Genomic DNA, 55,419 nt, shown 5'->3' on the forward strand with positions numbered 1-55,419 from the left:
TGCGCGGCAAGGTGATCACGAGCTACGGCACCAAGACCAACGGCAAGAGCAATGACGGCATCAACGTTGCCGTGCCCGAAGGTACGCCGGTCAAGGCGGCTGATGATGGCGTCGTGGCCTATTCCGGCAACGAGCTGAAGAACTACGGCAATCTCGTCCTGGTTCGGCATTCCAATGGCTACGTCACCGCATATGCCCATGCGAGTGAGCTGCTGGTGAAGCGCGGCGACACCATCAAGCGCGGCCAGGTCATTGCCAAGTCGGGGCAATCCGGTGAGGTGGGGTCGCCGCAGCTCCACTTCGAGATCCGCAAGGGATCGAGCCCGGTCGACCCGCTTCAATTCCTGAATGGGGCGTGAGGCCGATAGGTTTTCACAAAGACAGTGTCGTCGCCCGGCTTGACCGGGCGATGGTGGTTGTGGATGAGGCGAGACTGATCGCTACTTCGCCGTCAACCTGACGCCGAGCCGCCCCGCCAGCTCCTGCACGAACTGCCAGGCGACACGGCCCGAGCGCGAGCCGCGCGTGGTCGACCATTCCAGCGCCTCGCGCTCCAGCGCCTCGTCGTCGACCTTGATGCCGAAATGGCCGCAATAGCCGCGCACCATGGCGAGGTATTCGTCCTGGCTGCAACGGTGGAAGCCGAGCCAGAGGCCGAAACGATCCGACAGCGAGACCTTTTCCTCGACGGCTTCGCCGGGATTGATCGCGGTCGAGCGCTCGTTCTCGATCATGTCGCGTGCCAAGAGATGGCGACGGTTGGAGGTGGCGTAGAGGACGACGTTTTCGGGCCGGCCCTCAATGCCGCCTTCAAGCACGGCCTTGAGCGATTTGTAGGACGCGTCATTGCCGTCGAAGGAGAGGTCGTCGATGAACACGATGAAGCGGAAATCGGCGTCGCGAAGCTTCTCCATCAGCATCGGCAGCGTTTCGATGTCCTCGCGATGGATCTCGATCAGCTTGAGCTTGTCGGCGGGCTTGCGGTTCGCGTTGACACTGGCATGCGCCGCCTTCACCAGCGACGACTTGCCCATGCCACGCGCGCCCCAGAGCAGGGCGTTGTTGGCGGGCAGGCCGGCTGCAAAGCGCTCCGTGTTCTCCATCAGGATGTCGCGCATCCGGTCGACGCCCTTGAGCAGGAACAGCTCGACGCGGCTGACCCGCGGCACGGCCGCCAGGCGGCCGTCGGGGTGCCAGACATAGGCATCCGCCCGGTCGAACGACTCGCGTTCGACCGCCGGCTTGCCCTGGGCGGCGAGGTGCGCCGCAATGGCTTCCAGCGCGCGGACGATGCGCTCCTGGGTGAGGTCGGTGGCAGCCCTTGCGGGCGCCTTTTGGAGGGCCTTGGGGCGTTTTGCCGCGACCTGGGCGGACTTGGTGGCAGGGGTACGGGGGCCTTTGCCGGCCGGGCTTTTGCTTATGTTTTTGGGCATGTCCGAAGTTCCTGAGAATGCAGCCTTATCGGGCCTGACGGCGCGCCGCAAGGTGGCGAAAAGGGCGGTCTGGCAGCGTTGCAATTGGGGCGGTGGTCGCTATAGTCCGCGCGAATTTGACCGAACCGGTCGCCGTCAAGGCCTGACCGGCTTCCCCCGTTTCCACGAGGATCGTCCGAATGCTGATTACCCCTGCCTATGCCCAGGCCGCGGGCGCCGGTGACACCAACAGCATGTTGATGTCGCTGCTGCCGTTCGCCCTGATCTTCGTGATCATGTATTTCCTGATTCTGCGCCCGCAGCAGAAGAAGGTGAAGGACCATGCCGAGCTCGTGAAGAACATCCGCCGCGGCGACACCGTCGTGACCTCGGGGGGCCTCGTCGGCAAGGTCACCAAGGTGGTCGATGACGATCAGATCGAGTTCGAGATTTCCGACGGCGTGCGCGTGCGCCAGATGCGGTCGATGATCTCCGGCGTGCGCGCCAAGGGCGAGCCGGCCAAGGACAAAGACAGCGCGAAGGAAAGCGCCAAGGACGACGCCGCGGCGAAGTGAGCGTTTTCTCGCGAGTCTTTCGAATCTCCTGATCTGACAGGTCCAGTCGATGTTGTATTTCACGCGGTGGAAGGCGCTGGGGATCATCCTGACGGCGCTGATCGTGTGCCTCTGCGCAGTCCCGAACTTCTTCCCCGAGGCCCAGGTCAAGACCTGGCCCGCCTGGGCGCAGCGGCGTCTGGTGCTCGGCCTCGACCTGCAGGGCGGCTCCTCTCTGCAGCTCGAGGTCGATTCCAACTATGTGAAGAAGCAGAGGCTCGAACAAATTCGCGGCGACGCGCAAAAAGTACTGCGCGACGCGCGGATCCAATTCACCGGCGGCGTGGTCGTGCGAAACGACGCCGTCGAGACCCGTATTGGCAAGGAATCCGATCTCCAGAACGCCCTTTCCAAGCTGCGTGATCTTGCGCAGCCCATTGGCGGCCTGATGGGGTCCAGCGGCCAGCGCGACCTTGATGTCACCGATGCCGGCGGCGGGCTCGTCCGCTTGACTATCCCGGAGGCCGCGACACTCGATCGCCTGCGCAAGACCATCGAGCAGTCGATCCAGATCGTCGAGAAGCGCGTCAACGAGCTCGGCACCGTCGAGCCCATTATCCAGCGTCAGGGTAGCGATCGCATTCTGGTCCAGGTGCCCGGACTGCAGGATCCCACGCGCCTGAAGGAGATTCTGGGCAAGACTGCGAAGATGGAATTTCGCATGGTCGATCCCTCGGTGCCGCCGGACCAGGCGCAGCAGGGCAGCTTGCCGCCGGACACCGAGCTTCTGCCGGCCGCCACGCCGCCGCCGTCGAACTACGTGGTCAAGAAGCAGGTCCTGGTCGCGGGCGGCGACCTGACCAACGCCCAGGCGACCTTCGACCAGCGCACCAACGAGCCAGTGGTCAGCTTTACGTTCAATACCTCTGGTGCGCGCAAGTTCGCGCAGGCCACGCAGGAGAATGTCGGGGTGCCCTTCGCGATCATCCTCGACGGCAAGGTGATCTCGGCCCCGGTCATTCGCGAGCCCATCACCGGTGGCCAAGGCCAGATATCCGGCAGCTTCACCGTGCAGTCGGCTAACGACCTCGCGATCCTCTTGCGCGCCGGCGCGCTGCCGGCGCCGCTGACCGTGGTGGAAGAACGGACGGTCGGTCCGGGCCTTGGCCAGGACTCGATCGAGAAGGGCGAGCTTGCGGCCTACGTGGGCTCGATCCTGGTCGTTGTGTTCATGCTCGTGACCTATCGGCTGTTCGGCGTGTTCGCCAACATCGCGGTGGCGATCAACGTCGCAATGATCTTCGGGTTGTTGTCGCTGCTCAGCGCTACGCTGACGCTGCCCGGCATCGCCGGCATTGTGCTGACGGTCGGTATCGCAGTGGACTCCAACGTGCTGATCTATGAGCGCATCCGCGAGGAGTTGCGTGGCGGCAGAAGCCCGATCTCGGCGATCGACGCGGGCTTCAAGCGGGCGCTTGCGACCATTCTTGACTCCAACATCACCACCTTCATCGCCGCTGCAGTGCTGTTCATGATCGGCACCGGACCGGTGCGCGGCTTCGCAGTCACGCTCGGGATCGGCATCATCACCACGGTCTTCACCGCCTTCACCATGACCCGTCTGATCGTCGCATGGTGGGTGCAGTGGAAGCGGCCGAAGACAGTGCCGATTTGATCATTCGAGGCCGGCTGTGACCACTACTCAAATCGTTCTCATCTCTCTCGGCGTCCTGATTGCCGTGCTGACCGTGGTCAGCGTGCTCGGGGTGCTGCCATCGCTGCGCATCGTGCCAGACGATACGCATTTCGATTTCACGCGCTTCCGCCGCATCAGCTTTCCGATCTCGGCGCTGCTGTCGATCCTCGCCATCACGCTGTTCTTCACCCATGGCCTGAATTTCGGCATCGACTTCAAGGGGGGTACCTTGATGGAGGTGCGGGCCAAGTCGGGCTCCGCGGATCTTGCGCAGATGCGTACGACCCTTGGTAGTCTCGGTCTTGGTGAAGTCCAGCTGCAGCAATTCGGTGGGCCGGCCGACGTGCTGCTTCGCGTCGCCGAACAGCCGGGCGGCGACAAGGCACAGCAGGAAGCCGTGGACAAGGTTCGCGGCGCCCTCGGCGAGTCCGTCGAGTATCGCCGCGTCGAGGTGGTGGGTCCACGCGTCTCCGGCGAGCTGCTGGGTTGGGGCATGGCCGGCCTCATGCTCGCGATCGGCGCGATCCTGGTCTATCTCTGGTTCCGGTTCGAATGGCAGTTCGCGCTCGGCGCCATGATCGCCAACGTGCACGACATCGTGCTGACCATCGGCTTCATGTCGATCAGCCAGGTCGACTTCGACCTGACCAGCATCGCGGCGCTTCTGACCATCCTGGGCTATTCGCTCAACGACACCGTCGTCATCTACGACCGCATCCGCGAAATGTTGCGGCGCTACAAGAAGATGCCGATGCCGCAACTGCTCAACGAGTCGATCAATTCGACGCTGTCGCGCTCGATCATCACCCACTTCACGGTGACGCTGGCGCTGCTGGCGCTCCTGCTGTTCGGCGGGCACGCCATCCACAGCTTCACGGCCGTCATGATGTTCGGCGTGGTGCTGGTCGGCACCTACACCTCGATCTTCATCGCAGCACCGATCCTGATCTATCTCGGCGTCGGCGAGCATCGTGAAGATGCGAAGGACGAGGCTCCGCCGGCGAAGAAAAGCAAGGCATGATCCGAACCGCATGGCCTCGCAAGAGTTTGCGAGGGTAGTCAGCTCCTTCGGACGAAGCTCATGGCCGGCGATCCCAACGCTCCCCATTTCCCGCGCTCGGCGCCGATCGAGGCCTATGGCAAGGGCGGCTTCGCCTTTGCCGGCATGTCGCACCGCGGCTCGCTGCTCTGCCTGCCCGATGCGATCTGGGCCTGGGACGTGACCGATCCCGCCAAGATCGATCGCTATTCGCTGGATCGGGTTTTTGCGGCTGCCAACGGCATCGACACGCTGCTGGTCGGCACCGGAACCGGGCTCTGGCTGGCCCCGCCGGAACTCCGCCAGGCGCTGAAGGCGGTGCGGGTGGTGCTGGACACGATGCAGACGGGTCCCGCCGTACGCACCTACAACATCATGATCGGCGAACGACGGCGCGTCGCAGCCGCGCTGATCGCGGTGCCATGAGCAGCGCCGCGACGCCGCAGGACAACGTGACATTCTGCGCCGACCTCGTGCGCAGCCACGACTTTCCGCGCTATGCCGTGACGCTGTTCGTGCCCGCCGCCGAGCGTCGCGCGCTGCTCGCGCTCTACGCCTTCAATGTCGAGATCGTCCGCGTTCGCGATCAGGTGAGTCAGCCCTTGCCGGGCGAGATCCGCTTTCAATGGTGGACCGATCTGTTCTCGGGCCTCGTCCACGGCAGCGCCGAGGGCAATCCGGTGGCGGCGGAGCTGTTGCGCGCGATCCGCGATTTTGATCTGCCGGTTGCGCCGCTGTCGCTGCTCGTCGACGAGCATCAGTTCGACCTCTACAACGATCCGATGCCGACCATGACGGCGCTGGAAGGCTATCTGGCCGCAACCTATTCGGCGCTGCTCGCGCTCGCGGCGCGGATCATGGGCGAGGCTTCCGATGCGGCCGAGCACCTCGCGCGCCACGTGGGCCTCGCGCAGGGGATCGCGCAGGTGATTGCGAACCTGCCGCGAGACGCCTCGCATCGGCAATTGTTTCTGCCGCAGCAATTCCTGGCCAGTCATGGCTCTGCCATGGAGGATGTGTTTTCGGGCAAGGCAACGCCCAATCTCCATGCCGTGCTGGACCAGCTCATCGGCGAAGCGCGGCAGCATCTTGCGACGGCGACGTCGCTGCTCGCGCGGGTGTCCCCCTCGGCGCGGATTGCGTTCCTGCCGCTGAGCCAGGCGCGTGCCGATCTCGATCGGCTGTCGCGGCCGGGGCGCAACCCCTTCGCGCCTCAACCGACCTCGCGGTTACGCACGCTCTGGACGTTGTGGCGGGCTTCACGATCCCGGGAGTTTACCAAATAGCGGTTGGCTTATCGCCGCAGCCCGGCAAATGCTCTATGCTGTCCCATGGCTGAGATATCCCAAACCGCAATCCCCGATTTGAGGGGCTTTCCGGTCGCCCCGCGCGACATTCACGCCGCCGCCGAAATCATCCGGGGCGCCGTCGTCGAGACGCCCTGCAGCTACAGCCGAACGCTGAGCAACATCTGCGGCTGCGAGCTCTGGCTCAAATTCGAGAACCTCCAGTTCACCTCCTCGTTCAAGGAGCGCGGCGCACTCAACCGGCTCACGGCGTTGACGCCGGAGGAACGCAGCCGCGGCGTCATCGCCATGTCGGCCGGCAATCACGCCCAGGGTGTCGCCTACCACGCCAGGCGGCTCGGCATTCCCGCCACCATCGTCATGCCCGTGGGCACCCCGATGGTGAAGATCGAGAACACCAGGCATCACGGCGCCGAGGTGGTCGTGACCGGCGCGACGCTGGAGGAGGCGGCCGCGTTTGCGCGGAGCCACGGCGAGGCCCGCGGCATGATCTTCGTTCACCCCTATGACGACCCGCTTGTCATTGCGGGGCAGGGCACGGTCGGGCTGGAGATGCTCAAGGCGGTGCCGGAGCTCGACACGCTGGTGGTTCCGATCGGCGGCGGCGGCCTGATCAGCGGCATCGCCGTTGCGGCGAAATCGCTGAAACCGTCGCTGCGGATCCTCGGCGTCGAAGCCTGGCTCTATCCCTCGATGTACAACGCCGTCCATGGCGGCAACCTGCCGGCACGCGGCGACACGCTCGCCGAAGGCATCGCGGTCAAATCGCCGGGCAAGATCACCACCGAAATCGTCCGCGGTCTCGTCGATGACATCGCGCTCGTCAATGAAGCCGAGCTCGAGCGGGCGGTCGCAACCCTGATCTCGATCGAGAAGACGGTCGTGGAGGGCGCGGGCGCTGCGGGCCTTGCGGCCATCATGTCCGATCCCCCCCGCTTCGCCGGCGAGAAAGTGGGTCTGGTCCTGAGCGGCGGCAACATCGACACCAGGCTGATCGCTTCGGTGCTGACACGGGAGCTTGCGCGCGAGGGGCGGCTGACCCAGCTCTCGCTCGATATCCCTGATAGGCCCGGCCAATTGGCCGCGGTCGCAGCGCTGCTGGCCGAGGCCGGCGCCAACATCATCGAGGTTTCGCACCAGCGCACCTTCTCCGACCTTCCGGCCAAGGCGACGCTGCTGCAACTCGTCATCGAAACCCGCGACAGTGCCCATCTCGACGAGGTCATGGCCAAGCTCGCCGTCTCGGGGTTGAGCGCACGCTGCACCTGAAGCGGGGTCCGATAATTACTCCGGGAGCCCGGCGGTACGGAGCGCCTCGCCAAGCGATGCTGCCAGCGCCGGTGCGCAGTTGACACCCTGGAATTGACGGCCGTAGCGGAAGGTGGGGTGCAACTCCAGCACCCGTGCTGCAGCCGCTTCCGCCTCCTGCAACCGGCCCAGCTTTGCCAGTGCCGCGGCGAGTTGCACATGGGTGATGCTGTGGCGCGGGTTGGCCTGAACCGAGCGGTAGGCGGCGCGACAAGCCTCTTCATACCGGCCGCGATGGAAGTGCCCCATCGCTTGCGCGTCAAAGGCTGCGAAGGCCCAGGAGTCGAATGGGCTGAGGCGCATGCCGCGCTCGCTCCATTCGATGGCGCGGTCAGCATCACCATCCCAGCCAAGCATGACGCTGCCGAGGATGTAGGTCAGCGCCGAGGAGGGGCTGATCGCGAGCGCGGCATCGAGTGCGGTGAATGCCGCGGAGCGATCGTGCCCATCCATGCCGATCGAGAAGCCCGCCAGCGTGAGCGCAACGGCGTCATCCTGCCCGTGGGCGATAGCTGATCGTGCATGCTCGATAGAAGCTGCGCGGTTCACCTCCTGCAGACCATCGCGCAGGAACAGGCAGTGATGGCACATCGCAGCGTTGCCATGCGCCAGGGCATAGGAGGGCTCGAGTGCGATCGCGCGCTCGAGCAGGACGAGCGCCAGCCTGACCTGCTCCGGCATGCCGGAATCGACGTCCGGCTGTGCCCGCAGGACGAGGTCATAGGCATCGAGGCTGTCGGGCCGCTGACGTTTAACCCGGTTGATCTCGGCGCGGCGCAGGCTTGGCGCGATGGCACCCACGACCGACATGGCGATGTCGTCCTGGAGCGCGAAGATATCATCGGATTGACGGTCATAGCGCTCGGCCCACACATGCATGCCGGTGGATGCATCGATCAGCTGACCGGTAATGCGCACATTTCCGCGGGTCTTGCGGACGCTGCCTTCCAGTACGTAGCGTACGCCAAGCTCGCGGCCGACCTGTTTCACGTCGGCTGCCCGGCCCTTGTATGTGAACGTGGAGTTTCGCGCGATCACGAACAGCCAGTTGATCCGGGACAGGCCTGTGATGATGTCGTCGACCATTCCGTCGGCAAAATACTCTTGCTCGGGATCGCCGCTCAGGTTCGCGAAGGGCAATACAGCGATCGATGGCCTCTCAGGCACGGTCAGAGATGCTGCGGTAACTTGGTTCGGGGCGGACGAGGTCACCGCGGGACCGACATAGCGATAGCCCCGCCGTGGCAGGGTCTCGATCCATTGCGACTCTCCGCGGGCATCTGCCAGCGTGCGCCGGACAGCGGCCATCTGAACGGTCAGATTGCTGTCTTCAATGGCCTGGGCGGGCCACGCCGCTTCCATCAAGGCGTCCTTCGACACGGGCCTGCCGGCGTGCTGCACCAGCAGCGCCAAAAGCCGGACTGCGCGGTGGCCGAGCGGGGTTGGCTCGGCCCCGAGGAACAGGATCCCTGCTTCGGCGTCGAGGCGGAAGGGACCAAATTCATGGATCGCGGCCATTGCCAGAGAAGGGCACATTTCGCAGGTTTTTTGCAATGATTTCCTCGCCGCTTCGCCACTTCCGTGCGCAGGCAGACCATGATGGCGCCGTTCTCGCCCTGTTCGGAGCCAAGCGATGGAGGAGCACATGAAGGCAAAGCCAATTGTCCGCCGGCGCGGCGAAACCACGGGAGTGATCCTGCGCGGTCAACCCATGGCCTTTCTGGTGACGGGGGAGGACACCCGTTACACCAGCATGTTCGATTGGACGATACCGGCCGGGTTCGCAACGGGCCGGCACGTTCATCGCGTGCAGGAAGAGACCTTTTACATGCTCGAAGGCGAGTGCGAGTGGCATGTCGCCGACGAGGTTGTCCGGGCCTCGCCGGGGACTTACCTGTTCATACCGCCCGGCGTTCCTCACAACATCACCAATGGCAGCGACAAGCCGGCGCGCGTCCTGATGACCGTCTCTCCGCCGGGTCACGAGCATTATTTCGAGGAGTTGGCCAGGCTGACGGCCAGCGGAGCTCCCGACTCGAAAGCCATCAGCGAGTTGCGCGCCCGCTTCGATACTGACCAATTGTCGGCACTGACCACAAGAGCCTAGATCTGGGGTCGTGGGTTCGGCGCGAAGTTATTGCTGCGCTAGGCCTGTGAGATGTTCCACCAACCGATCGATCTCGGCTTCCGTGTTGTAGTAATGCGGAGAGGCTCGCACGATCACCGGCAACTTGCGAACATCCGCGTCGATACGGGTGCTCGACGGATGTGATGCGCCGATGGTGATGCCGGCCGCGGCGGCGCTATCGACGATCGCGTCCGCCTCGTAGCCATCCATCGTGAAGCTCACGATGGCACCGGGCATGCGGCCGAGATCGCGAATTGTGACGCCACGAACCGAGGCGAGGCCGCTGCGCAGGCGGTCCGCCAGCATCCTGCAGCGTTGCTCGATCGGGTCAAGGCCGATTGCGAGGGCATAGTCGACCGCCACGCCTAGCCCGAGCCGGGCCGCGTAATTGTTCTCCCAGGTCTCGAACCGTCGTGCATCATCGCGCAGCTGATAATAGTTCCGCGCGACCCAGGGGGCCGCGAAATGGTCGATCATCGGCGGCTCGAGTTGTCGCAGCAGCGGCCGGCGGACATAGAGGAAACCCGTGCCGCGCGGCCCGCGCAGGAACTTGCGGCCCGTGGCCGAGAGCATGTCACAGCCGATCGCTTCGACATCGACCTGCATCTGGCCCACTGCCTGGCAGGCGTCGAGCAGATACGGAATGCCGTGCGCCCGGGCGATTCTGCCGATTGTCGCTGCGGGATTGACCAGCCCACCATTGGTTGGCACCCAGGTGATCGCGATCAGCTTCACGCGCTCATCGATCATGCGTTCGAGCGCATGAATGTCGAGCTCGCCACTGGCATCGCTGGGTACCACGTCAATGACCGCCCCCGTGCGTTTGGCGACCTGGAGGAACGCAACGTAATTGGCGGCGTATTCCGCCTCGGCCGTCAGGATCCGGTCGCCGGCGCGAAACGGCAGCGCATAGAACGCCATTTGCCAGGCGACGGTCGCGTTCTCCATGAGCGCGATCTCGTCTGGCGCAGCATTCAACAAATTTGCGACCGACCGGTAGACCGCGTCGAGCCGGTCGGATTCGCGGTCCGCGGCAGCATAGCCGCCGATCTCGCTCTCCAGATCGATATGCTGCTTCATCGCCGCGACGACGGGCGTGGGCATCAGAGCCGCGCCGGCGTTGTGGAGATATACGAGCCGAGAGGCGGCCGGTGTGTCGGAGCGTATTCGGTCGATGTCGATCAAGCGCATCTCTCCCTGGCGCGGTCCCCTGCATTGAGCGAATGCGCAGAGCAAGGCAAGTAACACCGCGGCCGCGACCGCGTTCCACCTCAGATGCAGAGGCCAAGCAGCTTGATGTGACAGTTGCTCGATTTTGGCTTGCTGGCAGGAGCGGTCTCGCGCTTCACGGCGACCAGCGGCTCCTCGTCATTCTTGCGTTTGCCCTTGCCCGGCTTCGGCTCGTAATCGCCGGCAATCACCATGGCCCAATAGGTGCGCTTGCCGCTGGCATTCTTCGCGCTCGCGATGCCGACGCGGGAGGCGTTGTGCAGCAAGAGATTCTTGCGGTGCCCGGACGAGTCGATCCACTGTCCGAGCGTCTTCTCGAAATTGTCGTAGCCATAGGCGATGTTCTCGGCCGCGCGGCCCGCGCCTGACGGTGCGACGCGTTTGGTGAACGGGCCGAGGGCATCGTGACTGAGGTCGTCTTTCGCCGCCATCGCGCGCGCCTGGTCCATGGCGATGCGGTCCAGAGTTGCGTCGCGCACGACGCGGCCCTCACCATGCTTGAGGCGGAAGCCGGAGATTTGTTCGGCGGGGGATTCCGCGGCCGTCGCAGGCGCCGCTGCCAGCAGCGCGAGAGCTGCGATCAGCAGGGCCGCGCGGCGTCTCATGGTCCCCCAGCTCGTCATTGGTCCCCAAGTCAGCGTGATCTCGGCTTCTCCCCCGGCATTGTGGACGCTTCAAGGCGGAGGCTGCCCCGGTGTTTAACCGGTCGGCAGGTCCGCCTCGAAGTTGAAGCGATCGCGCAGGTTCTTGCGCTGCTCCAGGATGTCCTTGAGGAAGGCCCGGTCCTGGTCGTTCTTCATCATCGGCTCGATCAGGTCGAGCTGGTTCATTGCGACCAATTGCAGGATCTCGGTGCGCGGCTTGCCGCCGGCATCGCGCGGCAGGGCGTGGACCACCTGAATATGTTCCGGCGGCTTCGGCCCTTTGGCGACCGTGAGTGCGTTGCGGAGTTGGCTCTCGAGCGCAGCCTGATCGGCCTCCACGAACGCATAGAGCCCGACGCCGGAGCGGCGGTCGGCAAAGGCGACGATCGCGGTGTCACGTACCCCTGGGTTTTGGCGGATCAGTGCGGCCAGCACCGGCGCGTCGTTGACGAGACGGCGGCCGCCGCCCTCGCGGTCGGTGAAGTTGAACAGGCCGCGGGTGATCGCGCGGTAGACCTTCTTGCCGGTGGCAAGCCAGAGGCTCGCGGCGAAGGACTTCTTGGCCAGGATCCTTCGCTCGCGCGGCGTCAGCGCCTCGGGCGCGTAGGAGCGCTTGTGCTTGAGCAGATGCCGCAGGTCTTCGTAGGCGAGGATGCGATAGAGCCGGCCGCGCCTGCGGAAGCAGGCGGCGAGCTGGAAGTCAGTGACGTAGGCGCGCCCGTCGCGGCCGACCAGCCAGTTCTGCTCCTTGGCGAGATCGTTGTGACAGATGCCGGCGCGGCGCAGCCGGCGCAGCACGGCCTTGGCCGAGCGGAAATAAGCGAGGTCGCCATGCGGCTTGGCCAGATGCAGCGCGACGCCGTCGACGAAGCCGCGCACCAGCGCGCGTCGGCCGGCCCACAGCAGTTCGGGGCCGACATCGAGGTCCTTGGCGAGTGCCAGTGCACGTTTCTCGCGCGCGAACAGGTGACGCGCGAGCGGGAACGACCACCACGGCACTTCATCGAGCCGGCGCAGCACGGCGTCGACCTCGCCGCCGTCGCCGCGAAAACGGCCACGCTCGACGGTCGAGAACACGTCGCGCTTGAGCAGCACGCCCTCGGTCCAGCGCGCCGAGAGCATCGCGGCGTCATCTTTCGGGAGACTCATCGATATCTCACGCGGCAGCGGCGATGCGCAAATGATCGGCGATCCAGCGATCGAGATCGGCGAGCGCCAAAGCGCTCATCGCCTGTTTCTTGGCCACCGTCTTCTCGTTACCGCGCAGGCGCGTGCCGTCGGGCTTCTTCGTCGGCGGGTTTGCAAGCGGCGGGAACAGGCCGAAATTGATGTTCATCGGCTGGAACGAGCGCGTGCCCGGCTCGATGGTCTCGATGTGGCCGCCAGTGATATGGCCCAGCAGCGACCCGAGCGCCGTCGTGGCCGGCGGGCTCGCAATCTGCTCGCCACGCGCATCGGCCGCCGCGTAGAGGCCGGCGATCAGGCCGACGCTGGCCGATTCCACATAGCCTTCGCAGCCGGTCATCTGGCCGGCAAAGCGCAGCCGCGGCTGCGCGCGCAGGCGCAACTGGCCGTCGAGCAGCTTCGGCGAGTTGAGGAAGGTGTTGCGATGCAGGCCGCCGAGGCGGGCGAACTCCGCTTTCTCCAGCCCCGGAATGGTGCGGAAAATGCGCTGCTGCTCGCCGTATTTCAGCTTCGTCTGGAAGCCGACGATGTTGTAGAGCGTGCCAAGCTTGTTGTCCTGGCGCAGCTGTACGATCGCGTAGGCCTTCGTCGCGGGATCGTGCGGATTGGTGAGGCCGACCGGCTTCATCGGGCCGTGACGCAGCGTCTCGGGACCGCGCTCCGCCATCACCTCGATCGGCAGGCAGCCGTCGAAATAGGGTGTGTTGGTCTCCCACTGCTTGAACTCGGTCTTCTCGCCCGCGATCAGGGCTGCGACAAAGCCGTCATACTGCTCCTTGGTCATGGGGCAGTTGATATAGTCGGCGCCATTGCCGCCGGGGCCGACCTTGTCGTAGCGCGACTGGAACCAGGCCACCGACATGTCGATGGACTCACGGTGCACGATCGGCGCGATCGCGTCGAAGAAGGCGAGCGCGTTCTCGTCGGTGAGTTCGCGGATGGCGTCAGCCAGCGGGGCGGAGGTGAGGGGGCCGGTCGCAACGATGACGTTGTCCCAATCCGCCGGCGGCAGGCCCTTGATCTCGCCGCGGGCAATCTCGATCAGCGGATGGTCGTTCAACGCCTTGGTGACGGCCGCGGAGAAGCCCTCACGGTCGACCGCCAGCGCACCGCCGGCAGGCACCTGGTTGGCGTCTGCTGCGCGCATGATCAGCGAGTCGAGGCGGCGCATCTCGGCGTGCAGCAGGCCGACGGCGTTGTTGGCGGCATCGTCCGAACGGAACGAGTTGGAGCAGACGAGCTCGGCGAGCCCGTCGGTGCGGTGGGCCTCGGTCATGCGCTCCGGCCGCATCTCGTGCAGCACCACGGGCACGCCTGATTTGGCGACCTGCCAGGCGGCTTCGGAACCGGCAAGGCCGGCACCGATGACGTGCACGGTGTTGGATAGGGGTCCTGTCATGGGGCGGACAGGTAGCGCTTTTCAGCGGCGAGTGGAATCGTGGAGATCGAGTTTTCTGCCATCACAAACGACAGCGCCCGCGCGAGGCGGGCGTTATCGGTTCGTCCGATAAAAGGGCTGAAGGGTATCAGCCCTGATACTGACCGGCGGCAACGCGCGGGATGTCCGAGCGATCGAGGCCGATGTCGGCCAGTTCGCGATCGCTGAGCTGGGACAGCTCGGCAACATTGCGCTGATAGTCCCGGAAAGCCTGGATCATGCGGATGAGCGAGAGCAGCATTGGTAGTCTCCTGTAGTTCGATTCAGCCCTTGCCCGGGCCTCATCGTTGAAATGAATATAGGTGAGAGTGGTGCAGTGCGAAAGTTCCGATGTTGCGATGCAGCTAAGCGGAGAGCGCATGGCATTGGTAAGGGACGATTAACCCGATGGCACTCCCGCCCAATCGCCAGGCAAAAATGCCCGTAAAGTGCTATAAACGTCCGTGAAATCACGGGTTTACCAAGCAATTCACAGTTCCGATTGTTCGGAAATAAGTTGCATTTCCGTGATCAGCAAGTGACTTGGCTAGCTTGTAAGCCCAAGTCCGGCATGCGTGATTCGCATAAATCGTCTTTTAGAGATATGAATTTATATTCACTTATTGAGGGAGGCATGGGGAGCCGGCTGGCTGAGCCTTCGTGATCTCCTGCGCGGTTGGTCTCGGCAGCAGAGCCCCATGATGCGCTGCACACACGCCGAGCGTGTAGAGGTAGATTACAAAGTTGTAATGAAAATCAGAAATTGCGCATGCGGCTCTGCGCATCGCGCAACATCACGCAATTCTCGCAGGGAATTTATTGCGGCAAGTTGCCGCGTAGGCAGCAAAATCATGTCGCAGATTCCGGCAATTTCGCCGGTTCTGTCCAAAAAAATGAGAAGGAAAGTAACATCATGACGAAGTTACTCGGGGTTATCGCAATTGCTGCCGTAGCGTTCGCCGTCGCGCCGGTTCAGGCCGCCAAGCATGCCATGGGCGGCTGCAGCTCGGGCAATCTGGAGAAGACGGAGACCGCGATCGAGGCGATGCCCGACGGCGACGGCAAGGCGGTCGCGCAGAAGGAAATTGCATCCGCACAGGACTCACTTCTCAACGGCAAGATGGGTGCGTGCGGCATGCACCTGAACAAGGCGATGCACGCCACCATGGGCAAGTAAGCGGGTAGGTCAACGCAATCCAAGAGAGGGCCGGTCGCAAGGCGATCGGCCCTACGCATTTTGTCTTTGCGCGCGTCTTAAGGGGCGTGCGCGAGCTGGGTGGCAAAATAGGCCACTGTCTTGGAATAGACCTCGCTCTTGTTCCACTGCTGGAGCACAGCGAAATTCGGACTCCCTGGCTGCCAATCCTTACCCTTCTGCCAGCCATAGCCAGCGAGATAGTTGGCGGTGGAGGCGAGCACATCGGGCGCGTTGTGCAACAGGTCGCGCTTGCCGTTGCCGTCGAAATCAACGGCGTATTTCATCCATGACGACGGCATGAACTGGGTTTGGCCGAGCTCGCCGGCCCAGGCGCCTTTCATGTCCGCGGGCGCGAGATCGCCGCGCTGGACGATGCGTAGCGCATCCATCAGCTCGCCACGAAACTGCTCGGCGCGCCTGCAATCATAGGCAAGGGTCGCGAGCGAGCGGATCGTCGCGAACTTGCCGGTATTGACACCGAAATCGGTTTCAAGACCCCAGATCGCCACCAGGACCTCGCCCGGCACGCCATAGGTCTGCTCGATGCGCGACAGCACCGATCCGTATTGCTTCATCATGTTGGAGCCGCGCGTCATCCGGGGCGGCACCATGCGACCTGAAAACTCTTCAAAGGTCTGATTGAAGACCTTCTGCGACTTGTCACGGTTGAGCACGCTCTGATCCAGCGTTACGCCGGCAAGTCCGGCGCTGATGGCTTGCTGCGAGATGCCCTTGGCTGCAGCCTCAGTCTTGAAGTCGGCGAGCCAGGCGTCGAAATTGCCGGAGCCGCAGGCGACCGCGGCTAAAGCGGGCTCGACGGATAGGATTGACACTGAGAGGGCAAGGGCTGCGAGAGCGAGACGAGAAATCGTCAGGGTCATCAGAGGTAATTGATTCCGTGAAGGGACATGACCGGCGGCGGCAATGTCTGATGTAACCGCGGCCAAAGCAAGGCGTATGGCAGCAGCCGATCCTATCCGGGCCGCGGAGCGGATCGGCTGTGAGGCGATCGTCAGGCGCCGCCAATCCTATTGCCGATTCCGCCACGGAAACAGATTGGCGGGGAAATCGGCGGCAGGCTTGCGCGGACGCTGCGGCGGAGGCGGTACCGGCCGGGCGCCGGGTTCGGACACGATGACCCTTCGATAGAGATGCCAGGTGGCGTGGCCGAGCAGCGGGATGACGACGGCGAGCCCGAGGAACGCGGGGATCGTGCCGAGCGCCAGCAGCACTGCCACGATCAGGCCCCAGGCTGCCATCGGCACCGGGTTCTTGGCGACGATGCGAAGCGAGGTGACCATCGCCTCCAGCGCGCCGGCATGGCGGTCGAGCATCAGCGGAAACGAGACGGCGCTGATGCAGAGGGCAGCCAGCGCGAACAGGAAACCCGTGCCGCAGCCGACCACGATCAGCCACCAGCCCTGTGAGGTCGTCAGCACGCGCGTCACGAAATCCGAGATTCCGCTCACGCCTTCATAGCCGAACGCCGCCACATAGATCGCCTGCGCGGTCGCGACCCAGGTCACGAACAATGCAAGCAGCAGAGTGCCGAGGCCGACCATGGCGCCGAAGGAGGGCGAGCGCAGCACATCCAGGGCGTCCCAGGCGCTGGCTTCCTCATAGCGTTCGCGGCGGCTCGACAGCTCATAGAGGCCGAGTGCGGCGAACGGACCGATCAGGGCGAAGCCAGCGGCGAGTGGAAACAGCAGAGGTATGACTGAATAGCCCATCGCGACGCGTGCGATTACGAGGCCCAGCACCGGATAGATCACGCAGAGAATGATGGCGTGGCTCGGAACCGCCTTGAAATCGTCCCAGCCGCGCTTGAGCGCCTCATGGAGGTCGGAGAGTTCTATGGTTCGGATCACCGGTCCAGCCGCGTCTGCGGTCTGGGCCATCGTGGGCACATTGCCCTGATAGAGTGTGGCCATGGTCGGCTTGCTCCCTTGCCATGCAGCCGAGCTTGGCGCCAGCAACGGCGCAATCGGCCGCTTTTTTAGGTTTCGCGAGTCCAACCAGACGCGAATTCCGGGTGGCATCGCGAACTGAAAGCGAAGCCTACGCCGATTTCCGAGTCCTGTCCCTCACGCTTGGGTGAGATTCGATGCCGCAGTGCAACCTCGATGACGTCATTCGGTCGTCATTTCGCCGCAGATAAGCTCATGCTGCTTGCGGGTCGCGCGTACAGCGCAGGCGCAATGCGGAAACTTCATTTATAAGGGTCCTCCAACAGGATCCTTTTCGGGGAGCAGACATGAGCATTTTCGGGAAAATCATGGGCGCAATCTTCGGCAGCCATGCGGCTTCCGCTGCGCCCGCCGGTGGCGCACCCGCGGGCAGCGCCCCTGCAGAGGCCGCGCCGGGCGGATCGGCGCCAGCGTCCGCACCTGCGGCCGCACCGGCAGCGACCGTCGATGTTGCTGCGATCGTCGACAAGGCGGCCGCCGCCCACAAGGGCGAGAGGCTCGAATGGCGCACGTCGATCGTCGATCTCATGAAGGCGCTCGACGTCGATTCCAGCCTTGCTGCGCGCAAGGACCTTGCCAAGGAGCTCGGCTACACCGGTGACACCAACGACTCCGCCAGCATGAATGTCTGGCTGCACAAGCAGGTGATGTCCAAGCTCGCCGCCAATGGCGGCAAGCTGCCGCCTGAAATCAAGCACTGATCGACGGCTCGGTCGATGGATGCCTGGGGGCCCGCGTTGGAGCGGGCCCTTTTGCATTCAGGCGACGAGATCAGCATCCTCGGGATGTTTCTCGAGATAGTCGACGACGAAACCGCAGCCAGCGATCACCTTCTTGCCGTCGTGACGGATCAGTTCCAGCGCGCCCTTGATCAACTCGGACGCAAGGCCGCGGCCGCGCAGCGCACGCGGCGTTTCCGTGTGAGTGATGATCACCGCCGATGACGTCAGCCGGTAGTTGGCGAAGGCGAGCTCGTGGCCGACGTCGAGTTCGAAGCGGCTCCTGTCCTTGTTGTCGCGTACCGCTACCGTCATTCGAGGTCCTTCCGAGGCCATGCTGATCTGTTGATCTAGGCGCCTGAACCCTCGCTTGCCAAGGCGCGACCAAGGGAGGTTGCCGCAGGGGAGATATCTGGAAAATGCGCGTCCCGCTCAGCCTCATGGCCATGCTCGTCGTGCTCGTCCCGACAACGCCGGTACCGGCCGTAGCCGAGGGCGGTCCGGCGTGGGAGGCCTGTGTCGGCCCCGCCAGCACGCCGGATGAAAGGGTGAAGGCCTGCTCGACCGTGATCGACACCAAGAGCGAGACCGGCCGGAGGCTTGCCGGTGCCTATTGCAACCGCGGTCATGGGCTGACCGAGAAACGGGAGCTCGAGGCGGCGCTGTCCGACCTCGATGAGGCGGTCAAGCTCGATCCGACCTATGCCTGCGCCTTCAACAATCGCGGTCGCGTCTACAGCTTCAAGCGCGACTACGATCGCGCCATCGCCGACTACGACGAAGCCATCAAGCTCGATCCGTCGCTGGCGATGGCCTACGGCAATCGTGGCGAGTCCCGCTACAACAAGGGCGACCTCGACGGCGCAATCGCCGATTTCGACGCGGCGATCAAGCGCAATCCCGGCTATGCCACCGCCTACGCCAATCGCGGTTACGTCTACGCCCGCAAGCACGACACAGCGCACGCGCTGGCGGACTTCACCATGCGGATCAAGCTCGCGCCCGACGTGCTCGCCTATATTGATCGAGGCAACGTCTATCGCGACAGCGAGCAGCTCGACCGTGCAGCCGCCGACTATGGCGAGGCGATCCGCGTCGCACCGACCGATGCCCGCGGTTGGCGCAATCGCGGTATGATCCGGCTCTATCTCGGCGACAACAAGGGTGGGCTCGCCGATTACGACAAGGCGCTGCAATTCGATCCGGCCGACGTTTTCTCCTGGAACAATCGCGGCCAGGCCCGAATGCGGCTTGGAGAAAAGCAGGGCGCGATCGCCGACTTCCGGAAGGCGCTGGAGTTGAAGCCGGGTCTGCAGACGGCGCAGGAGGCGTTGAAAAAGCTTGGAGCGTTGTGAGGGACCGGGTCTCGCTTACGTCTTCACCAGGCCCTGATAGTCCGGATGCTTCTCGATCCACGCCTTCACGAACGGGCATTGCGGGATCAGCTTGAGGCCGCTGGCGCGCACCTGGTCGAGGGCGCCTTGCACCAGTCTTGAGCCGACGCCCTTGCCGCCAAGCTCTTTCGGCACGTCGGTATGCTCGAATGTGATGACATTGCCGTCGAGCTTGTAGTGCTCGGTCGCAAGGTGGCCGTCCACCTCCAGCTCGTAACGGTGATGTGCCTTGTTGTTGATGACGTCGCTCATGAAATTTCCGATCAGCTTTTCAGCGAGTCCGATAGCATCTTGCGGATCGACCAGGCTTCGCCGTCGGAGGTGCCCTTGATGTCGTCGATCTTCCAGCTGCCAGCTTCGCGCACGAAGTCGTAACGCACGACCTGGTCTGCGGGTTTGCGGTCGTTGCGGTGCCCGGTGATGGTCACCGCGAGCCTCGCCTTGTCGGCCTCCGTCTTCTCCGCGTCAACCTTGAACGACTTCACGTCGGGTTCCTGCGAATTGGTGACGGGATCGAAATCGATCGGTCCGACGTCGCCCTTCGGCGTGTGCGCATCCGCCTTGGCCCATAGCGCGACCAGCGCCTTGGAGAAATATTTCGCCTTCGCCGCCTTGCTCTCGGTGACGAAGGCTGCACCGCCGTCGCCCTTGCCCTTGGCGGCACGGGTGTAGATCGCAGTCAGGATGGCTGCGGGATCGCTCGGCGCGGGCGCTTGAGCCAAGGCGGGCGCGGCGGCGAACAGAGAGGCGGCAATGAGGGTGCGGCGGGTGAGCATGAAGCGTTCCTGGAATGACGGCGCGGGACGTTAGGCCGGAAGGGCCGGTGTCGGCGCGGTACCTCTATAGACCGGCGCAGGCCCGGTTCGGTTCAATCCGCCGCCTTGGCAAGGCGCGAATCTTCCGGCTGCTGTTTCGGGGGGAGGCAGCCCTGGCAGATGACGAGGGAGCGATTGACCTTGGCGTCCTGCGCGGCCTCGATGCCGTCCTGGGTCTGCCACCACTCCTTCGAATAGGGCTGGAGTCCGGCTTGCGAGCTGGCGCGGTCGGATCCGGCTGCGGTGCGCGTTGTCCGCGATGGCCCGGCGGCGGGGCGCGGCTGGTTGGGATCCTCGCCGCCGGCACCGTCCCAGGCGTATCGGGCGGGCTTGAAGGCGGGATCGGAGACCAAATGGGCTTGCGGGCCCATTGCGCATCCGGCAAGCGCCAGCGACAGCAGGAGGAAGGCGGGCGCTTTGATCATGATGTGGCACTCTGTACGCGAGAACGGAGGAAGGTTGCGCCGATCATGTTTAAAATTCCCTGAACGATCGCGACCGTGCCGGCGACCAACGCGCATGCGCTATTTGATCCTCCCGTTCGTTCTGCTGGCTGTTGCCGCGCATGCCGATGAGGCGAAGCCGTTTGATCCTGCCGACTATCCGGCGGCCGTGCAGAAGGCGCTGCACTACGCCAATCAGGAATGCGACAGCCAGGGCGGCGGCGCTGTGACGTTCGCACCCGACACGGTGCGCAAGGTTGACCTGACCGGAGACGGCCGCGACGATTACATCGTCGATTTTCGCGATACCAAATGTGGCCAGCGCGAGAGCACCTATTGCGGAACCGGCGGCTGCGTGCTGGATATCCTGGTGACGCGGCCCGACGGCAGCATTCGCTCCGTGTTCGACGGTTATGTCCGCAGCTACACCATCGTCGCCCCCGCGATGAAGCAAGGCTCGGCGCGTGTCATCCGGTTCGATCTGCATGGCAGCTATTGCGGCGGCTTCGGAGCGCAGGCCTGCGTCAAGGAAATGGCAATCACGCAAACGCCTTTCGCGTTCAACAAGCCGTAGGGCAAATGCGCGACCGGCGGTCTTGCTACCGCGCGGCCGATGGCGATAAATGGGCTGCAATGAGCGGACGGCCCGCGTGCCGTCTGCCGCCGAAGAGGAAGCCCGATGCAGCCGCTCCGCATGTCCCGCCGTGTCATGAATCTCGCTTACATGCTGACGCAGAATGCGCGGCGGCATGGCTCGCGTCACGGTTTCGTCTGGGGTGAGAGGTCGTGGACCTGGCGCGAGATCGACGCGCGGGTCTCGGCCCTCGCGGCGTCACTCGCTGCGCGCGGCATCGTCAAGGGGGACCGCATTCTCGTCCATTCCAAGAATGGCGAGGAGATGTTCGTCTCGATGTTCGCCGCGTTTCGGCTCGGCGCGGTCTGGGTGCCCACCAATTTCCGCCTGATGCCCGATGAGGTCGCCTATCTCGCCCAGGCCTCGGGCGCGAAGGCGTTCCTGTGCCACGTCGACTTCCCTGAGCATGCGGCGGCCGTGACGGGCAGTGCGCTGGAATTCACCTGGAGCATCGATGGCAAGTCCTCCTTCGGCGAGTGCTCGGTGGCCGAGGCTATTGCTGCGCATGCCGGCCAGGTGGTCGAGAACGTCGCGGTCGAGCACGACGATCCCTGCTGGTTCTTCTTCACCTCGGGAACGACGGGCCGCTCCAAGGCGGCGGTGCTGACCCACGGCCAGATGGGGTTTGTGGTCACCAATCATCTCGCCGACCTGACGCCGGGCGTGACGGAGGCCGATGCCTCGCTGGTGGTGGCGCCGCTGTCGCACGGCGCGGGCGTGCATCAGTTGGTGCAGACCGCGCGCGGCGTCTGCACCGTGCTGCTGCCGACTGAGAAGTTCGATATCGACGAGGCGTTCCGCTTGATCGAGAAGCATCGCGTCGGCAATCTCTTCACGGTGCCGACGATCCTGAAGATGATGGTCGAGCACCCCGCTGCCGACAAATACGATCATTCCTCGCTGCGCCACGTCATCTATGCCGGCGCGCCAATGTATCGCGAGGATCAGAAGGCCGCGCTGAGGAAGCTCGGCAAGGTCATCGTGCAATATTTCGGGCTCGGCGAGGTCACCGGCAACATCACCGTATTGCCGGCTGCGCTGCACGATCTCGAGGATGGGCCGCATGCGAAGATCGGCACCTGCGGCTTCGAGCGCACCGGCATGCAGGTCTCGATCCAGGACGACGAGGGACGCGAGCTGGGGGCGAACCAGAGCGGGGAGATCTGCGTGATCGGGCCCGCCGTGCTCGCCGGCTATTACGACAACCCCGAGGCCAATGCGAAGGCGTTCCGCAACGGCTGGTTCCGCACCGGCGACCTCGGCCACATGGACGAGGAGGGGTTCGTCTACATCACTGGCCGTGCCTCCGACATGTACATTTCCGGCGGCTCCAACATCTATCCGCGCGAGATCGAGGAGAAGATTTTGACCCATCCCGCGGTGGGCGAGGTTGCCGTGCTCGGCGTCCCCGATGCGACCTGGGGCGAGGTCGGCGTCGCCGTCTGCGTTCCGCGCGAGGGCGCAAAGGCCGTGAGTGAGGCCGAGATGGCGGCGTTCCTGTCGCCGAAGGTGCCGCGCTACAAGATGCCGAAGCGCTTCTTCTTCTGGGAGGCGCTGCCGAAATCCGGCTACGGCAAGGTGCCGAAGCGCATGGTGCGCGACGAGCTCGAGGCGCGCGGGCTGCTCGATCTCGACACGACCAAGACGGGCTGAACGGGCGCAATGCGAAGCATCAAGCAGCCGGGTGCGCCCGTCACCGAGCGGATCCAATGGGTGGAGGCGAGGGGACGCGCCTTCTCGTTCACGCTTCAAGCCGGCCTGCCGTTGCTCGAAGCCGCACGCCGCGGCTTTGCCGCGGAAGGTTTTGCCGGCGGCGTGTTGAATTTCACCAGCGGCGCGCTCGGACCGTTCGGCTATGTGATGCCGGCGCTGTCGAAGACCGGCGAGAACGCGGCGTTCTACAGCGACACGTATCGGCCCGCGGGTGTGACGCGCACAAGGCTCGGCAGCATGACGCTGGGCTCGCGCGACGGGGCGCCGTTCTTTCACTGCCACGGGCTCTGGACCGAAGCGGACGGCAAGGCGAGCGGCGGCCACGTGCTGCCGGACGAGACCGTCGTCGCTGAACCGTTCGAGGTCCAGGCCTTCGGTATCGATGGCGCGATGTTCACCGCGGAGCCGGACGGCGAGACCAATTTCAAGCTGTTCGGGCCTGTTGTCTCGGCAAGCACGGGCGCGCGCACGACAAGCCGCGCCTTCGCCCTGCGGCTGCGCCCCAACCAGGATTTTGCCGGTTGCCTCGAAGCTTTCTGCCGCGCACGCGGCATCGCGCGAGCGAAGATTCATGGCGGCGTCGGCTCGACCGTCGGCGCACGTTTCAGCCATGGCGGCGTAACCGAGCCGTTCGCCACGGAGCTTGCGATCACCGCCGGAACGATCGGGCCGGGCACATCGGGCGTGCTGGAGGCCGTGCTCGACGTCGCCCTGATCGACTACACCGGCGGCCTTGCCGAGGGACGGCTGGTCCGCGGCGACAATCCCGTGCTGATGACGATGGAGCTTGTGCTGGAGGTTTTGGCCTAGCTTGCAACAACGACTTGCGTCGCCTCCCTCATCCACGGGCCACGCCTCTGCAGCCCACGATCACCATGGGCCGGTGCGCATCTTCGCCATGGCGAGGTATGTGGAGTCACTGAAGCCAGACGTTGTCCCCGAGCTTGATCCCTGGAAGAGGTCGAGCACGGGCGAGTAGGTCTGGCTGGCGTTCTTGGCGTCATACATGGCGGAGAAGCGGCTGAGCAGCTTTGAAAGCTTGGTGGGATCGGAGAGATCCTTGAGATTGAGGTATTTCTCAACGATCTTGGCTTGCTGATCGATCTGCATCGCAGCCATCTGGTCCGGCAGATCGAACGTGGTTCGAAACACCTCCGAAAGAGCCTTGTCGGCAAGGATGTCGTAGGCCGAGTTGATGTGTCCGGCCATGCGCTGGAAATACAGCGCCAGACGCACGCCGGGATTCGCATCGCCCTGCTGCTGCTCCAGGCTCTGCTCGAGATAGTTCTTCTGCGTTGCCAGGAATTGATCGCGCTTTTGCGGCCCCATCGTCGGAAGGCGCGCGACGTTGCCCTTGCTGTCGAAGTTGAACGACGCCACGATCTCGGAAAAGCGGGGATCGCTTTGCGTGTTCACGAAGCTCTTGGGATCGTTCAGATCGGAGGCGAACATCTTCTTGAGATCGGCGGTGCTCACTTTCGCAGGGTCCAGGCCCTTGGCGACGAGAACGAAGTCGATCAGCTTCCTGTTCGCGAGCAAATCGGAAACGCTCTTGATGTCGCCGATCGCCTGTTGATAGTCCGATGCGTCCTTCTGGGCCTGAGCCTTGATTTTCGGCTGGTCCTGCGGGCTTGCGAATTTCAGCTTGCCAAGGACGTAAGCTCTGGCGATGTCGAGGATCTCGGCCGAACCCTGCGCCGTCAGCGGCGTCGTCAGATTGCCCTTGGCGTCGAAGTTGAACGCGCGTGCCAGCTTGACGTATCGATCGTCCTTGAGCGTATAGACGTAGCTCTTGGGATCGTTGAGGTCGCTCTCGAGAGCGGACGTCACGGTGGATTGCGAGACTTGCGTGGGATCGAGGCCGACGGCTGCAAGCGCAAAATTGTACGCGGTGGTGTTGGACATCAGCCCCTGGACCGACGTCACATGGGGAATGATCTTTGCGAACTGCCCGATCACCACGGCTTCCTGCAACGGGCTTGCCGCCGCATAGACGGCCGATTTGCTGTCGTCGAAGTTCTTGTTGGTGAGCGCAAGGTTTGCAGCTGACTGCGCCGGTGTCCCCGATGGAAGCGATCCGTCGGCTGCAAATTCGAATGCGCCGGCCAGATCCACGAACCGGCTGGTGGTCGCGATGGTGTCGTTGGTGCTGGAGATGGTGCTCGTGGTCGTCTGCAGGCGGTATTTTTCGACCAGTATCTGAACCTTCAAATGATCGACGTCGGCCCCGGGCTGCGACAATTGCGTCGTGTAGTCGGCAATCTTTGCGCTGGCGTCGGCTGCATCCGATTTGGCCTGGGCAAGCTGGGCGTTGAGGCCATTCAGCTTCGAGGTGAAGGTGACATTGACGTAGCTGTTCGGATCCGCGGGATCGCTGGACAAGACCTGCTTGATCGTGTCGCGGGACCATTTGCTTTGGTCGATGCCGAATGCCGAAGCGACGTAATTGCGAAGACGATCGTCGTTGAGGAGCTGGTCGACGCTGGTCACGCCGCCGATCTTGGCATTGTAGTATGTCGTGTCGGCGGCAATTGCGTCGACGTTGCTCTTCATGGTGGCCGTGTACAGCCCTATCATGTCATCGGTCTGGTTGGCCGATTGCGCGACCTTGGTTTCGCCGCCGGCAAAGGAAAAGGCCGCGGCAAAATCCTGGTAGCGCTTGTCGATCAGCGTATTGGCAAAGCTCTTGGGATCGGAGAGGTCGCTCTGCAGCACCTTCTTCATGAACGCCTTGGCGTAGGCCATGTCTTCCAGGCCATAGGCTTTCGTGACGTAGTGATACAGGCGGTAGTCGTTCATCAGGTCGTCGACGCTGTGCACCTTGCCGATATTGGCCTTGTAATAGGCGGCTTCGCGCGAGACGTCCGATTGCTGCGCCACCCGCGTCAGGGACTGAGCCAGATTGCGCGCGACGTAGCTGTAGTTGAAATAGGTGGACACCATGGGGGATTCCTGACGGCTCGGCGGGACTTGTCGACGGATCTTTTTGGCGAGGTCTTGGACGTCCGTCAGTCATTGCCGGGTCGCAAGGCAGACAACTGGCCTCATGCCAGTACGCAGAAATATTGTTTCCAATCATTACTGCGATTCTGGGCGACACCCCCAGGGATCGGTTGCGCCCAACCGCCGCATCGCAAGCCCCGCGCAAGGGACAGCTTCGGGCAAGCTTCGTCTGGTAGGCAATTTGAAATCGCGGACATGCTTCAACGTCCTCGCGGCTGATCTCGCCCGAGTTTTGCTCTGCAACGTCACCCTCATCTGAAAGAGGGCGCAGGGAAGACCGGGTGCCAGGCTGGCACCCGCGGTCCACTGTGCGATAGGTTGCGCTACAAGAGGCTGCACAGCGGCATACAGGTGAAGCCGAAACATCCGGCCTTCCCTGCGCAGTGGTTTGACGGCTTATGTCGTGATCTCCCCGGGGAGCGATGCACTATTGCCCCCGTCGTCTCGCGGATGACTGATGTGCATGTCCGGTTGGACATCGCACATCACCACGAGCCTTGGCGCACAGACCCGGGCGCCAGGACCACACGATTTTGCCGTACGCAGTCACACCGGTCGTTTGCGCGAGGGTCTTGCTCACGGTTGCCCGCCCTGCAAGATCCGATCGCGCCGATGTGACCCGCGCCCACCACCGTCCGGCCCGCGTCGTGACGATCGCGATACGCCCCTCTTCCATGGGCCGGGTTGCCGCCACACTTACGCGATTTCCGAAATTCGATAAAGCGGAATATTTTTGCCGGCGTCCATTGCCCCAAGGCTGGCGTGTTTTGCCCGTCAGGCAACGCAAGGTCTAGAGGGCGCGAGCCGCGCTCCCGCCGTGCCGCGCCTGTCAGGCGCTTGCCGGCGTCCGGCAGATCGCCGCCGCGATCTCGCCCATCTGCGCGAACATGTAATCGGGTGCAAGCGCCTGCAGCGCCGCCGGCGCGGCATAGCCCCAGCTGACCGCACCGCAGGCAATGCTCACTGCGCGCGCCGCCTCGATGTCGCGGACTTCATCGCCGATTGCGATGACGTTCTCCGGGTTGACGCCGGCGCGGCGGATCACCCGGCGAAATTTTGCAGGCTTGCCGAACAACGACGCGGCGCAGTCGAAATGCGCGAACAGCGCAGCGGACGCGCCGAGTTTCTGGCGGGCATTGACCTCGCTGTCCGACGTCACCAGCGCAAGCTGCACGCCGCACTCCGCCAGCGTTCGCAGCATCGCCTCCGTGCCCGCAAACAGCGAAATCTCCGCGGCCGCTTCTCCCTTCAACCGCCGCGCATAGCGCGCAATGGCCGGCAGCTTCCACACGGGCACTTCAAGTCGGCTGAGAATCTCCCGCGTCGAGGCATGCCTGAGCGACTCGACATCCTCATCCCGCACGCGCCGGAAGCCGAAGCGATCGGCAACATCGTTGATGGTGCGCAGGAACCACGGGAAGCTGTCGACGAGCGTGCCGTCGAGGTCGAAGATGGCGAGGGAATAGGGCACTGAGTCCAAATCTCTGAGATCGCCGGCAGCGTGGTCCATTATGTGGTTGTCACGCGCGAGTCCAGGACAGATGAGACACGGCTCCGTTCTCGTCACATGTGATGTAGGCTAGTTCTCAGCCAGCGTGGCCGATGCGGATGTAGTAGATGCCGACAACGCCTTAGCTCGCCGCACATGCTCGCTGGCCCATTTCGTGAATGCAGTGCGCGCTGAAGTGTCGGCGAAAACTCGGGCTGGAATATAAAAACCCTGTCTCGAATTATACCATATCACCACGATGGTCTCAGAATCTTCGACCTCCGCGATTCCATCCCAACACATCCGGCTTTCGACGTTGGGCGTTCGAACGATGATTGAGAAATCGTCAAAGACAACATGCCACCTCATTTCGCCAATTTGGTCGAGCTCGAACATTCTGTCGAACATTCGACGCGCGGGCCAGATCGACATGAAAAACATGTAGAACTCGCCGAGTACGAAACTGAGTATCGACATAAACATAACGCGCGGTGTGAGCCACCCCCGATCCAGGGCAATGTATCCCGAGGTGACGACAATAACGAACGCGACGACTGCAACCATCCGGTGGATACGGCGATCGAGGAAAGTCTTGAGTTTCTTGCCAACAAGAGTTCTGAAGAGTTTGTCTTCGTCCTTGGTGACTTGAAATTCGAATCGCAAATTGGAAGGAGCTATTTCGTCGATCAAGTCGAACCTCCAGTGAGGCCGGAAAGTATAGCGATCGTTCCTAATTTAACCAGAGGTTGTCTGGTGTCCATGACATGCTTGTACCCGATCTTCTCAGCGATCCGAGAGGTGGCCATGCATGGGTTCTTGGTCGTTGATCCAGTTGATGCTCGGTTAAAGTCCGGCTTATAGCGCCTGCATATCCGGGCATCGAGGCAGCGCCTTTAGTCTTTCCACACCGTCTCCTCGGTCCAGCCAAGTCCGGTGAACTCGGCGGCCCGAAGCGGCGCTTCTCCCTCAGCAAAGAACTCATCGAGTTGGGGCGGCGCGACGTTCGTGTCCGACAGCATGGCGTGCGCTTGCCCGCGGTGATGAATCTGATGCTGGAACAGATGCATCAGCAGCCGGTCGCGGCGTTCGGTCTGGACGCGCGTGTCGCGGTTGATCCGGACCGAGCCGTCGAGAAGCTCTGGCGTCAGCGCGTCGCAGATGGCGAGCAGGCGCCTGTCCATTGCGGCTTGGGCAGGCTTCAATTCTGAGGGCGAGGGATACGGCACCTCGTTTGCCCAGGCTCGTGGTCCGAGCCAGCCGCCTTCGAGCGCATCGATGTAGAAGAGATCGATGACGTAGATGTGGTTCAGCGTGCGCTGGAGGCTCGGGAAGAAACCGGTCCGCGCGGCTTCGAAATCGGTCTGGGTGAGACCGGCGCAGGCCGTGAGCAGGCGATGGTTCGCCCAGGCATTGTTGTGGGCGAAGGCGCGGAAGGTTTGAACGAGGCCAGCGGACATGTCGGTCTTGCTCCGAGATCAGCGCCAATCCACAGGCACGTTTCGATCCTACAAGATTTTGCTGGATCGAAGTAGCCACAAGACCTGGTCTCGGTATTGGGCGGGAAACACGATCGAAAGCGGATGTTGCTTCGATTTCGACATCTTGCGGGCGGCGCTGTTCAGTATCGCAACGTAGACAATCGCGTTCCGCACATCATCAACGAGCGGCAGGTCGTCGTGCTTCACGAGAACCCGGCCCGTTGGCAACCAGGATAGATCACAGATGCACTCCTCGAGGGCATCCCAATTTCCTCCAAAATAATCTGGAAATCTGAGCTGCGTCGCGATCGTGGCTAGAAGCGCTGTCTTGTGCGCGATCTTCCGAGGGACGTTGGCGCGTACGGTAACGTCAGAAGATGAGCCATCATCTCCAAATTCGAAACCGTCCGGCATCGCGTCGTTACTCCGCCGCCTCGCTCGTGCTCCGCCGTTTCGGCTTGCGCGCCTTCTTCAGCACCGGCTCCAGGAATTTGCCGGTGTAGCTGCGCTGCGCCTTCACGATGTCCTCAGGCGGGCCCCAGGCGACGATCTCGCCGCCGCCGTCGCCGCCTTCGGGGCCAAGGTCGATGACCCAGTCGGCCGTCTTGATGACCTCGAGATTGTGCTCGATGACGACCACCGTGTTGCCCTGCGCGACCAGCTCGTGCAGCACCTCCAGCAGCTTCTTGACGTCGTGGAAGTGCAGGCCGGTGGTCGGCTCGTCCAGGATGTAGAGCGTGCGGCCGGTGGCGCGTTTTGACAATTCCTTCGCCAGCTTGACGCGTTGCGCTTCGCCGCCTGACAGGGTCGTGGCTTGCTGGCCGACGTGGATGTAATCGAGGCCGACGCGGTGCAGGGTCTGGAAGGTCTCGCGCACGCGCGGCACCGCCTTGAAGAACTCGGCGGCTTCCTCGACGGTCATGTCGAGCACGTCGGCGATGCTCTTGCCCTTGAACAGGACCTCCAGCGTCTCGCGGTTGTAGCGCTTGCCCTTGCAGACGTCGCAGGTGACGTAGACGTCGGGCAGGAAGTGCATCTCGATCTTGATGACGCCGTCGCCCTGGCAGGCCTCGCAGCGGCCGCCCTTGACGTTGAAGGAGAAGCGGCCCGGCTCGTAGCCGCGCGCTTTCGCTTCCGGCAGGCCGGCGAACCATTCGCGGATCGGCGTGAAGGCGCCGGTATAGGTCGCAGGGTTCGAGCGTGGGGTGCGGCCGATCGGCGACTGGTCGATGTCGATGATCTTGTCGATATGCTCCAGGCCCTCGATGCGATCGTGTGGCGCGGCGCCTTCGCTGGCGCCGTTGAGCTTGCGCGCAATGGCCTTGTAGAGCGTGTCGATCAGGAGCGTCGACTTGCCGCCGCCGGAGACGCCGGTGACGGCCGTGAACAGGCCAAGCGGAATCTCCGCGGTGACGTTCTTGAGGTTATTGCCGCGCGCGTTCACCACCTTGATGGTGCGGCGATGATTCGGCGGGCGCCGCTCCGGCACCTCGACCTCGAGCTCGCCGGTGAGATATTTGCCGGTGAGCGATTTCGGATTGCGCATGATCTCGGCGGGCGTGCCTTCGGCGACGATGTTGCCGCCATGCATGCCGGCGCCGGGGCCGATGTCGAGCACGTAGTCGGCGAGGCGAATGGCGTCCTCGTCATGCTCGACCACGACCACGGTGTTGCCGAGGTCGCGCAACCGCTTGAGCGTGTCGAGCAGGCGGGCATTGTCGCGCTGGTGCAGGCCGATCGACGGCTCGTCCAGCACGTAGAGCACGCCCGTCAGCCCTGAGCCGATCTGCGAGGCCAGCCGAATGCGCTGGCTTTCGCCGCCGGACAGCGTGCCGGAGGAGCGGGACAGGGTGAGATAGTTGAGGCCAACGTCGAGCAGGAAGGTCAGCCGCTCGCGGATCTCCTTCAGGATACGTCCCGCGATCTCGTTCTGCTGCGCGTTCAGCGATGCGGGCACGGTCTCGAACCATTCGCCGGCCTTCCGGACCGACAGCTCCGAGATCTCGCCGATATGCTTAGCCCCGACCTTGACGCAGAGCGCCTCGGGCTTGAGGCGGAAGCCGTTGCAGCCGCCGCAGGGCACGTCGTGGAAATATTTCGCCAGCTCCTCGCGCGCCCACTCGCTCTCGGTCTCGCGATAGCGGCGGTTGATGTTGGTGATGACGCCTTCGAACGGTTTCTTGGTGTCGTAGGAACGGACGCCGTCCTCGTAGGAGAACTTGATCTCGTCATCGCCGGAGCCGTGCAGGATCGCGTTTTGCGTCTTCTTCGGCAGATCCTTCCACTTGGTGGTCAGCGTGAACTTGTAGTGCTTGCCGAGCGCCGTCAGCGTCTGGGTGTAATAGGGCGACGACGACTTGGCCCAGGGCGCGATCGCGCCCTTGCCGATGGCGAGCTCCTTGTCGGGGATGACGAGGTCCTCGTCGACATGCTGCTCGACGCCGAGGCCGCCGCAGGCGGGGCAGGCGCCATAGGGGTTGTTGAACGAGAACAGGCGCGGCTCGATCTCGGGGATGGTGAAGCCGGAGACCGGGCAGGCGAACTTTTCCGAGAACAGGATGCGCTCGGGACCGCTCTTGTCGTGGATCTTTGCGGTCTTCTTTTTCTCCTCGACCGGCGCGGCGGCCGGCGCGTCAGCGAACTCGACCACGGCCAGACCCTCGGCGAGCTTCAGCGCGGTCTCAAAGCTTTCGGCGAGGCGCTGGCCGATGTCGGCGCGCACCACGATGCGATCGACGACCACATCGATGTCGTGCGGGAATTTCTTGTCGAGAACAGGCGCTTCCGCCAGCTCGTAGAAGGTGCCGTCGATCTTGACGCGCTGAAAGCCCTTCTTGAGCCATTCGGCCAGCTCCTTGCGGTACTCGCCCTTGCGGCCGCGCACGACCGGCGCCAGCAGATAGAGGCGGGTGCCCTCAGGCAGCGCCAGCACGCGGTCGACCATTTGCGACACGGTCTGGCTCTCGATCGGCAGGCCCGTTGCCGGCGAATAGGGCACGCCGACGCGCGCCCAGAGCAGGCGCATATAGTCGTAGATCTCGGTGACGGTGCCGACGGTGGAGCGCGGGTTCTTCGAGGTCGTCTTCTGCTCGATCGAGATCGCCGGCGACAGGCCGTCGATCTGATCGACGTCGGGCTTCTGCATCATCTCGAGGAACTGGCGGGCATAAGCCGACAGCGACTCGACGTAACGGCGCTGGCCCTCGGCATAGATCGTGTCGAAGGCGAGCGAGGATTTGCCGGAGCCGGAGAGGCCGGTGAACACCACGAGCTTGTCGCGGGGAATCTCGACGTCGATGTTCTTGAGGTTGTGCTCGCGCGCGCCACGGATCGTAATTGCGCGCAGGCTGGAGCCCGCGTTCTGCTGTTGGCGCTTCGCCTTGATCACTTCATCCATCCGGTTTGCCCTCAAGGAATCCAACAGCGCGCGATCGCGCCAACGTAACAGGCGCGCTTCGCCCGGAACCGGGATCGGCGCCGATGGGGTTGAGAGCGAACGTAGGAAGAACGGAGATGGATTTCCAGTGGGACATGCGAATCGTCAACGGATTGTTGGCGCGCTGGCGGGATTTGGCAGCAGGGCTTGGTCACAGCGGCCATCGGAACAACAAAAAGGCCGGCGCGAGGCCGGCCTTTCGTGACGATGTGACGTCGGTCGTGAGGACCGAACTCAGTACTTGGCGACCACCGGGCCGTTGAAGTGGTAGTTCACGCCGACCTGCACGGTGTGCAGGTTGAGGGTGCCGGTGGGCACCACGCCGAAATAGGTCTCGCCGCCGAGGCTGCGATAGAGGTACTCACCCTTGATCGACCACTGCGGAGCGATGAACGCCTCGACGCCGGCGCCGACGGTCCAGCCCGAGTGGAACTTGCTGTCGGAGACCGAAGCTGCGCCCAGGGTGGCGGTGATCTTGTTGTCGATCCAGGCGTAACCGCCCGTGCCATAGAACAGCACGTTGTTGACGGCGTAGCCGATGCGGCCGCGCACGGTGCCCAGCGCATCGGTCTTCGAGCTCACCGAGGCGGGGATACCTCCGACGCCGGGGACGACAATCACGCCAGCGGTCGAGGCACTCACGTCAGCCCAGGCGCCATCAGCCTCGACGCCGAACACGACGTTGCCGGTCTGCCAGTTGTAGCCGGCAGTGCCGCCGACGAAGCCGCCCTGCATCCGCGGGCTGCCCGAATCTTCCCAGGCGCCGCCACCGACGAGACCGAGATAGAAGCCGGTCCAGTTGTACACCGAGGCCACAGCGACCGGAGCCTTGGTGTAGGGGCGAGCCGCCAGGTCGGCAGCCGAAGCAGCGCCGGTGAGGGCGACGAGAGCGGCCGAAGCCAACAAAATCTTCTTCATTTTCAACTTAATCCCAGTCCCAGTTTCTGTTTGCACCTTCCGTGCGTCGAAAGGCATCGGACGCGTTGGCCCAACTGACGGCGTGCTTACACCACTGAAGCCGCAAGTTGTGTCTCTCAAAAGTCACAACAGATACAAAATGTAACGCTTGCTGACCCATTGTTCCCTCGGGGGAACTGCAGAAAAAAGGCCGGCGCGAGGCCGGCCTTCGATTTTCAAATGATTTCAGAGAGATCCTGAAGAGCTGGCCTCAATACTTGGCGATGACGGGGCCGCCCCAGCGATAGTTCAGGCGGACAAGACCCATATCGACATTCTGGCTGATCCGATCCGTCTGGAATGCGGCGCCGGCGGGTGTGTTGAGCGTGAGGGTTCGGTTGCCCAGGAAGATATGATCGTACTCGACGCCGACCGACCAGTTCGGGGCGAAGCCGAATTCGAGACCGGCGCCGACCGTGCCACCCCAGCGGGTGTCGCTGGTCGACGCGAGCAGGGTGCCGGCACCGGCGAAGCCGGGCGCGGTGTAGATGTTGTACTTGTCGCCGACCACGGCGCCGCCGCCCTTCACGTAGAACAGCACGTTGTTCCAGGCATAGCCGACCTGGCCAGTGATCAGGCCGAACGCGTCGATCTTCGAGCGGTTACGCTGGGCGGGGAAGAGAACGCTGACATTGTCGCCCGAGAAGTCGGCCCAGTTGCCCTGGCCTTCGAGACCGAACACCCAGTTGGCCGATTGCCAGCGATAGCCGATCTGACCACCGACCGTGCCGCCAGTGGCGTTGTGGCAGCCTTCGCGGCCCACGAACGCGCCGCCACCCAGGACGACATTGTCCCAGCATTTGTGGCTCGATCCGCCGCCGCCGTTGATGCCGATGTAGAAGCCGCTCCAGTCATAGATGGTAGCGATCATCGGCGCCGGCGCCTTGGTGTAGGGACGCGCCGCGAGATCCGCCGCACTCGCGGGTGCGGACAGCGCAGCGATACCGATTGCGGCCAACAGAATTTTCTTCATTGCAGTCTCCCCAGTGTTGCCGCTCCAGAGGTTCCCGAGCGGCCAATCAGGCGCGACGCCCTTACGATCCAATTCCGAGGCAAACCGTAGCCTAGTTGACAGGCAGAATCCGTCTCTGGAATGCAACAGTCGCGAGACAAGTGTGCTGCGCTTAACCTAATGAATGTTAAGTAGTTTCTGTCCCTGTCGGGTTCCAATTCACCGCACCGTGCATAGTGCCATGGGTCGTTATCCACACGCGGAAGTTGACTAAAAATCGCTGCGGAACAAAGCTGGAACAAATGTTCGGTCGATGCTATATGTGGGGATAACCGAGGGCGTGGCAGCCCGATCAGCACTTGTAAGCGTATAGGGTCGACCCCAACAGGCCGCGCGGGCGCGCCTTTTCGAAATTCAGTGGCATTTGGAGTGGAGAGCGGCGATGGCGGGAAGCGTCAACAAAGTCATTTTGGTCGGAAATCTCGGCAAGGATCCGGAGATCCGCCGTACCCAGGACGGGCGGCCAATCGCGAATCTGAGCATCGCGACCTCCGAAACCTGGCGCGACAAGAACAGCGGCGAACGCAAGGAAAAGACCGAGTGGCATCGCGTCGTGATCTTCAACGAAGGGCTGTGCAAGGTCGCCGAGCAGTATCTGAAGAAGGGCGCCAAGGTTTACATCGAGGGCGCGCTCCAGACCCGCAAATGGACTGACCAGAGCGGCGTGGAGAAGTACTCCACCGAAGTCGTGCTCCAGGGCTTCAACTCGACGCTGACCATGCTCGACGGTCGCGGTGGCGGGGGAGGCGGCAGCTTCGGCGACGAGCCGGGCGGCGATTTCGGCTCGTCCGGCCCCGTCAGCAGCGCACCGCGCCGTGCCGTGGCCGCCGGGGGTGGTGGCCGCAACAACGACATGGACGACGACATTCCGTTCTGAGAACGGTCGGCGTCTTTCACGCCGTGTCAGCAAACCCAACTAATCAACAGAACGGGCTCGGAATTTCCGGGCCCGCTTCACGTTTGAGGTAAGCTCGGAGTAGCGCCCTCGCGAAAGGCCGGGGATGCACGTCCACGCGATTTGACGGTGGCGACGAGGCGATTTTGCAAGGCCGATTCCCGGCTCATCCAAGATGCCTGCTCTCAGGGCGTAAGTTATTGGAAAAATAGACGTAAAAAGCGCTTCCAAGTCTCCGGCAAGGGTGGTTATCGGGGCATCGATGCGCTATATGATTCCCAGATAAAATTTCACCGGATTCCCCCTTGGCTGACGACGACAACAAGCCCGGCGACCAGCCGGCGCAACCCTCGGACATTCGCCCCGTCTCGATCTACGAGGAGATGAAAAAGTCCTATCTCGATTACGCCATGAGCGTGATCGTGGCGCGCGCGCTGCCCGATGCGCGCGACGGGTTGAAGCCGGTGCATCGCCGCATCCTCTACTCGATGAACGAGCAGGGGCACACGCCCGACAAGAAGTACGTCAAGTCCGCCCGCGTGGTCGGCGACGTCATCGGTAAGTATCACCCGCACGGCGACCAGTCGATCTACGACGCCATGGTCCGCATGGCGCAGGACTTCTCGATGCGCGTGCCGCTGATCGACGGCCAGGGCAATTTCGGCTCGGTCGATGGTGATCCGCCTGCCGCCTATCGTTACACCGAAGCGCGTCTGACGAAGGCGGCGCTGGCTCTGCTGGCCGACATCGACAAGGACACCGTCGATTTCCAGCCGAACTACGACAACAACGAGACCGAACCGTCGGTCCTACCGGCCAAGTTCCCGAATCTTCTCGTCAATGGCGCCGGCGGCATCGCGGTCGGCATGGCGACCAACATACCGCCGCACAATCTCGGCGAGGTCATCGACGCCTGCGTTGCGCTGATCGACAACCCCGCACTGACCATCGACGAGCTGATCAACATCGTGCCGGGACCGGATTTCCCGACCGGCGGCGTCATTCTCGGACGTCAGGGCATTCGCTCCGCCTATCATCTCGGCCGCGGCTCGATCGTGATGCGCGGCAAGGTCACGATCGAGACCATCCGCAAGGAGCGCGAGGCGCTCATCATCACCGAGATTCCCTACCAGGTGAACAAGGCGACGATGGTCGAGCGCATCGCCGAACTGGTCAAGGAAAAGAAGATCGAGGGCATCGGCGACCTGCGCGATGAATCGGACCGCGACGGCTATCGCGTCGTCATCGAATTGAAGCGCGACGCTGTTCCGGATGTCGTGCTGAATCAGCTTTACAGATTCACGCCGCTGCAGACGAGCTTCGGCGTCAACATGGTGGCGCTCGACAGCGGCCGTCCGCGGATCATGCATCTGAAGGACCTGCTGGCGATCTTCGTCGACTTCCGCGAGCGGGTCGTCACGCGACGCACCAAATACCTGCTCGCCAAGGCGCGCGATCGCGCGCATATCCTGGTTGGTCTCGCGATCGCGGTCGCCAATATCGACGAGATGATCCGCGTTATCAGGACTTCGCCGGATCCGACCACGGCGCGCGACACCCTGATGTCGCGTGACTGGCCGGCCCGTGATGTCGAGGACATGCTGACGCTGATCGACGATCAGCGCCACCGCATCAGCGAGGACGGCACGATCCGGCTGTCGATGGAACAGGCGAGGGCGATCCTCGACCTGCGCTTGCAGCGCCTGACGGCGCTTGGCCGCGACGAGATCCGCGAGGAGCTCGACAAGCTCGCCGGAGAGATCGCCGATTATCTCGCCATCCTGCGCTCGCGCGCCCGCGTGCTGGAGATCATCAAGACCGAGCTCGCCGAGGTGAAGGCGGAGTTCGCCACCCCGCGCAAAACTGTGATCATGGAGCAGGAAGGCGAGGTCGAGGACGAGGACCTGATCCAGCGCGAGGACATGGTCGTCACCGTCTCCCATGCAGGCTACGTCAAGCGCGTTCCGCTGTCGGCCTATCGCGCCCAGCGCCGCGGCGGCAAGGGCCGCGCCGGGATGCAGACCCGCGACGAGGACTTTGTCAGCCGGCTGTTCGTGGCTTCCACGCACACGCCGGTGCTGTTCTTCTCCTCGCGCGGCCAGGTCTACAAGGAAAAGGTCTGGCGGCTGCCGATGGCCGCGCCGAACGCGCGCGGCAAGGCAATGATCAACATCCTGCCGTTGGAGCAGGGTGAGCGCATCACCACCATCATGCCGCTGCCCGAGGACGAATCCACCTGGGGCAACCTCGACGTGATGTTCGCGACCACCGGCGGCAACGTCCGGCGCAACAAGCTGTCCGACTTCGTCGACGTCCGCCGTTCCGGCATCATCGCGATGAAGCTCGATGAGGGCGAAGCGATCGTCGACGTCCAGATCTGCACCGAGCGTGACGACGTGCTGCTGACCGCCGCCGGCGGCCAGTGCATCCGCTTCCCGGTCCCCGACGTTCGCGTGTTTACCGGGCGGACCTCGATGGGCGTGCGCGGCATTGCGCTTGGCGAGGGCGACAAGGTGATCTCGCTGGCGATCCTGCGCCATGTCGAGACCACGTCCGATGAGCGCTCGGCCTATCTGAAGATGCGCCGCGCGGTCGCCGGCGAGTCCGGGGCCGAGGAGGCTGCGGTGGATGCCGAAGCGGAGGAGACCTCGGGCAGCTTCCAGCTGGCGCAGGAGCGCTATGCCGAGATGTCGGCGGCCGAGCAGGTCGTGCTGACCGTGTCCGTCAACGGCTACGGCAAGCGGACCTCGTCCTACGAGTACCGCACCACGGGCCGCGGCGGCAAAGGCATCGTCGCCATGAGCGTCAACAACCGCAACGGCAACCTCGTCGCGTCCTTCCCCGTCGAGGACGCGGATCAGATCATGCTGGTGACCGACAAGGGCCAGCTGATCCGCTGCCCGGTCGAAGGCATCCGCATCGCCGGCCGTTCGACCCAAGGCGTCATCGTGTTCGACACCGCCGAGGACGAGCACGTGGTGTCGGTCGAGCACATCACGGAAGAGGCCGAGAGCGGCAATGGCGAGAACGGGACGTAACGCATGCCACGCATCATTGGGGGCCTTCTTGCTTGTCTTTTGACGGTTGCTTTTGCCACCGGCGCGGTCGCCGCAGATGTCAAGGTGATGATCTCGGCTGGGTTCTTTGCCGTGTATGAGGAGCTCGGTCCGGCCTTCGAGAAAGCGACTGGGCACAAGCTCGTCACGACGCGCGGCCCTTCGGTCGGCGATTCGCCGGAAGCCATACCGACGCGGCTGTCCCATGGCGAGCCGGCCGACGTGGTGATCATGGACGGCAGCGGCGTGGACCTGCTGGAGCAGCGCAATCTCGCGCGGCCCGGCAGCCGGGTGCCGCTCGCGGAATCCTTCATCGGTATGGCGGTCAAGGCCGGGCAGCCCAAGCCCGACATCAGCACGGTGGACGCGTTGCGCAAGACGCTGCTGGCCGCCAAGTCGATCGCCTATTCGGACAGCTCGAGCGGCACCTATCTGTCCAACGTCGGCTTCAAGAAGCTCGGCATTGCCGACGAGATTGCCGGCAAAACGCGCAAGGTGCGCGGTCCGCCTTCTGGCGAGCCCGTCGCGGCGGTCGTCGCCCGGGGTGAAGCCGAGATTGGTTTCCAGCAGGTCGCGGAAATGATCCACGTGCCCGGCATCGATTTCGTCGGCACGGTGCCGTCCGAGATTCAGCCGCCGACGCTCTATGTCGGCGCTATTCCCACGAACTCGCAACAGCCCGAGGCAGCAATCGCCCTGCTGCACTTCCTATCGTCCGCAGACGCCGCAGCCGTAATCACGAAGAACGGCTTGAAGCCAGCACCGCCGCACTGAGCGGATTAGGAGGCGGCCGCAAGCTCTCTCGTAAGATCGGCGAGCACCTCGCGCTTGCCGATCTGCGCCATCCAGCACCAAAGCTCCAGCGTGCAATATATCCGATAGAGATCGAGCGTCTGCTGCCAGTCGGGACGCTCGATCGGACCATAGCCGGCGAGCAGTCCATCGCGCTTGGGCGCGTCTTTCGCCGTGAAATAGTACAGCGCCTTCGCGATATCCAGCAGCGGATCGCCCGATGTCGCGTTCTCGAAATCGACGATGCCTGTCAGGTGCGGTTCGCCTCGCGAAGTCACCAGCACATTGCCGGCATGGAAATCGTAGTGACACAGGCGGGGCGTGGTGGCCGCCTCGAACAGGTGCTGTCGTGCCTCGACGCTGTCGCGCAGCCTCTCGGCAAGTGCGGGATCGCCGCCCCGGGCGCAGAACTCTTTCAATTTCCTGTCGAGCTGCGCCGACATGTAGGCGCGGTTGGTCGGATACGCCGTCCACACGCCGTTGGGGCCGATATAGCCGAAGCTGTCGAGGGTGACGTGGTTGATCCCGCGCAATGCTGCGCCCATCTCGGCGTAGATCGAAAACAGCCCGGCCTCCGACAGCGCCGCCTCGCGCCGGCCGAGCACGGTACCGTCGAGCCTGGTCATGAGCACATAGTTCAGGTCGACCACCGACCGCGTGTCGTCGGCGAGCAGGATTTTGGGAATGGTCGTGCCGAGGTCGCGCAAGAGCCCCAGCACATAGACCTCCTTCGCCATCTTCCATTGCAGCGATTCTGGATAGACCTTGAGGATGCAGGCCGGCGCGTCCACAAGCGCGATCTCGAGGACGGTGCTGATCTCTCCGCCGTGCAGCTCGGTGAGGCTGAGTACCGACGCATCAGGAGATATCTGGCGCACGATCGCGCGCGCCTGATCGATCGATATCTCCAGCCGAGGCTTGAGCTGCAAGGGCGCTTCGCTGGACATCGGCGTTCGCTTCCAGATCGCGCGGCGCAGCCGCGCTAGATTTCCAGCTCCGTGCCGAACTCCACCACCTGCTTGGTCGGCACGCCGAAGAATGCCGCCGAGCGCTCGGCGTTGCGCTGCAGGAAGGCGAACAGGCCTTCGCGCCAGACCCACATGCCGGGCACGTCCTCGCGCGGGATGATGGTCTCGCGGCCGACATAGTAGGTGATGTCGGAGAGATCGATGCCGGGCAGCTTGCCCTGGCGGCAGGCCAGCGCCAGCCCCTCATAGATCGTCGGGTTCTGCATGAAGCCGTAATGCAGGATCACGCGGGTGATCCCGGGGATGATCTCGATCACTTCGGCGCGGTCCGCCTCAGTGATGTGGGGCAGCTCCTCGATCAGCACGGTGACGAGGATGATACGCTCGTGCAGCACGTGGTTGTGCTTGACGAATTGCGTCAGCGCCAGCGGCACGCCTTTCGGGGCGGACGCGAGGAACACGGCGGTGCCGGGCAGGCGCGCGCTGCATTTGTTGACCGCGGTCTCGATCAGGTCCTCCTCTGGCTGGCGCAGCCTTGCGCGCGCAGCTTCCACGAGCTTGACGCCGGCGCGCCAGGTCAGCATCAGGAAGGCGACGAAGGCGGCGAGCAGCAGCGGAAACCAGCCGCCCTCGAACAGCTTGATCGAGTTGGCCGCGAAGAAGATCATGTCGATCACGAAGAAGAAGCCGTTCACGGCCACCACGAGCCAGGGCGAAAAACCCCACTGGATCGCGACCAGGGCTGCGAGCAGCGTGGTGATCGCCATCAAGAGCGACACCGCGATGCCATAGGCACCGGCGAGCGCGTCCGAGGTGCCGAAGCTCAGCACCGCGCCGAGGGTTGCCGCGGCGAGCAGCCAGTTCACCAGCGGCACGTAGATCTGACCGATCGCATCGCTGGTGGTGTGGCGGATCTGCATGCGCGGCAGGAAGCCGAGCTGGATCGATTGCTGGGTGAGCGAGAACACGCCGGAGATGATCGCCTGCGAGGCAATCACGGTCGCCACCGCCGAGAACGCGACCAGCGCATAGTGCAGGGCATCGGGGCAGAGCTGGAAGAACGGGTTCTCGATCATCGTGGGGTCGGTGATCAAGAGCGCCGCTTGGCCGAAATAATTCAGCACCAGCGCGGGCAGGCAGATCGCGAACCAGGCGAGCCGGATCGGCAGCCGGCCGAAATGGCCCATATCGGCATACATGGCCTCGCCGCCGGTCACGGCGAGGAAGGCGGCGCCGAGGATCGCAAAGGAGACGTGGAAATCCTGGTGGATCAGGAACTCGAAGGCATAGAGCGGGCTGAGCGCGGCCAGCACCGCCGGCGCCTTGATGATGCCGTGGATGCCGAGCGCGGCCAGCACGACGAACCAGCCCAGCATCACCGGGCCGAAGATGCGACCGATGAAGCCGGTGCCCTGCTTCTGCATGATGAACAGGCCGACCAGGATGGCGATGGTGAGGGGCACGACCACCGGGGAAAGCGAGGGGGCGTCGACCTTGAGGCCTTCAATGGCGGAGAGCACAGAAATCGCCGGCGTGATCGCGCCATCGCCGTAGAGCAGCGCCGCGCCGACGAGGCCGACGACGAGCAGGTGCGCCCGCCAGGTCCCGGGCTGGGCGTGCCGGGCATGCAGCAGGGCCAGCAGCGCAACGATGCCGCCTTCGCCGCGATTGTCCGCGCGCAGAATCAGCATCGCGTATTTCAGCGAGATGATCAGCAGCAGCGCCCAGAGGATCAGCGAGGCAACCCCCAGGACAGCCTCGGGAGTCACGGTGCCGCCATGGGCGGCCGCCTTGGCGGCCTCCTTCAGGGCGTAGAGCGGGCTGGTGCCGATATCGCCATAGACCACGCCAAGGGCGCCCATGGTCATGGCAAGCGGCAGCGGATCAGGGTGACGATGGCCGGAAGCGACTGCGGGCGTACTGGACAAAGGCAACCCCTCAATGGGATCGCGCCCTTCGGGCCATTCCGAGGGGCGCGAGCAACAAACAGTCTGCGACGAGACGTCGCAAATATCCATGGGGTTGTGACGGACGTTTATGACGCCAGCCTGACAGACAGCCTACGGCGTGCGGTCGGCCGTGACGAGGCGAGCGACGCGGACGTCAGTCCTGGTGCCGGCGCGGCGCAGGCAGGACGCCTCGAAGTTCGGCCAGGCCTGCTGCGAGCAGTCCCTGCCGATGGCCTTGATGTCGAGCCGGTCGCCCTTCGCAAGCGGCTGCGGCACGCTTGCTTCAACGGTCGGAGCAAAACCGGGCAGGAGGGTGAGGGTCGCAGCAACACATGCGGCGACAGCGATCGCTGAAAGCGCTTTGATCATTGACGGTCCCCTGTGATGCGGCCGCTGTGCCCAGCTCGCGGCCCGTCATTCGTTGGCCAGATTAGTAACCATGGCCAGTTTCCGGACGTCTTCGCCGACGCCCGAAATGGTTTCGTTCGCACGCCGTTTTGTTTCGTCGGCCCCCGAGGACGAAACAATCCGGGGCTTCCGCGAGGGATCGGCGCGAAAACCGACTGGAACCGGACAAGGAACCCGGCCGGCTTGCCGGGCAGAGCCGGGCGCGGTAGGACGGGGCCATGCCGCGCATTGCCTTCTACCCAGGTTCCTTCGACCCCATCACCAACGGCCATCTGGACGTGGTCCGGCATGCCGTTCCCCTGTGCGACAGGCTTGTTGTCGCGATCGGGGTCCATCCCGGCAAGAAGCCGCTGTTCACGACGGAGGAGCGGCTGAAAATGCTGCACGACGTCTGCGGGCCGATTGCAGCCCAGGCCGGCTGCGCGCTGGAGGCGACCACCTTTGACGATCTCTCCGTGACCGCCGCTCGCAAGCACGGCGCGACCATCATGATCAGAGGTTTGCGCGACGGCACCGATCTCGACTACGAAATGCAGCTGGCCGGCATGAACGAGGCCATGGCGCCGGAGGTGCACACGGTCTTCCTGCCGGCCTCTCCCATGGTCCGCCCGATCACCGCCACACTGGTACGCCAGATCGCTGGCATGGGCGGCGATGTCTCGACCTTCGTGCCGCCGCTCGTTGCATCCCTGCTCAAGGCCAAATTCGCCTGAAAACGGTGCGCTTCTTCATCTCACCTGATCCGGAGTTTTCATGAACCGTCGTTTCGCAATTGTTGCCACGATGCTGGTCGCGCTCATCGGCGTCGTCCCGGCGGTGGCACAGCAGCTGCCCGCAAATCTCGACAAGGCCAACGCGCTGGTCATCGACACCACCAAGGGCCGCATCGTCATCAAGCTTAGGACCGACCTTGCCCCGCAGCACGCCGAGCGGCTCAAGCAGCTCGCGCGCGAGGGCTTCTACAACAACGTGCCGTTCCACCGCGTCATGGACGGCTTCATGGCCCAGACCGGCGACGGCCAGAACGGCAACGGCACCGGCGGTTCGAAATATCCGAACCTGAAGCAGGAATTCTCCAAGGTTCACTTCGCCCGCGGCATCGTCGGCATGGCCCGGCGCGGCGACAGCGTCGATACCGCTAACTCGCAGTTCTTCATTATGTTCGCCGATGGCGGCGGCCTCGATGGCCAGTACACCGTGGTCGGCGAGGTCGTGCAGGGCATGGACGTGGTCGACAAGCTGAAGAAGGCGCCGGCCGGCTCGCCGAGCGGCACCGTCGCCGATCCCGACAAGATGGTGAAGGTGCAGGTCGCCTCCGACATCAAGTAGCAGGGATGATGGCGCGCCGCGGCGACAGGCTTCTGCTCGCTGCCGCAGCGCTGCTGCTCGGCATTTGCGGTGCGGCCGCAGAGGACGCACAGGTCAATACCATTCAGGACGTCTTCCAGCACCTAAGGACCTGCTGGAAGCCGCCGGCGCCGAGCCAAGCGCGCCCACTCGACATCACCGTCGTGGTGAGCTTTAACCGGTCTGGAGACATTCTGGGCCATCCGAGGATTACCTATGAATCCGCGGAGGCCTCCGACAATGACCGGCTGCAATACCGGATCGCGGTGATGGAGGCGTTGCAACGCTGCACGCCGATGCCATTTACCGATGCAATGGCGGGCGCTGCCGCAGGACGTCCATTCGCGATCCAGTTCCGCAACCGCAAGACGTCACCTGACAAGACTTCACCCTCAACACAAGAGAGACGAGCATGAGCGTCACCGAAAACACATTGATCCTCGAGACCACGCAGGGCCCCGTCACCATCGAGATGCGCCCCGACCTCGCGCCCGGCCATGTCGCCCGCATCAAGGAACTGGTCCGCGAAGGCTTCTACGACGGCATCGTGTTTCATCGCGTCATCGAGGGCTTCATGGCGCAGACCGGCTGCCCGCACGGCACCGGCACCGGCGGCTCCGGCAAGAAGCTGAAGGCCGAGTTCAACAAGGAGCCGCATGTGCGCGGCACCACCTCGATGGCCCGTGCCGCCAATCCCGATTCCGGCGACAGCCAGTTCTTCATCTGCTTCGACGACGCCCGTTTCCTCGACAACCAGTACACGGTGTGGGGCAAGGTCACCGAGGGCATGGAGAACGTCGACAAGATCAAGCGCGGCGAGCCGGTGCAGAACCCGGACAAGATCGTCAAGGCGCGGATGGCGGCGGACGCGGAGTAAGTCCGTCATTCCAGAGGCGCGTTCGCGCGCCTCTGGAGGCAAGTCACCAATGCGCACCGACCTCTTCGATTTCGATCTGCCGCCTGAGCGCATCGCGCTGCGCCCGGCGAGCCCGCGCGACTCCGCCAAGATGCTGGTTGTCGAGAGCGGTGCGCTGCGCGACCAGACCATCGCCGATCTGCCGCACTGGTTGAGGCCGGGCGACCAGCTCGTCGTCAACGATACCAAGGTAATCGCGGCTCAGCTCAAAGGCCGCCGGATCGGCCGCGAGACCGAGCCGAAGATCGAGGCGACGCTGATCAAGCGCCTCGATGGTTCGCGCTGGCAGGCGCTGGTGAAGCCGGCAAAGAAGCTTGTCGCCGGTGACCGCATCCGCTTTGGCAATGAAGGCAAGGTCTGCCTGCTCGGCCATCTCGATGCCGAGGTCGAGGCAAAGGGCGCAGAAGGCGAGGTGACGCTGTCATTCTCGTTCCACGGGCCCGCGCTCGATCAGGCAATATCAGATCTCGGCAGCCCGCCGCTGCCCCCCTACATCGCCTCCAAGCGCACGCCGGACGATCGGGATCTCGCCGACTACCAGACCATGTTCGCGGCGAACGAAGGCGCGGTCGCAGCACCGACCGCGGGGCTGCATTTCACGCCGGCGCTGGAGCAGGCGCTGCGCGACCGCGGCGTTGGGGTCGTCAGCATCACATTGCATGTCGGGGCAGGGACCTTCCTGCCGGTGAAGGTCGAGGACACCGACGCTCATAAGATGCACGCCGAGTGGGGCACGATCTCGGCCGAGACGGCGAAACGGCTGAACGCCGCGCGCAAGAACGGCGGCCGCATCGTCGCCGTCGGCACCACGTCATTGCGGCTGCTGGAAAGCGCCGCCAGCGAAGACGGCACGATCCAGCCCTTCGCGGCAGAGACCTCGATCTTCATCACGCCGGGCTATCGCTTCCGCGCGGTCGATGTCCTGATGACGAATTTTCATCTGCCGAAGTCGACGTTGTTCATGCTGGTGTCGGCCTTTGCCGGGCTCGACACGATGAAGCAGGCCTATGCGCACGCGATCGCGCAAGGATATCGGTTTTATTCTTATGGGGATGCGTGCCTCTTGTTTCGAGCAGAGCTTCAAACGGCAAGCGCGACGCTATCACCGTCACCCTGAGGTGCTCGCCTATTCGGCGAGCCTCGAAGGGCAACGGCCCCGCTGTTGGTTCTCGGCCGTGCATCCTTCGAGGCTCCCCCAGCGCTGCGTTGCAGCGCTGGGCTCGCACCTCAGGATGACGGTTGAGATGCGTTACGCCATCACCCGTTGCGGCAACAGCTCCGCGATCTGCACCGCGTTCAGCGCGGCGCCCTTGAGCAATTGATCGGCGGCCACGAACATCGAGATCGAATGACCAGAGGGATCGCTGAGGTCCTTGCGGATGCGGCCGACCAGGACGTCGTCCTGGCCTGAGGCATCGATCGGCATCGGGAAGTAGTTCTTCGCGCGGTCGTCGACGACCTTCACGCCCGGCGCCTGTGCCATGAGGCTGCGGACCTGGTCCTCATTGATCGGCTTCTCGCATTCGAAGGTGATGGCCTCGCAATGCGCACGCAGCACCGGCACGCGGACGCAGGTGACGCCGATCGCGATCTTCTCGTCCTCGAAGATCTTGCGGGTTTCCTTGATGACCTTGGTCTCTTCGTCGTTGTAACCCGTGTCAGGGTCGATGGCCGTGTTGTGGTTGAAGAGATTGAACGCGTAGGGGTGCGGCATCACCTTGGGCGTATAGACCTGCCCGTTGAGGTTGGCGCGGGTGGATTCGACGAGCTCGTCCATCGCGGCTGCGCCGGCGCCGGACGCTGCCTGATAGGTCGAGACGATGACGCGCTTGATGCGGTTCTTCTGGTGGATTGGCCACAGCGGCACCAGCGCGGTGATCGCGGCGCAGTTCGGATTGGCGATGATGCCCTTGTGATTCCTGATGCGGCCAGCGTTGACCTCGGGGATGACAAGCGGGACGTTCGGATCCATGCGGAAGGCGGAAGAATTGTCGACGACGACGGCGCCGGCCTTGACCGCCATGGGTGCGAACTTCCTGGAGATGCCGCTGCCAGCGGAGAACAGCGCGATGTCGACGCCGTCGAACGAGCGCTCGGTCAGCTCCTCGATGAGGATATTCTTGCCGCGGAACGATACCGTCTTGCCGGCCGAGCGGGCGCTGGCCAGCGCCTTGAGCTTGCCAACGCGAAAGCCGCGCTTGTCCATGGTGGCGATGAATTCGGCGCCCACCGCACCGGTGACGCCGACAATCGCGACGACGGGATCGTTACTCACTTTGTCCTCCATTGCATTTTACGAGAGCTGGGATTCAGGCAACAAAAAAGCCCCGACCATCGAGGGCGGGGCTGCGGTAGAGCTGATGCGTTCTCGTCGACGACTACGCGCGCACGCCTCCCCAGGCCCCGAAGGCCGTGGTGGTTTTGGTCGTGCGTTTGGTGGTCGTGAACATGGCGGCGACTTATGCGGGAGAGTTTTGCGCCCGTCAATGGCTTTTGGCGGGATTGTGGCCGGCGCTATTTGCCTCGCGCCCCCGGCGGCTCCAGCAGGACCTCCTTGAGGTCGTCACCGCTGATGACGACAATCGCGAAATTGAGCCGGCCGCCGTCGCGCACCAGGCCGCCGCTGATGGCCTTGCCCGATGCGGCCTTCTCGGCGACGCGGACCGCATCGGCCAGGCGATGCCTGATGGTGCCGAGCGCTGCGAGGTTGCTGCGATCCTCATGGTCGAGTTCGGTCAGGGGCAGGGCGGCTTCGCCACCCATGACCTCGCCGGTCGCCGCGTTGATGGTATGGCGCCAGATCCGGTCGTTGTGCAGAGTCTTGACCCGGTACACCGGTACGCCCGAACCGCCGTCGAAGCTGACATCCGCCGTCGTGGCGCCGGCGTGACGAGCCTCGGCGATGGCAATGGCCTGGCTGATCGAAATCGACGAGGAGCGGAAGCGCTCGATCTCGCGGCTGATGGCCTGGCGATCCGCGGCGGTATCGCCATCTGCCTCGTTGTGAAGAGCGGTGGGCGTGCTGTCGGCTGAGACGGTTGCGCGGGCCGGCGCTGCGATGAGCAGCCCCACCAGGGCGATCGTCAGCATCCCGTATGTCTGCGGTCTCGTCGCACTCATGCTCGAACCCCTTGGCCGGCAAGCCTTGAAACAGCAACTCTGCCGGATGTTCGTAAAGAAATCGCGGCCGACCTTGGGCATCGGCCGGCCGCGGAGCGTCGCGAACGGGCTGTACCCGCCGCGGCGATCTAAGCGATTCGGTCCACTCTTGGGGCTGGTTAGAAAAGTGGCCCGCACCGCTCTATAAACAAAACAATACCGTATCGTTTTATTTTGGTCAACGACGCGCCCGTGGTGCGCAGGGGACAAATCGCCGGCTCACGGACATGTCAGCGGGAGGGGCGGCGCCGTTGCGCGGCTTTTGGTGCGCTCTGGAGGCGGTCCGCAGGGCCGATCGCGCCGGCCAGGAACAGCTTGATCGCCGCGCGCATCCGCTTCTCGGCGGTCTTCATCTCCGGCGGCGTTCCAAAGGTCGCCAGGCGATGGTGGTGTCCGACGACGACGTCGAGAAACACCTCGGCCGCGATCGTGGTGTCTTCCACCTCGATCGCGCCCTGCGCCATCAGATGGTCGAAGAAGCGCGCCGTGGTGGCAACCGCCTTCAACCAGCCCTCTTCCTTGCCGAGCTTGGCGACGTCGGGAAAATTGATGGCTTGCGACGTCATCATGCGGCTGAAGGCAACCGCATCGGGACCGCAGGTGAAGCTCAGCATCTCGCGCCCGATCTCGACGAGACGCTGTTCGACCGGGATATCCGAAGCACTGTCGAGCTGCGTTTCCGCCGCAGCGGACAACGGCGCAAGCCAGCGCGCGATCTCGCGGCGAAGAACCGCGGCGAACAGGCCGCGCTTGTCGCCATAGCGGGCGTAGACCGTGGGCTTGCTGACGCGAGCCGCTTCGGCAACGGCATCGAGCGAGGTCGCATCAAAGCCGCGATCCAGGAACAGGCGGGTGGCGACCTCGATCAGCCGCTGATCGCGCTCGATCGCGGCGCTCTTGGTCGGCCGGCCGCCGCGCGACTTCGAGGTCTCGCGCCGCGGCGCCACTGTCCTTGTCCTGCTCGCAGCCAATCCCATGCCCGATGATATGCCCTAGCGATGCCTGCGCGGTCGCGATGTCCGATATTGCTCTATACCGTGCAGCAACCGGGGCGTCATCGCGAATCTGGCCGAATTGGCCGTATCGTCAACGGTCTCCCACCAAAGCCGTTCCGCGACGCGTGACGTTACGGCATCCGCGAGGTCCAGGCCTGGCCGCCCGCTGCTTTCTCGTATCCGTACTGGTAGAGCGCCCGCATATAGGCGGTGTCGAAGCCTTCGGAAGGGGGCGCCGGATAGTCGCGTTCGATGTAGGAGAGATGGAAGCCGAGGTTGTTGCGCTTGGCGAAGTCATAGGTCGAGAAGATCACCGACCGCGTCTGCGATTGCGTGATCGCGGACAGGCTGCGTGAGGCGACGTCGATCGTGCTGTTGGCGACGAGCTCGAAGTTGCGCTCGATTTTCTTGTTGACGAGGATGTAGATGTCCATCTTCGCGTTGCCGGGCAGGCGACCCTGCAACAGCAAGGCTTCGGGCAAGGTCAGGACCGGGGCCGTCACGCCGCCATCGACATGCATCTCCTGAAACCTGCGGCCCTGGCCTTCGGCCTCGATCATGATCGGCGGAAATACCAGCGGGATGCTGGCGGAGGCCGCCATCACGTCGCGAAACAGTTTTAGGGCTTCAGGCGTGCCGACCGCTGCGATCTTGCCCATGTCCCAGATCGCAGTGCGCTGGGTGTCGAGATCGGTGGTGACCACCAGCAGCCGCCGGCCCCTGGCATTCTCGCGCGCGACCTGCGCCATGATCTCCGGCCCGACATAGCGCGCGACGAGCTCGCGCAGCCGCGTATTGCCGAACAGGCCGGAGCCGAACAGCACGCGCATGATGCTGGGGTCGTTGAGCAGGCTCTCGGCGATGCCGCTGGTGTAGAGCTCCCGCAGCGTGTCGTCATATTGCGATCCGAGAAACGCAAACGGTGCGATCAGGCCGCCGGTGCTGACGCCCGAGACGACGGAGAAAGTTGGGCGGTTGCGTGCCGCGGTCCAGCCGTTCAGCACGCCGACACCGTAAGCGCCGTCGGCCCCGCCGCCTGACAGGGCCAGATAGGTTCGGCTGCCGGTCGCCTTGTCCTGTTCGAAGCTGAATTTGGTGACGGGCTCGTCGGTGTAGCGCCGCAGGCCATCGATATCGAGCACGCGCGAGGCACTCGCATCGGCCGCGGTGTAGGGCGTGCGGGGGATCGAGGTGCAGGCGGCGAGCGCCACGCTACATGCCACCACCACCGACCTGATCAGAAGAACGACCGTCCGCTTTGTCCAGCCGTCGGGGCGGGTGGACACCTCAGTCGAATGTGGGAGGAGGGGCATCGGCGACTGGCTGACGATCACGCATCTACGGCCGCCGGCAATCTGCCGCGGCGTCTCGTCCAGCCCCGCTACTAAACTATACTGTATCGTTTTGTTTATCAAGCCGCCGGCGTATCACGTCCCTGTCAACGCTGTCCCAGTCTGGGGCAATGTGCGGGTTGATTGGCCTCGCCCGACACGCAATAAGCGGCGCCATGAGTCGTCCAGATACCGGTCTTCCCAATCATTTCGAGCTGCTCGCCACCGATGGCGCCGCGCGCACCGGCCGCCTGACCACGCCGCATGGCGTGGTGCGGACGCCCGCCTTCATGCCAGTCGGAACCGCCGGCGCCATGAAGGGCATGCACTGGCGCGAGGTGCGCGACGCCGGCGCCGACATCGTGCTCGGCAACACCTATCACCTGATGCTGCGGCCCGGCGCGGAACGGATCGCCGCGCTTGGCGGCCTGCAGCGGTTCACCGGCTGGAACGGGCCGATGCTGACGGATTCCGGCGGCTTCCAGGTGATGTCGCTGGCGGATTTACGCAAGGTCAGCGAGCAGGCCGTCACCTTCCGCTCGCATATCGACGGCGCCAAGGTCGAACTGTCGCCGGAGCGCTCGATCGAGGTGCAGCGCCTGCTCGGCTCGGACATTGCGATGCAGATGGACGAATGCGTGCGGCTGCCGGCCGAGCGCGACGACATCGACCGGGCGATGCGGCTGTCGCTGCGCTGGGCCGAGCGAAGCAAGCGTGCCTTCGAGAGCGCGCCCGACGGCTACATGCTGTTCGGCATCGTGCAGGGCGGCGACATCCCGCAATTGCGCCATGCCAGCGCGCAAGGGCTGGTCGAGATCGGCTTCCACGGCTATGCGATCGGCGGCCTTGCCGTCGGCGAGCCGCAGGCCGTCATGCTGGCGATGATCGACGAGACCGCGCCGGCGTTGCCGTCCGACCGCCCGCGCTATCTGATGGGCGTCGGCACGCCCGACGATATGCTCGAGGCTGTCAAGCGCGGCGTCGACATGTTCGATTGCGTCATGCCGACGCGCAATGGCCGTCACGGCGTCGCCTTTACCCGCTTCGGCCAGGTGAATCTGCGCAACGCCCGCCACGCCGACGATCCGCGTCCGCTCGACGAAGAAAGCTCATGGCCATCGGCGCGCAATTATGCGCGCGCCTATCTGCATCACCTCGTCAAGGCCGGCGAGACGTTGGGAGCGATGCTGCTGTCCGAAATCAATATCGCCTACTACCAGTTCCTGATGCAGGGCATCCGGGACGCGATCGCACGCGGAACGTTCGACGAGTTCTATCAGCGTACGCGCGAGGACTGGGCGAGGGGCGACATCGCCCCGCGCTAGAGCGATCAAAGGTCAGTTGCACACGATCCGCTGCTTGACGGCGTGCTTGGTCACGAAGCCGTAGCCGCAAGTGTCGCAGGTCCAGAGATAGCTGATTACGTGGTCCGAGACGTAGGCGGAGGCTTCGGCGGCGACCATGGAGTCGGCGCAGACGGGACAGGTGGGCAACTCACTGCAACGCGGATCGCGCCTTGGTGCGACGGTCGACAACACTTCAGCAACTGCTGACATCGTGGTGACCTCCCTGCTTTGAGACCTAAGTCTAACATAAGCAGAATCAGTTGACGAGGTCGCAACACAAATGCGTTGCTTTTCTGCTAAATAGAGCTCACGCGATTTTGCGATGCAGCGTATTTAACATGTGCCGCATTGTCGCTTGCGTGTCGTCACACGCTGTCCGTAACTGCGCCAACGCTGTGCGAGAGGCGCAAATCGTTGCCAAGGGGAGTTCACCATGGACGCATCGTCCACCACGGGTGCAGCGCACCAACCCGGCCGCGGCCGGGTCTATGACTCGATCGTCGAGGCTTTTGGCGACACGCCGATCGTGCGCCTGCGCCGGCTGCCGGGCCTGCACGGCGTCGGCGCCACCATTCTGGCAAAGCTGGAATATTTCAATCCGGCCTCGAGCGTGAAGGACCGCATCGGCGCGGCCATGATCATTGCCATGGAGAAGGCGGGCATCATCAAGCCCGACACCGTGCTGATCGAGCCGACCTCCGGCAATACCGGCATCGCGCTCGCCTTCGTCGCGGCCTCACGCGGTTACCGGTTGAAGCTGGTGATGCCGGAATCCATGTCGATCGAGCGGCGCAAGATGCTCGCCTTCCTCGGCGCCGAACTGGTGCTGACGCCTGCCGCCCAAGGCATGAAAGGCGCAATTGCCGCGGCCGAAGAGCTCTTGAAGACGACGCCGAACTCGGTGATGCCGCAGCAGTTCAAGAACCTCGCCAACCCCGAAATCCATCGCCGCACCACGGCCGAGGAAATCTGGAACGACACGGCAGGCAACATCGACTATTTCGTCGCGGGCGTCGGCACGGGCGGCACCATCACCGGTGTCGGTCAGGTGCTGAAGCCGCGCAAGGCGTCCTTGCGTGTGGTGGCCGTCGAGCCCGAGGAGAGCCCGGTGCTGTCAGGTGGCCAGCACACGCCGCATAAGATCCAGGGCATCGGCGCGGGATTCGTGCCTGACATCCTCGACCGCTCCGTGATCGACGAGATCGTGAAGATCAATTCGACCACGGCCATCGAGACGTCGCGGGCGCTGGCGCGGCACGAGGGTATCCCAGGCGGCATCTCCTCTGGCGCGGCGATCGCCGCAGCGCTTGAGATCGGCAAGCGGCCGGAAGCTGCGGGAAAGACCATCCTGGCGATCGTGCCGTCCTTCTCCGAGCGGTATCTTTCGACGGCTCTGTTTGAAGGAATCTGAGAGATGGCGGACCAACCGAGGCGGCCGCGGACATTGGGCGATGCGCGCACCGAGGCCGAGGCGGCATTCAAGAAGGTGACGGCCAAGGTCGCCGCGCCGCCGCCGAAGCAGAACGCCGTCCCCGGCGTCAAGGAGCAGATCACGCTGCGCATCGACCAGGATGTGCTGGAGTTCTTCCAGGAGGGCGGCCCCGGCTGGCAGGATCGTATCAACGAGGCGCTGCGAAAGGCGGCGGGGAAGTAGCTCTCAAGGCGCTTGGAGCGAACGGGTCGGCGAACATTCCAATTTTCTTGCCAAGTTTTCTTGCCAAGTTTCTTGTCAAGTTTCTTGCCAAGCTCTTGCCGCGTCGGGGCGCGCTTCGGTGCCCCGACAGGTCGGCTGCAGCGCGCATTGTTTCAATAAAATGAAATCATCCCGCAACGAGCTGCACGGCTGTTCTGCCAGAGCCACATGCAGCCATGAATTCCGTTTCACAGAGGAGTCACATACGCGACCTAGTTTTTTAGCGTTGGAATTCTGTGAAGGAAATGTGTCAAATGTCTCGGAATATCATTGGGCGACGATCTGTCGCTGCCGCGATTGCGCTTCTAGCGGCTTCGCTATCCAGTATGGCCAAGGCCGGCACGGTCTACGAGAGCGCGACATATACGGGCGCTGATACGGGCGAATATATCCTCAGCAACAACGATCTGATCGGCGCAGCGTTCACGCTCACCCAGAAGACCACGATCACGGCAATCGGTGCGCAGTTCGGCGGTTTCCCGTCGGGCCAGATCTTTGGCGCCATCGTTCCTGTGTCGTCTTCCACCCTGCTGCCGACATTCGCCTCGTCGGGCATCGAAGCAAACAGTCTCGCCCATGTTGTGTTCTCCGTGCCCACGGTGACGGCGATCGATCTAGCCGAGTCGTTGTCAGTTACATTGAACGCGGGGACCTATGGTGTCGTGTTCGGATCGGGTGCGTTCGGCGCCAACGGCAATGCGGGTCTCGGCTTCCTGAACAATCCTGTCGGGTCACCCAATCTGTTTCGTTCGTTCTTTTCGAACGATTGGGACGCGTTCGGCGACACGGGTGTCAGACTCTTCGTCGAGGGGAATGCGGTTGGCGCAGTTCCCGAGCCCTCCACTTGGGCCATGATGATGATCGGCTTTGCCGGACTGGCAGCCGTCACACGCTATCGTCGTCGGTCCTCGACGAGAGCGGGTCTGAACGCGATCTAGGCGTTCGTGCAAGCCTCTGCACCGGCCCTCAATCATGCTCGGCAAGAAGAGTGTCCGATGGGACACTCTTTCGTTTTAGGTCGATTTCAAAGCACGATCAGTAGTGATCAATAGAAAGGACCCGGACCAAGCGGCCGGGTCCTTTCCTGATATGTCCGGGAAGCGACTAGCGACGGAACATGCCACCCATCATGCCGCCGACGACGCCGCCGACGAACGCTGCGCCGGCATCGCCTCCGCCGCGGTGCTGAACCGGAGCGCTCTGCGCAGGCGCGGCGCGCCGGGTGGGCTTCGGGCTGTCCTCACTTGCGGTCGTCGTCGACGCCACGATCTCGGAGAGCAGCGCCTTGTGCTGGAGCCTGTTGAGGAAGCCCGTCGACGGATAGCCGCGGGCGGCCTGCCAGCGCTTCAGCACCGAGCGGGTCTCGTCGGTGAACACACCCGTGACCTTGGTGTCGAAACCTAGGCCGTTGAGGCGGCGCTGCACGTCACGGCGCTGCCCCTTGTCGAGGCCGATCTGGTCCTCGGTGAGCTGGCTGGCGTCATCAGTGAACGTCGCGGGATCGACGCCGGCATTGAGATTGCGCGTCGTGGTCGACGGCCCGTTCTGGATTGCGGCGAGCCGTGCCAGCGCCAGCGGCTTGAACTGGCCGTTGGGATAGGCAGAGAGATAGGCGTTGAGCTCTTCCGGCTTGTTCGATTCCTTCACCGAGCGCCAGAACTCGACTTCAGCCTCGGACCCGCCGGCCGCTGCGGCTGGTGCCGCGCTTGCCGTCGGCGCCGCATTCGCGACCTGGGTCGTCGGCGCCTGGTTGAGGTAGACCGCGCCGATCAGATTGGTGTGGCCCCAGGGCAGCTGACCCTTGTGGGTCTCTTCATTGACCTGGGCGCGGACAGAGGTCATCGCCTGCTGGATCTCGACGCCGGGCTTGGTGATGTTGTCGATCAGCGCGCGGGTAAAGGGGCTGTTGTTGCCCTCCTGGCCGTCGAGCGCGGTCTGGCCGGGGCCGGTGGCGAACGCGATCAGCGTGCCTTCGCCCGACTTCATCTCGGCAAGACCACTCCCGACATTGACGCTGCGGGTGGCCGAGTTCGACTTGATCTTGGCGGCGAAGGGATTGTCGCGGCAGGCATCGAGGAACACCAGCTTGACCTTGGCGCCCCCCATGGTCTGGTCGAGCGTGAGGTCGACGTTGATGGCCGCCCCGAGCTTGACGTCCATCTCCGACTTGATGTCGGCATCGACGGGCAAGAGGTAGTTGGTGCCGCCAACGGCGATGCCATGGCCGGCATAATAGAACACCGCGATGTCGGAGCCCTGCGCCTTGCGGCCGAAATCCAAGAGCTTCTCGGTCATCTGGTCACGCGAGAGGTTGGATCCTTCGATCACCTCGAAGCCGACATTGCGCAGCGTCGATGCCATCGCCTTGGCATCGATCGGCGGGTTC

Annotated in this window: 56 protein-coding genes (1 of these 56 only partly in view); 26 read left to right on the forward strand and 30 right to left on the reverse strand. The window is 63.8% G+C overall.

Going from position 1 to position 55,419, the window contains the following annotated elements; genetic code table 11:
- Positions 1-359: murein hydrolase activator EnvC family protein (locus G8O24_RS24250; protein ID WP_188103732.1), on the forward strand; the 359-nt coding region annotated here is incomplete at its 5' end.
- A gap of 81 nt (positions 360-440) precedes the next feature.
- Here G8O24_RS24250 and G8O24_RS24255 read toward each other — a convergent pair.
- Positions 441-1,433, reverse strand: coding sequence for an ATP-binding protein (locus G8O24_RS24255; RefSeq protein WP_188103735.1), 993 nt, complete (start codon positions 1,431-1,433; stop codon positions 441-443).
- A gap of 179 nt (positions 1,434-1,612) precedes the next feature.
- Here G8O24_RS24255 and yajC point away from each other — a divergent pair, with 179 nt between their 5' ends.
- Genes yajC through G8O24_RS24285 form a run of 6 tightly spaced genes read left to right on the forward strand, consistent with a single transcriptional unit; the run spans position 1,613 to position 7,277 of the window.
- Positions 1,613-1,987, forward strand: coding sequence for a preprotein translocase subunit YajC (yajC, locus tag G8O24_RS24260; RefSeq protein WP_188103736.1), 375 nt, complete (start codon positions 1,613-1,615; stop codon positions 1,985-1,987).
- A gap of 49 nt (positions 1,988-2,036) precedes the next feature.
- On the forward strand, positions 2,037-3,641 hold the full coding sequence (gene secD, locus G8O24_RS24265) for a protein translocase subunit SecD (RefSeq protein WP_188103738.1): 1,605 nt from the start codon (positions 2,037-2,039) through the stop codon (positions 3,639-3,641).
- A gap of 16 nt (positions 3,642-3,657) precedes the next feature.
- Entirely contained in the window at positions 3,658-4,683 is a 1,026-nt protein-coding gene (gene secF, locus G8O24_RS24270) for a protein translocase subunit SecF (protein ID WP_188103740.1), read from the forward strand.
- Between the two features lie 60 nt (positions 4,684-4,743).
- Positions 4,744-5,127, forward strand: a complete 384-nt coding sequence (locus tag G8O24_RS24275) for an Mth938-like domain-containing protein (RefSeq protein ID WP_188103742.1) — start codon at positions 4,744-4,746, stop codon at positions 5,125-5,127.
- A complete protein-coding gene (locus G8O24_RS24280; RefSeq protein WP_188103743.1) occupies positions 5,124-5,987 on the forward strand; it encodes a phytoene/squalene synthase family protein in 864 nt (287 codons plus the stop codon). The genes G8O24_RS24275 and G8O24_RS24280 overlap by 4 nt, the downstream gene beginning before the upstream one ends.
- Before the next feature lie 45 nt (positions 5,988-6,032).
- Positions 6,033-7,277, forward strand: a complete 1,245-nt coding sequence (locus G8O24_RS24285) for a threonine ammonia-lyase (RefSeq protein ID WP_188103745.1) — start codon at positions 6,033-6,035, stop codon at positions 7,275-7,277.
- A gap of 15 nt (positions 7,278-7,292) precedes the next feature.
- On the opposite strand, the gene G8O24_RS24290 is transcribed toward G8O24_RS24285, so the two are convergent.
- Positions 7,293-8,834 (reverse strand): winged helix-turn-helix domain-containing tetratricopeptide repeat protein, encoded by a 1,542-nt coding sequence (locus tag G8O24_RS24290; protein WP_188103883.1) that lies wholly within the window; start codon positions 8,832-8,834, stop codon positions 7,293-7,295.
- A gap of 127 nt (positions 8,835-8,961) precedes the next feature.
- Between G8O24_RS24290 and G8O24_RS24295 the strand changes: the two genes are divergently transcribed.
- Positions 8,962-9,423 (forward strand): cupin domain-containing protein, encoded by a 462-nt coding sequence (locus tag G8O24_RS24295; protein WP_188103747.1) that lies wholly within the window; start codon positions 8,962-8,964, stop codon positions 9,421-9,423.
- A 27-nt stretch (positions 9,424-9,450) separates the two neighbouring features.
- Here G8O24_RS24295 and G8O24_RS24300 read toward each other — a convergent pair whose 3' ends face one another.
- The 5 genes from G8O24_RS24300 to G8O24_RS24320 form a co-directional block, all read right to left on the reverse strand.
- Positions 9,451-10,629 carry an aminotransferase class V-fold PLP-dependent enzyme gene (locus tag G8O24_RS24300; RefSeq protein WP_188103750.1) on the reverse strand — a complete coding sequence of 393 codons (1,179 nt, stop codon included), beginning with the start codon at positions 10,627-10,629 and terminating at the stop codon, positions 9,451-9,453.
- An 86-nt stretch (positions 10,630-10,715) separates the two neighbouring features.
- On the reverse strand, positions 10,716-11,279 hold the full coding sequence (locus G8O24_RS24305; protein ID WP_376708100.1) for a CAP domain-containing protein: 564 nt from the start codon (positions 11,277-11,279) through the stop codon (positions 10,716-10,718).
- 93 nt (positions 11,280-11,372) lie between these two features.
- Positions 11,373-12,467 (reverse strand): serine/threonine protein kinase, encoded by a 1,095-nt coding sequence (locus G8O24_RS24310; protein ID WP_188103754.1) that lies wholly within the window; start codon positions 12,465-12,467, stop codon positions 11,373-11,375.
- A gap of 7 nt (positions 12,468-12,474) precedes the next feature.
- Positions 12,475-13,902 carry a methylenetetrahydrofolate--tRNA-(uracil(54)-C(5))-methyltransferase (FADH(2)-oxidizing) TrmFO gene (gene trmFO / locus G8O24_RS24315; RefSeq protein ID WP_188103756.1) on the reverse strand — a complete coding sequence of 476 codons (1,428 nt, stop codon included), beginning with the start codon at positions 13,900-13,902 and terminating at the stop codon, positions 12,475-12,477.
- A 127-nt stretch (positions 13,903-14,029) separates the two neighbouring features.
- Entirely contained in the window at positions 14,030-14,182 is a 153-nt protein-coding gene (locus tag G8O24_RS24320) for a DUF1127 domain-containing protein (protein WP_007590701.1), read from the reverse strand.
- Between the two features lie 507 nt (positions 14,183-14,689).
- Here G8O24_RS24320 and G8O24_RS44445 point away from each other — a divergent pair.
- Positions 14,690-15,097: a hypothetical protein gene (locus G8O24_RS44445; protein ID WP_244645981.1), complete on the forward strand. Its 408-nt coding sequence runs from the start codon at positions 14,690-14,692 to the stop codon at positions 15,095-15,097.
- Between the two features lie 77 nt (positions 15,098-15,174).
- On the opposite strand, the gene G8O24_RS24330 is transcribed toward G8O24_RS44445, so the two are convergent.
- Both G8O24_RS24330 and G8O24_RS24335 read right to left on the reverse strand, forming a co-directional pair.
- Positions 15,175-15,999 (reverse strand): lytic murein transglycosylase, encoded by an 825-nt coding sequence (locus tag G8O24_RS24330; protein WP_188103758.1) that lies wholly within the window; start codon positions 15,997-15,999, stop codon positions 15,175-15,177.
- Between the two features lie 147 nt (positions 16,000-16,146).
- Positions 16,147-17,049, reverse strand: a complete 903-nt coding sequence (locus tag G8O24_RS24335; protein ID WP_188103759.1) for a DUF2189 domain-containing protein — start codon at positions 17,047-17,049, stop codon at positions 16,147-16,149.
- A gap of 323 nt (positions 17,050-17,372) precedes the next feature.
- Between G8O24_RS24335 and G8O24_RS24340 the strand changes: the two genes are divergently transcribed.
- A complete protein-coding gene (locus tag G8O24_RS24340; protein ID WP_188103761.1) occupies positions 17,373-17,786 on the forward strand; it encodes a DUF3597 domain-containing protein in 414 nt (137 codons plus the stop codon).
- 57 nt (positions 17,787-17,843) lie between these two features.
- Here the strand turns inward: G8O24_RS24340 and G8O24_RS24345 are convergent, their stop codons facing one another.
- Positions 17,844-18,119 carry a GNAT family N-acetyltransferase gene (locus G8O24_RS24345; RefSeq protein WP_188103763.1) on the reverse strand — a complete coding sequence of 92 codons (276 nt, stop codon included), beginning with the start codon at positions 18,117-18,119 and terminating at the stop codon, positions 17,844-17,846.
- A gap of 104 nt (positions 18,120-18,223) precedes the next feature.
- Here G8O24_RS24345 and G8O24_RS24350 point away from each other — a divergent pair, with 104 nt between their 5' ends.
- Positions 18,224-19,159 (forward strand): tetratricopeptide repeat protein, encoded by a 936-nt coding sequence (locus G8O24_RS24350; RefSeq protein ID WP_188103765.1) that lies wholly within the window; start codon positions 18,224-18,226, stop codon positions 19,157-19,159.
- 15 nt (positions 19,160-19,174) lie between these two features.
- Here G8O24_RS24350 and G8O24_RS24355 read toward each other — a convergent pair whose 3' ends face one another.
- The 3 genes from G8O24_RS24355 to G8O24_RS24365 all read right to left on the reverse strand — a co-directional run bounded on the left by G8O24_RS24355 (position 19,175) and on the right by G8O24_RS24365 (position 20,438).
- Entirely contained in the window at positions 19,175-19,450 is a 276-nt protein-coding gene (locus G8O24_RS24355; protein ID WP_188103767.1) for a GNAT family N-acetyltransferase, read from the reverse strand.
- 11 nt (positions 19,451-19,461) lie between these two features.
- Positions 19,462-19,974 carry a DUF3828 domain-containing protein gene (locus tag G8O24_RS24360; RefSeq protein ID WP_188103769.1) on the reverse strand — a complete coding sequence of 171 codons (513 nt, stop codon included), beginning with the start codon at positions 19,972-19,974 and terminating at the stop codon, positions 19,462-19,464.
- A 92-nt stretch (positions 19,975-20,066) separates the two neighbouring features.
- Positions 20,067-20,438, reverse strand: coding sequence for a hypothetical protein (locus G8O24_RS24365; RefSeq protein WP_188103771.1), 372 nt, complete (start codon positions 20,436-20,438; stop codon positions 20,067-20,069).
- A 94-nt stretch (positions 20,439-20,532) separates the two neighbouring features.
- Between G8O24_RS24365 and G8O24_RS24370 the strand changes: the two genes are divergently transcribed.
- The 3 genes from G8O24_RS24370 to G8O24_RS24380 all read left to right on the forward strand — a co-directional run bounded on the left by G8O24_RS24370 (position 20,533) and on the right by G8O24_RS24380 (position 23,613).
- A complete protein-coding gene (locus tag G8O24_RS24370) occupies positions 20,533-21,030 on the forward strand; it encodes a hypothetical protein (RefSeq protein ID WP_188103773.1) in 498 nt (165 codons plus the stop codon).
- Positions 21,031-21,135: 105 nt separating this feature from the next.
- The gene (locus G8O24_RS24375) at positions 21,136-22,743 is read left to right on the forward strand and encodes an acyl-CoA synthetase (RefSeq protein WP_188103775.1); all 1,608 of its coding nucleotides are present in this window, start codon (positions 21,136-21,138) and stop codon (positions 22,741-22,743) included.
- A gap of 9 nt (positions 22,744-22,752) precedes the next feature.
- Positions 22,753-23,613 (forward strand): PCC domain-containing protein, encoded by an 861-nt coding sequence (locus tag G8O24_RS24380; RefSeq protein WP_188103777.1) that lies wholly within the window; start codon positions 22,753-22,755, stop codon positions 23,611-23,613.
- Positions 23,614-23,673: 60 nt separating this feature from the next.
- Here G8O24_RS24380 and G8O24_RS24385 read toward each other — a convergent pair whose 3' ends face one another.
- The 8 genes from G8O24_RS24385 to G8O24_RS24420 all read right to left on the reverse strand — a co-directional run bounded on the left by G8O24_RS24385 (position 23,674) and on the right by G8O24_RS24420 (position 34,139).
- Entirely contained in the window at positions 23,674-25,746 is a 2,073-nt protein-coding gene (locus tag G8O24_RS24385) for a DUF1217 domain-containing protein (protein ID WP_188103779.1), read from the reverse strand.
- An 889-nt stretch (positions 25,747-26,635) separates the two neighbouring features.
- Positions 26,636-27,277: an HAD-IA family hydrolase gene (locus tag G8O24_RS24390; protein ID WP_188103781.1), complete on the reverse strand. Its 642-nt coding sequence runs from the start codon at positions 27,275-27,277 to the stop codon at positions 26,636-26,638.
- Positions 27,278-27,385: 108 nt separating this feature from the next.
- Positions 27,386-27,985: a YcxB family protein gene (locus G8O24_RS24395; RefSeq protein WP_188103783.1), complete on the reverse strand. Its 600-nt coding sequence runs from the start codon at positions 27,983-27,985 to the stop codon at positions 27,386-27,388.
- Between the two features lie 203 nt (positions 27,986-28,188).
- Positions 28,189-28,752 carry a DinB family protein gene (locus G8O24_RS24400; RefSeq protein ID WP_188103785.1) on the reverse strand — a complete coding sequence of 188 codons (564 nt, stop codon included), beginning with the start codon at positions 28,750-28,752 and terminating at the stop codon, positions 28,189-28,191.
- A 48-nt stretch (positions 28,753-28,800) separates the two neighbouring features.
- Positions 28,801-29,187 (reverse strand): barstar family protein, encoded by a 387-nt coding sequence (locus G8O24_RS24405; RefSeq protein ID WP_188103787.1) that lies wholly within the window; start codon positions 29,185-29,187, stop codon positions 28,801-28,803.
- A gap of 7 nt (positions 29,188-29,194) precedes the next feature.
- Entirely contained in the window at positions 29,195-32,170 is a 2,976-nt protein-coding gene (gene uvrA / locus G8O24_RS24410) for an excinuclease ABC subunit UvrA (RefSeq protein WP_188103789.1), read from the reverse strand.
- A gap of 273 nt (positions 32,171-32,443) precedes the next feature.
- Positions 32,444-33,127 (reverse strand): outer membrane protein, encoded by a 684-nt coding sequence (locus G8O24_RS24415; RefSeq protein WP_188103791.1) that lies wholly within the window; start codon positions 33,125-33,127, stop codon positions 32,444-32,446.
- A 250-nt stretch (positions 33,128-33,377) separates the two neighbouring features.
- Positions 33,378-34,139, reverse strand: a complete 762-nt coding sequence (locus tag G8O24_RS24420) for an outer membrane protein (RefSeq protein ID WP_188103793.1) — start codon at positions 34,137-34,139, stop codon at positions 33,378-33,380.
- 421 nt (positions 34,140-34,560) lie between these two features.
- On the opposite strand from G8O24_RS24420, the gene G8O24_RS24425 reads away from it, so the two are divergent.
- From G8O24_RS24425 to G8O24_RS24435, 3 genes are all read left to right on the forward strand, one after another.
- Positions 34,561-35,055, forward strand: a complete 495-nt coding sequence (locus G8O24_RS24425) for a single-stranded DNA-binding protein (RefSeq protein WP_092290554.1) — start codon at positions 34,561-34,563, stop codon at positions 35,053-35,055.
- 323 nt (positions 35,056-35,378) lie between these two features.
- On the forward strand, positions 35,379-38,111 hold the full coding sequence (gene gyrA, locus G8O24_RS24430) for a DNA gyrase subunit A (protein WP_188103795.1): 2,733 nt from the start codon (positions 35,379-35,381) through the stop codon (positions 38,109-38,111).
- Between the two features lie 3 nt (positions 38,112-38,114).
- A complete protein-coding gene (locus tag G8O24_RS24435; RefSeq protein ID WP_188103797.1) occupies positions 38,115-38,903 on the forward strand; it encodes a substrate-binding domain-containing protein in 789 nt (262 codons plus the stop codon).
- Between the two features lie 5 nt (positions 38,904-38,908).
- Here the strand turns inward: G8O24_RS24435 and G8O24_RS24440 are convergent, their stop codons facing one another.
- The 3 genes from G8O24_RS24440 to G8O24_RS24450 all read right to left on the reverse strand — a co-directional run bounded on the left by G8O24_RS24440 (position 38,909) and on the right by G8O24_RS24450 (position 42,207).
- Entirely contained in the window at positions 38,909-39,868 is a 960-nt protein-coding gene (locus G8O24_RS24440) for a phosphotransferase family protein (RefSeq protein WP_188103799.1), read from the reverse strand.
- A 35-nt stretch (positions 39,869-39,903) separates the two neighbouring features.
- Positions 39,904-41,757 (reverse strand): potassium transporter Kup, encoded by a 1,854-nt coding sequence (locus G8O24_RS24445; protein WP_188103887.1) that lies wholly within the window; start codon positions 41,755-41,757, stop codon positions 39,904-39,906.
- A 192-nt stretch (positions 41,758-41,949) separates the two neighbouring features.
- A complete protein-coding gene (locus G8O24_RS24450) occupies positions 41,950-42,207 on the reverse strand; it encodes a hypothetical protein (protein WP_188103801.1) in 258 nt (85 codons plus the stop codon).
- 257 nt (positions 42,208-42,464) lie between these two features.
- On the opposite strand from G8O24_RS24450, the gene coaD reads away from it, so the two are divergent.
- From coaD to queA, 5 genes are read left to right on the forward strand one after another with little or no spacing between them, the layout of a single operon-like run.
- Entirely contained in the window at positions 42,465-42,959 is a 495-nt protein-coding gene (gene coaD / locus G8O24_RS24455; RefSeq protein ID WP_188103802.1) for a pantetheine-phosphate adenylyltransferase, read from the forward strand.
- Positions 42,960-42,999: 40 nt separating this feature from the next.
- Positions 43,000-43,575 (forward strand): peptidylprolyl isomerase, encoded by a 576-nt coding sequence (locus G8O24_RS24460; protein ID WP_188103804.1) that lies wholly within the window; start codon positions 43,000-43,002, stop codon positions 43,573-43,575.
- 8 nt (positions 43,576-43,583) lie between these two features.
- On the forward strand, positions 43,584-44,009 hold the full coding sequence (locus G8O24_RS24465) for a UCP034077 family protein (RefSeq protein ID WP_188103889.1): 426 nt from the start codon (positions 43,584-43,586) through the stop codon (positions 44,007-44,009).
- Positions 44,006-44,470 carry a peptidylprolyl isomerase gene (locus G8O24_RS24470; protein ID WP_188103806.1) on the forward strand — a complete coding sequence of 155 codons (465 nt, stop codon included), beginning with the start codon at positions 44,006-44,008 and terminating at the stop codon, positions 44,468-44,470. Before G8O24_RS24465 ends, G8O24_RS24470 begins: the two co-directional genes overlap by 4 nt.
- A 49-nt stretch (positions 44,471-44,519) precedes the next feature.
- Positions 44,520-45,626: a tRNA preQ1(34) S-adenosylmethionine ribosyltransferase-isomerase QueA gene (gene queA, locus G8O24_RS24475; protein ID WP_188103808.1), complete on the forward strand. Its 1,107-nt coding sequence runs from the start codon at positions 44,520-44,522 to the stop codon at positions 45,624-45,626.
- Positions 45,627-45,758: 132 nt separating this feature from the next.
- Here queA and G8O24_RS24480 read toward each other — a convergent pair whose 3' ends face one another.
- From G8O24_RS24480 to G8O24_RS24495, 4 genes are all read right to left on the reverse strand, one after another.
- Positions 45,759-46,796 carry an aspartate-semialdehyde dehydrogenase gene (locus tag G8O24_RS24480; RefSeq protein ID WP_188103809.1) on the reverse strand — a complete coding sequence of 346 codons (1,038 nt, stop codon included), beginning with the start codon at positions 46,794-46,796 and terminating at the stop codon, positions 45,759-45,761.
- A 227-nt stretch (positions 46,797-47,023) separates the two neighbouring features.
- Complete coding sequence (locus G8O24_RS24485) at positions 47,024-47,599, reverse strand: PepSY domain-containing protein (RefSeq protein WP_376708101.1); 576 nt, start codon at positions 47,597-47,599, stop codon at positions 47,024-47,026.
- Between the two features lie 299 nt (positions 47,600-47,898).
- A complete protein-coding gene (locus G8O24_RS24490) occupies positions 47,899-48,645 on the reverse strand; it encodes a TetR/AcrR family transcriptional regulator (protein ID WP_188103811.1) in 747 nt (248 codons plus the stop codon).
- 149 nt (positions 48,646-48,794) lie between these two features.
- A complete protein-coding gene (locus G8O24_RS24495; RefSeq protein WP_376708102.1) occupies positions 48,795-49,949 on the reverse strand; it encodes a patatin-like phospholipase family protein in 1,155 nt (384 codons plus the stop codon).
- Positions 49,950-50,170: 221 nt separating this feature from the next.
- Here G8O24_RS24495 and tgt point away from each other — a divergent pair, with 221 nt between their 5' ends.
- The gene (tgt, locus tag G8O24_RS24500) at positions 50,171-51,319 is read left to right on the forward strand and encodes a tRNA guanosine(34) transglycosylase Tgt (RefSeq protein ID WP_188103815.1); all 1,149 of its coding nucleotides are present in this window, start codon (positions 50,171-50,173) and stop codon (positions 51,317-51,319) included.
- Between the two features lie 12 nt (positions 51,320-51,331).
- Here tgt and G8O24_RS24505 read toward each other — a convergent pair whose 3' ends face one another.
- On the reverse strand, positions 51,332-51,550 hold the full coding sequence (locus G8O24_RS24505) for a hypothetical protein (protein WP_008131002.1): 219 nt from the start codon (positions 51,548-51,550) through the stop codon (positions 51,332-51,334).
- 223 nt (positions 51,551-51,773) lie between these two features.
- Here G8O24_RS24505 and cysK point away from each other — a divergent pair, with 223 nt between their 5' ends.
- From cysK to G8O24_RS24520, 3 genes are all read left to right on the forward strand, one after another.
- A complete protein-coding gene (gene cysK, locus G8O24_RS24510) occupies positions 51,774-52,751 on the forward strand; it encodes a cysteine synthase A (protein WP_188103817.1) in 978 nt (325 codons plus the stop codon).
- Between the two features lie 3 nt (positions 52,752-52,754).
- On the forward strand, positions 52,755-52,994 hold the full coding sequence (locus G8O24_RS24515; protein ID WP_188103820.1) for a BrnA antitoxin family protein: 240 nt from the start codon (positions 52,755-52,757) through the stop codon (positions 52,992-52,994).
- 365 nt (positions 52,995-53,359) lie between these two features.
- Positions 53,360-53,971, forward strand: a complete 612-nt coding sequence (locus G8O24_RS24520) for a PEP-CTERM sorting domain-containing protein (protein WP_202988773.1) — start codon at positions 53,360-53,362, stop codon at positions 53,969-53,971.
- A gap of 166 nt (positions 53,972-54,137) precedes the next feature.
- On the opposite strand, the gene G8O24_RS24525 is transcribed toward G8O24_RS24520, so the two are convergent.
- A protein-coding gene (locus G8O24_RS24525) for a caspase family protein (RefSeq protein ID WP_188103824.1) crosses the window boundary here: on the reverse strand, positions 54,138-55,419 show its 3' portion. It continues 125 nt past the right edge of the window; 1,282 of the gene's 1,407 nt are visible here — the last part of the coding sequence; the start codon falls outside the window, past its right edge; the stop codon is at positions 54,138-54,140.

The sequence above is a fragment of the Bradyrhizobium campsiandrae genome (assembly GCF_014529705.1).
GTDB classification, from domain to species: Bacteria; Pseudomonadota; Alphaproteobacteria; order Rhizobiales; family Xanthobacteraceae; genus Bradyrhizobium; species Bradyrhizobium campsiandrae.

Bases quoted from the DNA above. Each gene is read 5' to 3' on its own strand.
- G8O24_RS24255 (WP_188103735.1), bottom strand. From the start codon at position 1,433: ATGCCCAAAAACATAAGCAAAAGCCCGGCCGGCAAAGGCCCCCGTACC.
- yajC (WP_188103736.1), top strand. From the start codon at position 1,613: ATGCTGATTACCCCTGCCTATGCCCAGGCCGCGGGCGCCGGTGACACC.
- secD (WP_188103738.1), top strand. From the start codon at position 2,037: ATGTTGTATTTCACGCGGTGGAAGGCGCTGGGGATCATCCTGACGGCG.
- G8O24_RS24275 (WP_188103742.1), top strand. From the start codon at position 4,744: ATGGCCGGCGATCCCAACGCTCCCCATTTCCCGCGCTCGGCGCCGATC.
- G8O24_RS24280 (WP_188103743.1), top strand. From the start codon at position 5,124: ATGAGCAGCGCCGCGACGCCGCAGGACAACGTGACATTCTGCGCCGAC.
- G8O24_RS24285 (WP_188103745.1), top strand. From the start codon at position 6,033: ATGGCTGAGATATCCCAAACCGCAATCCCCGATTTGAGGGGCTTTCCG.
- G8O24_RS24290 (WP_188103883.1), bottom strand. From the start codon at position 8,834: ATGGCCGCGATCCATGAATTTGGTCCCTTCCGCCTCGACGCCGAAGCA.
- G8O24_RS24295 (WP_188103747.1), top strand. From the start codon at position 8,962: ATGAAGGCAAAGCCAATTGTCCGCCGGCGCGGCGAAACCACGGGAGTG.
- G8O24_RS24305 (WP_376708100.1), bottom strand. From the start codon at position 11,279: ATGAGACGCCGCGCGGCCCTGCTGATCGCAGCTCTCGCGCTGCTGGCA.
- G8O24_RS24310 (WP_188103754.1), bottom strand. From the start codon at position 12,467: ATGAGTCTCCCGAAAGATGACGCCGCGATGCTCTCGGCGCGCTGGACC.
- trmFO (WP_188103756.1), bottom strand. From the start codon at position 13,902: ATGACAGGACCCCTATCCAACACCGTGCACGTCATCGGTGCCGGCCTT.
- G8O24_RS24320 (WP_007590701.1), bottom strand. From the start codon at position 14,182: ATGCTGCTCTCGCTCATCCGCATGATCCAGGCTTTCCGGGACTATCAG.
- G8O24_RS44445 (WP_244645981.1), top strand. From the start codon at position 14,690: ATGCGGCTCTGCGCATCGCGCAACATCACGCAATTCTCGCAGGGAATT.
- G8O24_RS24330 (WP_188103758.1), bottom strand. From the start codon at position 15,999: ATGACCCTGACGATTTCTCGTCTCGCTCTCGCAGCCCTTGCCCTCTCA.
- G8O24_RS24335 (WP_188103759.1), bottom strand. From the start codon at position 17,049: ATGGCCACACTCTATCAGGGCAATGTGCCCACGATGGCCCAGACCGCA.
- G8O24_RS24340 (WP_188103761.1), top strand. From the start codon at position 17,373: ATGAGCATTTTCGGGAAAATCATGGGCGCAATCTTCGGCAGCCATGCG.
- G8O24_RS24345 (WP_188103763.1), bottom strand. From the start codon at position 18,119: ATGACGGTAGCGGTACGCGACAACAAGGACAGGAGCCGCTTCGAACTC.
- G8O24_RS24350 (WP_188103765.1), top strand. From the start codon at position 18,224: ATGCGCGTCCCGCTCAGCCTCATGGCCATGCTCGTCGTGCTCGTCCCG.
- G8O24_RS24355 (WP_188103767.1), bottom strand. From the start codon at position 19,450: ATGAGCGACGTCATCAACAACAAGGCACATCACCGTTACGAGCTGGAG.
- G8O24_RS24360 (WP_188103769.1), bottom strand. From the start codon at position 19,974: ATGCTCACCCGCCGCACCCTCATTGCCGCCTCTCTGTTCGCCGCCGCG.
- G8O24_RS24365 (WP_188103771.1), bottom strand. From the start codon at position 20,438: ATGATCAAAGCGCCCGCCTTCCTCCTGCTGTCGCTGGCGCTTGCCGGA.
- G8O24_RS24370 (WP_188103773.1), top strand. From the start codon at position 20,533: ATGCGCTATTTGATCCTCCCGTTCGTTCTGCTGGCTGTTGCCGCGCAT.
- G8O24_RS24375 (WP_188103775.1), top strand. From the start codon at position 21,136: ATGCAGCCGCTCCGCATGTCCCGCCGTGTCATGAATCTCGCTTACATG.
- G8O24_RS24380 (WP_188103777.1), top strand. From the start codon at position 22,753: ATGCGAAGCATCAAGCAGCCGGGTGCGCCCGTCACCGAGCGGATCCAA.
- G8O24_RS24385 (WP_188103779.1), bottom strand. From the start codon at position 25,746: ATGGTGTCCACCTATTTCAACTACAGCTACGTCGCGCGCAATCTGGCT.
- G8O24_RS24400 (WP_188103785.1), bottom strand. From the start codon at position 28,752: ATGTCCGCTGGCCTCGTTCAAACCTTCCGCGCCTTCGCCCACAACAAT.
- G8O24_RS24405 (WP_188103787.1), bottom strand. From the start codon at position 29,187: ATGCCGGACGGTTTCGAATTTGGAGATGATGGCTCATCTTCTGACGTT.
- uvrA (WP_188103789.1), bottom strand. From the start codon at position 32,170: ATGGATGAAGTGATCAAGGCGAAGCGCCAACAGCAGAACGCGGGCTCC.
- G8O24_RS24415 (WP_188103791.1), bottom strand. From the start codon at position 33,127: ATGAAGAAGATTTTGTTGGCTTCGGCCGCTCTCGTCGCCCTCACCGGC.
- G8O24_RS24420 (WP_188103793.1), bottom strand. From the start codon at position 34,139: ATGAAGAAAATTCTGTTGGCCGCAATCGGTATCGCTGCGCTGTCCGCA.
- G8O24_RS24425 (WP_092290554.1), top strand. From the start codon at position 34,561: ATGGCGGGAAGCGTCAACAAAGTCATTTTGGTCGGAAATCTCGGCAAG.
- G8O24_RS24435 (WP_188103797.1), top strand. From the start codon at position 38,115: ATGCCACGCATCATTGGGGGCCTTCTTGCTTGTCTTTTGACGGTTGCT.
- G8O24_RS24440 (WP_188103799.1), bottom strand. From the start codon at position 39,868: ATGTCCAGCGAAGCGCCCTTGCAGCTCAAGCCTCGGCTGGAGATATCG.
- G8O24_RS24445 (WP_188103887.1), bottom strand. From the start codon at position 41,757: ATGACCATGGGCGCCCTTGGCGTGGTCTATGGCGATATCGGCACCAGC.
- G8O24_RS24450 (WP_188103801.1), bottom strand. From the start codon at position 42,207: ATGATCAAAGCGCTTTCAGCGATCGCTGTCGCCGCATGTGTTGCTGCG.
- coaD (WP_188103802.1), top strand. From the start codon at position 42,465: ATGCCGCGCATTGCCTTCTACCCAGGTTCCTTCGACCCCATCACCAAC.
- G8O24_RS24460 (WP_188103804.1), top strand. From the start codon at position 43,000: ATGAACCGTCGTTTCGCAATTGTTGCCACGATGCTGGTCGCGCTCATC.
- G8O24_RS24465 (WP_188103889.1), top strand. From the start codon at position 43,584: ATGGCGCGCCGCGGCGACAGGCTTCTGCTCGCTGCCGCAGCGCTGCTG.
- G8O24_RS24470 (WP_188103806.1), top strand. From the start codon at position 44,006: ATGAGCGTCACCGAAAACACATTGATCCTCGAGACCACGCAGGGCCCC.
- queA (WP_188103808.1), top strand. From the start codon at position 44,520: ATGCGCACCGACCTCTTCGATTTCGATCTGCCGCCTGAGCGCATCGCG.
- G8O24_RS24480 (WP_188103809.1), bottom strand. From the start codon at position 46,796: ATGGAGGACAAAGTGAGTAACGATCCCGTCGTCGCGATTGTCGGCGTC.
- G8O24_RS24485 (WP_376708101.1), bottom strand. From the start codon at position 47,599: ATGCTGACGATCGCCCTGGTGGGGCTGCTCATCGCAGCGCCGGCCCGC.
- G8O24_RS24490 (WP_188103811.1), bottom strand. From the start codon at position 48,645: ATGGGATTGGCTGCGAGCAGGACAAGGACAGTGGCGCCGCGGCGCGAG.
- tgt (WP_188103815.1), top strand. From the start codon at position 50,171: ATGAGTCGTCCAGATACCGGTCTTCCCAATCATTTCGAGCTGCTCGCC.
- G8O24_RS24505 (WP_008131002.1), bottom strand. From the start codon at position 51,550: ATGTCAGCAGTTGCTGAAGTGTTGTCGACCGTCGCACCAAGGCGCGAT.
- cysK (WP_188103817.1), top strand. From the start codon at position 51,774: ATGGACGCATCGTCCACCACGGGTGCAGCGCACCAACCCGGCCGCGGC.
- G8O24_RS24515 (WP_188103820.1), top strand. From the start codon at position 52,755: ATGGCGGACCAACCGAGGCGGCCGCGGACATTGGGCGATGCGCGCACC.
- G8O24_RS24520 (WP_202988773.1), top strand. From the start codon at position 53,360: ATGGCCAAGGCCGGCACGGTCTACGAGAGCGCGACATATACGGGCGCT.